This is a genomic window from Streptomyces sp. NPDC058796 (assembly GCF_042745235.1).
Lineage (GTDB): Bacteria > Actinomycetota > Actinomycetes > Streptomycetales > Streptomycetaceae > Streptomyces.
On sequence record NZ_JBHYOP010000002.1, the window covers coordinates 54796 to 110602 of the forward strand.

Annotated in this window: 55 protein-coding genes and 1 pseudogene (1 of these 56 cut by a window edge); 37 read left to right on the forward strand and 19 right to left on the reverse strand. The window is 70.6% G+C overall.

The genetic code is table 11. The annotated features are described in order from the left end of the window. Both ctaD and ACFW47_RS05425 read left to right on the forward strand, forming a co-directional pair. Nucleotides 1-465, forward strand: partial view of a cytochrome c oxidase subunit I gene (ctaD, locus tag ACFW47_RS05420; RefSeq protein ID WP_386282006.1) — the 3' end only. Its footprint begins 1248 nt before the window's first position; the window shows 465 of its 1713 coding nt (coding positions 1249-1713); its start codon lies off the left edge, out of view; its stop codon occupies nucleotides 463-465. After that, entirely contained in the window at nucleotides 462-836 is a 375-nt protein-coding gene (locus ACFW47_RS05425; protein WP_386282004.1) for a hypothetical protein, read from the forward strand. Before ctaD ends, ACFW47_RS05425 begins: the two co-directional genes overlap by 4 nt. A 217-nt stretch (nucleotides 837-1053) precedes the next feature. On the opposite strand, the gene ACFW47_RS05430 is transcribed toward ACFW47_RS05425, so the two are convergent. The 5 genes from ACFW47_RS05430 to ACFW47_RS05450 form a co-directional block, all read right to left on the reverse strand. Continuing rightward, a complete protein-coding gene (locus ACFW47_RS05430) occupies nucleotides 1054-1596 on the reverse strand; it encodes a DUF1360 domain-containing protein (protein ID WP_386282002.1) in 543 nt (180 codons plus the stop codon). Beyond that, nucleotides 1580-2551, reverse strand: coding sequence for a Rieske 2Fe-2S domain-containing protein (locus ACFW47_RS05435; RefSeq protein ID WP_386281999.1), 972 nt, complete (start codon nucleotides 2549-2551; stop codon nucleotides 1580-1582). Before ACFW47_RS05435 ends, ACFW47_RS05430 begins: the two co-directional genes overlap by 17 nt. 110 nt (nucleotides 2552-2661) lie before the next feature. Continuing rightward, nucleotides 2662-3252: a hemerythrin domain-containing protein gene (locus ACFW47_RS05440; RefSeq protein WP_386281996.1), complete on the reverse strand. Its 591-nt coding sequence runs from the start codon at nucleotides 3250-3252 to the stop codon at nucleotides 2662-2664. A 10-nt stretch (nucleotides 3253-3262) separates the two neighbouring features. After that, on the reverse strand, nucleotides 3263-4462 hold the full coding sequence (locus tag ACFW47_RS05445) for a hypothetical protein (RefSeq protein ID WP_386281993.1): 1200 nt from the start codon (nucleotides 4460-4462) through the stop codon (nucleotides 3263-3265). A gap of 368 nt (nucleotides 4463-4830) precedes the next feature. Further along, nucleotides 4831-5457 (reverse strand): hypothetical protein, encoded by a 627-nt coding sequence (locus ACFW47_RS05450; protein ID WP_386281938.1) that lies wholly within the window; start codon nucleotides 5455-5457, stop codon nucleotides 4831-4833. Between the two features lie 363 nt (nucleotides 5458-5820). On the opposite strand from ACFW47_RS05450, the gene hemL reads away from it, so the two are divergent. The 8 genes from hemL (at nucleotide 5821) to ACFW47_RS05490 (ending at nucleotide 13968) form a co-directional block, all read left to right on the forward strand. Further along, entirely contained in the window at nucleotides 5821-7137 is a 1317-nt protein-coding gene (gene hemL, locus ACFW47_RS05455) for a glutamate-1-semialdehyde 2,1-aminomutase (RefSeq protein WP_386281936.1), read from the forward strand. 38 nt (nucleotides 7138-7175) lie between these two features. Beyond that, nucleotides 7176-7826 carry a histidine phosphatase family protein gene (locus ACFW47_RS05460; RefSeq protein ID WP_386282153.1) on the forward strand — a complete coding sequence of 217 codons (651 nt, stop codon included), beginning with the start codon at nucleotides 7176-7178 and terminating at the stop codon, nucleotides 7824-7826. Nucleotides 7827-7981: 155 nt separating this feature from the next. After that, a complete protein-coding gene (locus ACFW47_RS05465) occupies nucleotides 7982-9283 on the forward strand; it encodes a hypothetical protein (RefSeq protein WP_386281933.1) in 1302 nt (433 codons plus the stop codon). 66 nt (nucleotides 9284-9349) lie between these two features. Then, on the forward strand, nucleotides 9350-10009 hold the full coding sequence (locus ACFW47_RS05470) for a TlpA family protein disulfide reductase (RefSeq protein WP_386281931.1): 660 nt from the start codon (nucleotides 9350-9352) through the stop codon (nucleotides 10007-10009). A gap of 1 nt (nucleotide 10010) precedes the next feature. After that, on the forward strand, nucleotides 10011-10781 hold the full coding sequence (locus ACFW47_RS05475) for a cytochrome c biogenesis CcdA family protein (protein ID WP_386304887.1): 771 nt from the start codon (nucleotides 10011-10013) through the stop codon (nucleotides 10779-10781). 4 nt (nucleotides 10782-10785) lie between these two features. Continuing rightward, complete coding sequence (locus tag ACFW47_RS05480; protein WP_386281927.1) at nucleotides 10786-12501, forward strand: cytochrome c biogenesis protein ResB; 1716 nt, start codon at nucleotides 10786-10788, stop codon at nucleotides 12499-12501. Then, a complete protein-coding gene (gene ccsB, locus ACFW47_RS05485) occupies nucleotides 12498-13625 on the forward strand; it encodes a c-type cytochrome biogenesis protein CcsB (RefSeq protein WP_386304889.1) in 1128 nt (375 codons plus the stop codon). The genes ACFW47_RS05480 and ccsB overlap by 4 nt, the downstream gene beginning before the upstream one ends. A 151-nt stretch (nucleotides 13626-13776) precedes the next feature. After that, a complete protein-coding gene (locus ACFW47_RS05490; RefSeq protein WP_386281923.1) occupies nucleotides 13777-13968 on the forward strand; it encodes a hypothetical protein in 192 nt (63 codons plus the stop codon). On the opposite strand, the gene ACFW47_RS05495 is transcribed toward ACFW47_RS05490, so the two are convergent. The 5 genes from ACFW47_RS05495 to ACFW47_RS05515 form a co-directional block, all read right to left on the reverse strand. Continuing rightward, entirely contained in the window at nucleotides 13955-15376 is a 1422-nt protein-coding gene (locus ACFW47_RS05495) for a condensation domain-containing protein (RefSeq protein ID WP_386281920.1), read from the reverse strand. The two genes, ACFW47_RS05490 and ACFW47_RS05495, sit on opposite strands and share 14 nt — an antisense overlap. A 130-nt stretch (nucleotides 15377-15506) precedes the next feature. Next, nucleotides 15507-15860 carry a hypothetical protein gene (locus ACFW47_RS05500; protein ID WP_386281918.1) on the reverse strand — a complete coding sequence of 118 codons (354 nt, stop codon included), beginning with the start codon at nucleotides 15858-15860 and terminating at the stop codon, nucleotides 15507-15509. Next, a complete protein-coding gene (locus tag ACFW47_RS05505) occupies nucleotides 15857-16519 on the reverse strand; it encodes a DUF6232 family protein (RefSeq protein WP_386281916.1) in 663 nt (220 codons plus the stop codon). Before ACFW47_RS05505 ends, ACFW47_RS05500 begins: the two co-directional genes overlap by 4 nt. Nucleotides 16520-16567: 48 nt before the next feature. Continuing rightward, on the reverse strand, nucleotides 16568-17302 hold the full coding sequence (locus ACFW47_RS05510; protein WP_386281914.1) for a MerR family transcriptional regulator: 735 nt from the start codon (nucleotides 17300-17302) through the stop codon (nucleotides 16568-16570). 165 nt (nucleotides 17303-17467) lie between these two features. Beyond that, nucleotides 17468-18331 carry a LysR family transcriptional regulator gene (locus ACFW47_RS05515; protein ID WP_386304891.1) on the reverse strand — a complete coding sequence of 288 codons (864 nt, stop codon included), beginning with the start codon at nucleotides 18329-18331 and terminating at the stop codon, nucleotides 17468-17470. Nucleotides 18332-18411: 80 nt separating this feature from the next. Here ACFW47_RS05515 and ACFW47_RS05520 point away from each other — a divergent pair, with 80 nt between their 5' ends. The 5 genes and pseudogenes from ACFW47_RS05520 to ACFW47_RS05540 all read left to right on the forward strand — a co-directional run bounded on the left by ACFW47_RS05520 (nucleotide 18412) and on the right by ACFW47_RS05540 (nucleotide 20518). Continuing rightward, complete coding sequence (locus ACFW47_RS05520) at nucleotides 18412-18936, forward strand: cupin domain-containing protein (protein ID WP_386281910.1); 525 nt, start codon at nucleotides 18412-18414, stop codon at nucleotides 18934-18936. Beyond that, nucleotides 18933-19295 carry a DoxX family protein gene (locus tag ACFW47_RS05525; RefSeq protein WP_386281908.1) on the forward strand — a complete coding sequence of 121 codons (363 nt, stop codon included), beginning with the start codon at nucleotides 18933-18935 and terminating at the stop codon, nucleotides 19293-19295. Before ACFW47_RS05520 ends, ACFW47_RS05525 begins: the two co-directional genes overlap by 4 nt. A gap of 93 nt (nucleotides 19296-19388) precedes the next feature. Continuing rightward, a pseudogene (locus ACFW47_RS05530) lies at nucleotides 19389-19580 on the forward strand (VOC family protein); the annotation flags it as partial. A 123-nt stretch (nucleotides 19581-19703) separates the two neighbouring features. Further along, nucleotides 19704-20195, forward strand: coding sequence for a DUF6232 family protein (locus ACFW47_RS05535; protein ID WP_386281906.1), 492 nt, complete (start codon nucleotides 19704-19706; stop codon nucleotides 20193-20195). Further along, nucleotides 20192-20518, forward strand: a complete 327-nt coding sequence (locus ACFW47_RS05540) for a hypothetical protein (protein ID WP_386281904.1) — start codon at nucleotides 20192-20194, stop codon at nucleotides 20516-20518. The genes ACFW47_RS05535 and ACFW47_RS05540 overlap by 4 nt, the downstream gene beginning before the upstream one ends. 23 nt (nucleotides 20519-20541) lie before the next feature. Here the strand turns inward: ACFW47_RS05540 and ACFW47_RS05545 are convergent, their stop codons facing one another. After that, on the reverse strand, nucleotides 20542-20889 hold the full coding sequence (locus tag ACFW47_RS05545) for a PLD nuclease N-terminal domain-containing protein (RefSeq protein ID WP_386281902.1): 348 nt from the start codon (nucleotides 20887-20889) through the stop codon (nucleotides 20542-20544). Between the two features lie 76 nt (nucleotides 20890-20965). On the opposite strand from ACFW47_RS05545, the gene ACFW47_RS05550 reads away from it, so the two are divergent. The 10 genes from ACFW47_RS05550 to ACFW47_RS05595 all read left to right on the forward strand — a co-directional run bounded on the left by ACFW47_RS05550 (nucleotide 20966) and on the right by ACFW47_RS05595 (nucleotide 29118). Continuing rightward, on the forward strand, nucleotides 20966-22423 hold the full coding sequence (locus ACFW47_RS05550; protein ID WP_386281900.1) for a menaquinone biosynthesis decarboxylase: 1458 nt from the start codon (nucleotides 20966-20968) through the stop codon (nucleotides 22421-22423). Beyond that, a complete protein-coding gene (mqnP, locus tag ACFW47_RS05555) occupies nucleotides 22420-23325 on the forward strand; it encodes a menaquinone biosynthesis prenyltransferase MqnP (RefSeq protein ID WP_386281898.1) in 906 nt (301 codons plus the stop codon). Before ACFW47_RS05550 ends, mqnP begins: the two co-directional genes overlap by 4 nt. A 31-nt stretch (nucleotides 23326-23356) precedes the next feature. Next, the gene (locus ACFW47_RS05560; protein WP_386281896.1) at nucleotides 23357-24037 is read left to right on the forward strand and encodes a UbiX family flavin prenyltransferase; all 681 of its coding nucleotides are present in this window, start codon (nucleotides 23357-23359) and stop codon (nucleotides 24035-24037) included. A gap of 67 nt (nucleotides 24038-24104) precedes the next feature. Further along, nucleotides 24105-24563, forward strand: coding sequence for an Lrp/AsnC family transcriptional regulator (locus ACFW47_RS05565; RefSeq protein ID WP_121748517.1), 459 nt, complete (start codon nucleotides 24105-24107; stop codon nucleotides 24561-24563). Between the two features lie 44 nt (nucleotides 24564-24607). Further along, a complete protein-coding gene (gene mqnE, locus ACFW47_RS05570) occupies nucleotides 24608-25771 on the forward strand; it encodes an aminofutalosine synthase MqnE (RefSeq protein ID WP_386281893.1) in 1164 nt (387 codons plus the stop codon). A 111-nt stretch (nucleotides 25772-25882) separates the two neighbouring features. After that, nucleotides 25883-26524, forward strand: coding sequence for a UdgX family uracil-DNA binding protein (locus ACFW47_RS05575; protein WP_386281890.1), 642 nt, complete (start codon nucleotides 25883-25885; stop codon nucleotides 26522-26524). A gap of 16 nt (nucleotides 26525-26540) precedes the next feature. After that, nucleotides 26541-27065, forward strand: a complete 525-nt coding sequence (locus ACFW47_RS05580; RefSeq protein WP_386304894.1) for a GNAT family N-acetyltransferase — start codon at nucleotides 26541-26543, stop codon at nucleotides 27063-27065. A gap of 84 nt (nucleotides 27066-27149) precedes the next feature. After that, nucleotides 27150-27449, forward strand: coding sequence for a DUF4229 domain-containing protein (locus tag ACFW47_RS05585; protein ID WP_386281885.1), 300 nt, complete (start codon nucleotides 27150-27152; stop codon nucleotides 27447-27449). Between the two features lie 141 nt (nucleotides 27450-27590). Then, nucleotides 27591-27692 (forward strand): putative leader peptide, encoded by a 102-nt coding sequence (locus ACFW47_RS05590; RefSeq protein WP_328287003.1) that lies wholly within the window; start codon nucleotides 27591-27593, stop codon nucleotides 27690-27692. A gap of 79 nt (nucleotides 27693-27771) precedes the next feature. Continuing rightward, nucleotides 27772-29118, forward strand: a complete 1347-nt coding sequence (locus ACFW47_RS05595; protein WP_386281882.1) for a dicarboxylate/amino acid:cation symporter — start codon at nucleotides 27772-27774, stop codon at nucleotides 29116-29118. Between the two features lie 118 nt (nucleotides 29119-29236). Here ACFW47_RS05595 and ACFW47_RS05600 read toward each other — a convergent pair whose 3' ends face one another. Beyond that, on the reverse strand, nucleotides 29237-30130 hold the full coding sequence (locus ACFW47_RS05600) for an NADP-dependent oxidoreductase (RefSeq protein ID WP_386304896.1): 894 nt from the start codon (nucleotides 30128-30130) through the stop codon (nucleotides 29237-29239). 70 nt (nucleotides 30131-30200) lie between these two features. Here ACFW47_RS05600 and ACFW47_RS05605 point away from each other — a divergent pair, with 70 nt between their 5' ends. After that, nucleotides 30201-30785 carry a TetR/AcrR family transcriptional regulator gene (locus tag ACFW47_RS05605; protein ID WP_386281878.1) on the forward strand — a complete coding sequence of 195 codons (585 nt, stop codon included), beginning with the start codon at nucleotides 30201-30203 and terminating at the stop codon, nucleotides 30783-30785. 31 nt (nucleotides 30786-30816) lie between these two features. Continuing rightward, nucleotides 30817-31530 (forward strand): TetR/AcrR family transcriptional regulator, encoded by a 714-nt coding sequence (locus ACFW47_RS05610; RefSeq protein WP_386281876.1) that lies wholly within the window; start codon nucleotides 30817-30819, stop codon nucleotides 31528-31530. Here the strand turns inward: ACFW47_RS05610 and ACFW47_RS05615 are convergent. Beyond that, nucleotides 31518-32429 (reverse strand): MaoC family dehydratase, encoded by a 912-nt coding sequence (locus ACFW47_RS05615; RefSeq protein ID WP_386282151.1) that lies wholly within the window; start codon nucleotides 32427-32429, stop codon nucleotides 31518-31520. The genes ACFW47_RS05610 and ACFW47_RS05615 overlap by 13 nt on opposite strands. Next, nucleotides 32429-33727, reverse strand: a complete 1299-nt coding sequence (locus ACFW47_RS05620) for a 3-oxoacyl-ACP reductase (protein WP_386281874.1) — start codon at nucleotides 33725-33727, stop codon at nucleotides 32429-32431. Before ACFW47_RS05620 ends, ACFW47_RS05615 begins: the two co-directional genes overlap by 1 nt. A 97-nt stretch (nucleotides 33728-33824) precedes the next feature. On the opposite strand from ACFW47_RS05620, the gene ACFW47_RS05625 reads away from it, so the two are divergent. Further along, complete coding sequence (locus tag ACFW47_RS05625) at nucleotides 33825-35117, forward strand: acetyl-CoA C-acetyltransferase (protein ID WP_386281872.1); 1293 nt, start codon at nucleotides 33825-33827, stop codon at nucleotides 35115-35117. A gap of 256 nt (nucleotides 35118-35373) precedes the next feature. Beyond that, nucleotides 35374-37302, forward strand: a complete 1929-nt coding sequence (locus ACFW47_RS05630; protein ID WP_386304898.1) for an AMP-dependent synthetase/ligase — start codon at nucleotides 35374-35376, stop codon at nucleotides 37300-37302. A gap of 34 nt (nucleotides 37303-37336) precedes the next feature. Here ACFW47_RS05630 and ACFW47_RS05635 read toward each other — a convergent pair whose 3' ends face one another. Further along, on the reverse strand, nucleotides 37337-37981 hold the full coding sequence (locus tag ACFW47_RS05635) for a class I SAM-dependent methyltransferase (protein WP_386304900.1): 645 nt from the start codon (nucleotides 37979-37981) through the stop codon (nucleotides 37337-37339). A 130-nt stretch (nucleotides 37982-38111) separates the two neighbouring features. Beyond that, nucleotides 38112-38315: a cold-shock protein gene (locus tag ACFW47_RS05640; protein WP_004984723.1), complete on the reverse strand. Its 204-nt coding sequence runs from the start codon at nucleotides 38313-38315 to the stop codon at nucleotides 38112-38114. A gap of 292 nt (nucleotides 38316-38607) precedes the next feature. On the opposite strand from ACFW47_RS05640, the gene ACFW47_RS05645 reads away from it, so the two are divergent. The 3 genes from ACFW47_RS05645 to ACFW47_RS05655 all read left to right on the forward strand — a co-directional run bounded on the left by ACFW47_RS05645 (nucleotide 38608) and on the right by ACFW47_RS05655 (nucleotide 43701). Then, entirely contained in the window at nucleotides 38608-39456 is an 849-nt protein-coding gene (locus ACFW47_RS05645; RefSeq protein ID WP_386281867.1) for a menaquinone biosynthetic enzyme MqnA/MqnD family protein, read from the forward strand. A 91-nt stretch (nucleotides 39457-39547) separates the two neighbouring features. After that, on the forward strand, nucleotides 39548-41251 hold the full coding sequence (locus ACFW47_RS05650) for a protein kinase (RefSeq protein WP_386304902.1): 1704 nt from the start codon (nucleotides 39548-39550) through the stop codon (nucleotides 41249-41251). A 149-nt stretch (nucleotides 41252-41400) separates the two neighbouring features. After that, a complete protein-coding gene (locus ACFW47_RS05655; RefSeq protein WP_386304904.1) occupies nucleotides 41401-43701 on the forward strand; it encodes a PQQ-binding-like beta-propeller repeat protein in 2301 nt (766 codons plus the stop codon). 68 nt (nucleotides 43702-43769) lie between these two features. Here the strand turns inward: ACFW47_RS05655 and ACFW47_RS05660 are convergent, their stop codons facing one another. Beyond that, entirely contained in the window at nucleotides 43770-48428 is a 4659-nt protein-coding gene (locus ACFW47_RS05660; RefSeq protein ID WP_386304906.1) for an FtsK/SpoIIIE domain-containing protein, read from the reverse strand. Nucleotides 48429-48720: 292 nt separating this feature from the next. Between ACFW47_RS05660 and ACFW47_RS05665 the strand changes: the two genes are divergently transcribed. The 5 genes from ACFW47_RS05665 (at nucleotide 48721) to ACFW47_RS05685 (ending at nucleotide 52136) form a co-directional block, all read left to right on the forward strand. Then, nucleotides 48721-49020, forward strand: coding sequence for a WXG100 family type VII secretion target (locus ACFW47_RS05665; protein ID WP_073725395.1), 300 nt, complete (start codon nucleotides 48721-48723; stop codon nucleotides 49018-49020). 109 nt (nucleotides 49021-49129) lie between these two features. Continuing rightward, nucleotides 49130-49444: a hypothetical protein gene (locus ACFW47_RS05670; RefSeq protein ID WP_386304909.1), complete on the forward strand. Its 315-nt coding sequence runs from the start codon at nucleotides 49130-49132 to the stop codon at nucleotides 49442-49444. Between the two features lie 72 nt (nucleotides 49445-49516). Beyond that, complete coding sequence (locus tag ACFW47_RS05675) at nucleotides 49517-50839, forward strand: hypothetical protein (RefSeq protein WP_386304911.1); 1323 nt, start codon at nucleotides 49517-49519, stop codon at nucleotides 50837-50839. 32 nt (nucleotides 50840-50871) lie between these two features. Beyond that, nucleotides 50872-51534, forward strand: a complete 663-nt coding sequence (locus tag ACFW47_RS05680; protein ID WP_386304913.1) for a hypothetical protein — start codon at nucleotides 50872-50874, stop codon at nucleotides 51532-51534. Continuing rightward, nucleotides 51531-52136, forward strand: a complete 606-nt coding sequence (locus ACFW47_RS05685; protein ID WP_386304915.1) for a hypothetical protein — start codon at nucleotides 51531-51533, stop codon at nucleotides 52134-52136. Before ACFW47_RS05680 ends, ACFW47_RS05685 begins: the two co-directional genes overlap by 4 nt. 1100 nt (nucleotides 52137-53236) lie before the next feature. On the opposite strand, the gene ACFW47_RS05690 is transcribed toward ACFW47_RS05685, so the two are convergent. Continuing rightward, nucleotides 53237-54277: a hypothetical protein gene (locus tag ACFW47_RS05690; protein ID WP_386304917.1), complete on the reverse strand. Its 1041-nt coding sequence runs from the start codon at nucleotides 54275-54277 to the stop codon at nucleotides 53237-53239. After that, nucleotides 54277-54933: a hypothetical protein gene (locus tag ACFW47_RS05695; RefSeq protein ID WP_386304919.1), complete on the reverse strand. Its 657-nt coding sequence runs from the start codon at nucleotides 54931-54933 to the stop codon at nucleotides 54277-54279. Before ACFW47_RS05695 ends, ACFW47_RS05690 begins: the two co-directional genes overlap by 1 nt. Nucleotides 54934-55807 lie beyond the last annotated feature (874 nt).

Consider the following 55807-nt stretch of genomic DNA (forward strand, 5'->3'; position numbering starts at 1 on the left):
ACGGGCACCATGCTCGACACGCGGCTGGAGAAGGTGCACTTCTGGACGCTGTTCGTCGGCTTCCACACCACGTTCCTGGTCCAGCACTGGCTCGGCGCCGAGGGCATGCCCCGCCGCTACGCCGACTACCTGGCCGCCGACGGCTTCACCGCCCTCAACACCATCTCCTCCATCGGAGCCTTCCTCCTGGGCCTGTCCACGCTGCCCTTCCTCTACAACGTCTGGAAGACCGCCCAGCACGGCAAGCGGATCGAGGTCGACGACCCCTGGGGCTACGGACGCTCGCTGGAATGGGCGACCTCCTGCCCCCCGCCCCGCCACAACTTCGTCACCCTGCCCCGCGTCCGCTCCGAGTCCCCTGCCTTCGACCTGCACCACCCCGCGCTCGCCGGCCTCGACCAGGCGGAGAACACCGGGCAACGCGACGTGTTCGACACGAGCGGCCACAAGGGCGACCGGAGATGACGGACCGGCACCTCCACGGTCCGGCCCCCGGTGTCGCCTCGGGCATCGCGGCGGAGGCGGAAGGCTTCCTCCTGGCCCGGGAACACCGGCAAGACGCACACCGGGAGGCGCAGGCGCTCTGCGGCGCCCTCCCCTGGCTGACCACCGCGCAGGCGGAGGAGCTCACCCGGCACTACGTCGCCCACCGTCTCCGCCTTTCCCGCGAGATGTTCGAGACGACCCTGCGCCGTGCCGACGAGCTGGGCCGGGAGTACGAGGCCCGGTACCTGCGGCTGCGACGCGACCTGCTCAGACGCCACGGTGTCTGGGCGTCGTGCCTGCTGGTCTGCGCGGCCGCCGTCAGCGGTGCGCTGTGCACGGTGGCCCGCTGAGCGGACCGGGACGGCCCACCTCCATCTGAGGCCGGGAAGCGGCTGACCGGCACCAGATCCTGGAGAACGCCACCGGCGTCGGCGCCCCGCCCCAGACCTGGGCCCCGCCGCGAACTCGCCGTCGAACCTGCTGCACAAGACGGTGTACGCCTTCGTCACCGTCACCGTCACCGGCAGCGGCACGCCGCGACGCGCTCCGGCCGCCGGTCCGACGTGGTCACTCGCCGGTCGTCTTGGCCACCAGCGCGCTGTACGTCAGTTGCAGGGCGTCCGCGCCGGCCAGCGCGGTGAGCGTGCCCATGGCGGTGCGGGTGGCGCGCGGCCAGAGCAACTGTCCGGCGGTGAGGGTCGAGGCCACCCAGACGCTCATGCAGAACGGGCACGTCAGTAGCTCACCGACCGTGTCCTTGGCGCCCTCGGGCCGCGCCTCCTCATGCAGCTCGGCCGGACCCTGCGGCCCCTGGAACGTGGTGAAGGGAGCCCTCAGTGGACTGGTCACCGACGCCTTGCTCAGCAGCCGGCTCAGCCGGAACGTCGCCACCGCCGTCAAAGTCACATCCCAGGGCTCGGGCCGGTCCGGCAGCGGACGACCGCGCATCCTGACCACCGCCGCCCACCCCGCCGTGTAGACGCCGAAAGCCGTCATGGCCGCCGCGTAGCCGCGCAGCGGGCGGTCCTCTCCCGCCGAGTAGGTGCGTTCGGTGCGGCGCAGTCGTCGCCTCAGCCGCTTCACGACACCGCCATCAGTTGGCGTGCTCATGACCTTTGTCCTCCCCCGTCCGCTCCGGTGCCCCGGCCGCTCGGTCCTCGCCCGCGCTCTCCGTGCCGTCCTCACGGCGCAGCCTGATCTCCACGTGTCCGCCGACGACGCGGGTGTCGAAGGCGGGCTGGGGCGCGGTGGCGGGGCCGCGGACGTTCCAGCCGTCCGAGAGCCGGAAGACACTGCCGTGCCAGGGACATTCGACACACCCGTCGGCGACCGTGCCCTCGGACAGCGGGCCCGCCAGATGACTGCACCGCTCGGCCAGTGCGTGGAAAGTGCCGCCGGTCTCACGCACCACCAGGACCGGCACGTCGTCCACGGCGCGCCGCACGGGCCGGCCGGCGGGGAACTCGTCCACCGTGCCGATCCGGTGCCAGCCTTCGGTGACGACGTGCGGTACTTCCTCGGCGTGGTTGGCGCCGGAAGCCTGCCGGTAGGCGAGGTGACCGCCGAGCATGCCTCCCAGGCCGACCGCCGTCAGCCCGAGGAAGCCGTACGCGCGGCCCGCTCCGGCCCTTCCGGTGAGGCGGCACAGGAGTGAGGCGCCGTACAGTCCCACGGCCGCCGTGTTGGCCACGGCGTGCACCAGCCCCACCCGTGTCTGCTGCCGGTGCAGCTCGGCCCAGTCGACCGCGCCCGCCAACGCGGCCGGACCGGCCGTCGCCAGCCCGACGCCCACGAGGAGGCCGGCCTCCCTGTTACGGCCGGGCAGCAGGTCGAGGACGGCGGCGGACATCCAGCTGCCGATCGGCACCTGGACCATCAAGGGGTGCACAGGATGACCGAGCCACCTGCCGTGCAACGCGTCTCGAGCCCGGCCCAGCGGGAGCGCTCGCACACTCCCGGTGAGCTTGTCGATCGCCGCGTCAGCCCTGGGATCACGCTCCAGGGCGTCGAGCAGCCACAGCATCCGATTCTGACCCGTACGGCGACGACCTGGCTTTTTGCTCATGGGCGGAGGGTCCCCCTGAGGGCAGGGGACAAACGGCGGCCGGGCCAGGACGTCGGCTCCGCCTCCTGGCCGCCCGGGTGGGTGTCCCGGCCGGCCAGGAGGACGCGGAGTCAGCCCTTGCCCATGGCCTGGCGCACGGCGTCCTTGGTGCGGTCCATCAGAGCGGCGACCGGCCCGAGGGCCATGTTCTTCGCCCCCGACTCGACGCCCGGGTGGGGCCGGGTCGGTGCCATGGCCTCGGCGGCCTTGATCGCCTTGGCCATCGCGGCCAGGTTGGTGACGTCGGTGCTGCGGCGGATGTGGGTGAACTCGTAGCGTTCCTCGGCCCGCGCGTGCGCCTGGACGTCCTTGCGCAGCTTGAGCAGCTGGGGCATGAACTTCGGGTCGTCGGTGTCCAGCTCGTCGAGCGCGGACAAGGTCTCCTTGGCCGCCTTTTCCTCGGCGAGACGGTCCTTCACCACCTGCTCGCCGCCGGGGAAGCCCTTGCGCGCGAAGGGGTGGACGACCTCTTCCTCGGCGGTCTCGTGCACGGCCAGCAGGCGCACCAGGCGGCGGAAGGCGTCCCGGCGTTCCTCGCCCGTGGCGGCTTCGACCTCGTCGAAGAGGTTGCGGATGTCGCCGTGCTGGCGCATCAGCAGGGAGACGACGTCGTCGTCCTTGGCCATGTCGTCGCCGGCGTGCGGGGTCTTCAGCTCGGACATCCCGGCCTCCCTACTTCTCGCGCTGCGTGGGGTCGGGGTGCTCGCCCTCGGTCTGGACGCGGTACTCGCGGCCGAACATGTCCTGGTGCTCGTGGATCACCCGGTCGCTGGGCGGTGCCTCGCCGCCGTGGATCTGCTCCTGCATCTGCTCGAACCGCTCGTGCGCCTCACGCACGTAGCCCGCACCCAGCGTGGTCAGGTCCATCTGGGTGTCGAGCAGTTCGCGCAGGTAGCCCTTGTTCGGCTCGAAGGTGAGCACGTTGGGCAGCTCGGGCGCGAGTACGGAGGCGGGGTCGCGGCCGTCGTGGCGGCGCATCAGGTCGCAGGCGGCGTGCAGGTGCTCCAGCTCCATGTTCAGGTGCAGCTCCCAGATCGCCTTCACCTTGGGGTCGCTCTCCTGCTCCATGAAGGAGTGGTAGAGGTAGCACTCGTTGTACTCGTGGTTGACCAGCTGCTCCCACCAGGTCTCACCCGGGTCCACCAGGGACTCGTAGTGGGTGACGTGCTCCTCCTCGATCAGCCCGATCTCCTGGTAGAGCTGACGGGCGATCGGCTCCATGTAGGTGGGGCCGGTGTTCATGTAGAAGTTCATGGTCTGCTGCTCCGCCGACATGATCGTCAGCGCGTGCAGCTTCGACAGCGGGTCGGTCTGGTCCTTGGCGTACGGGTCGCGGACGTTGTCGACCGGATCGCGGTGGTGGAACCGGGTGGGCCGGCCGGGCATGACCTCGGTCAGGTTGTCGACGATCGACTCCGCCTTGCGGTGCTCGATCATCTCGTACAGGTTCGCGTACCGGTACAGGTGGTCGAAGTCCTCCAGCACGCCGAACTGGTACGCCTGCTTCAGGTACGGGTCCGGCTCCATGCGGGCCACCCACGCCGTCAGGTCCACCGCGACCTGCTCGTACGCGATCGTCGTCTCCAGCACCGAGGAGACACCCGGGAGCAGCCAGTTCACCACCTTCTGCTGCTGCGCCTCGATGTAGCGCACCCGTGCCAGCTGCCGCTTGATCTCCGGGTCCACCGTGTGGCGGGCGAGCTGGTGGCTGAACAGGATCGCCTCCACCTCGATCCCGTTCATCGTGATGATCCGGCAGCGGGTGTACGGGTCGCAGTGGTCCGGATCGATCGGGTCCACGTTCAGCTCACGCCAGCTGCGCAGCTGGCGGTCCAGCGGGATACCCCGCTGCTCCAACGGATTGAACGTCATGGGCCGTGCCTCCTGATGACGAGGGGGATCCGCGCGCCGCCGGAGTACCCCGTTTCAGGCGACGAGCACAGACGTGGTCCTCAGTCTGTTCACGACGGGCGACTTCCAGCCACCGCACACACCCGCAGGGCCACGTGGTCCCCCTGGTGGGCCAACCGAGCGGGCGGATGCCGTGCTCATCGGCGAGCATGTCCTCGCCTCGCCGGACCGCACGGCGGCCGGCGACAGGCGACGGCGCCCCCCGCCACCCGGGGCACATCACCGCCGCCCCCGGCAGAACCAATGTGCCCTGGCCGCCTGACTTCCCCTCCCCGGCACGCAAAAGGGCGAGGCCCGAAGACCCCGCCCGACTCCTACGAAACCCCAGCTCAGGGCCACACCAAGCAGTACGGCTGATGCCCCGCCTCATGCAGCCGGTGGCTGAAGTCCTGCCACTCGTGCAGCAACTGGTACACGTTGAACGCGTCCCGAGGCCCGCCCCGGTCCGGGACCGTCGACCAGATGAAGGCCGCCGCGCCGACCGCCTCCTCGCCGATGCCGCGCAGGGGGTCGACGACGGTCATCGGGAGTTTCACGACGGCGTAGTCGGGGTGCAGGACGACCAGTTCCAGCGGGGGCACTCTGTGCAAGGGCACGCCCTCGATGCCGGTGAGGACCATGGCGGCCATGGTCTCCGGCTTGATCTTGGTGAACATGCCGTTCATCCCGAGCTCGTCGCCGCCGAGTTCCTCGGGGCGCATCGAGATCGGGACGCGGGCCGCGGTCGCGCCGTCGGGCGCGCCGAAGTACTTGTAGGTCACCCCCACCCGACCACCATTCCTGCTCCCCGCCCCAAGCCGGTCGGCCTGCCCGTCGAGCCGGTCCGGCTCGCCCGGGGTGCCGTGCGCCTGACGTGCTTCGGTCGATTCCGCCGCCTCGCGTCGGTGCCTTCCCCGCCGGGCACGTCGAGGACCCAGGTCGTCGGTCCCCTCGCCCAGTCCGCCACCGCGATGCATATCTCCACCCGACTGCTTTTCTAGGACGCGTGGCCCCAGCCGCGCAACCCGATCATCGTGTCAGTGACCTCCCCCACGGCCGCTCGCCGAAACGTGCGGTCGGACATATGCCCGTCGTATGTCCGTCGCACATCCCTCACACGTCCGCGGGACGAACGGCGGCCTCACTCCGCGCCGCCCGTATGAGCTGCGTGGACGGTCTCCAGTCTGGCAGACGGCACGGCGGTCGGGCGGGTTGTCTACCCTGAACGAGGTCACCCTGGGCAACCGGAGGCCGCACGGGAGCCGAGCAAGGTCCGAGCAGGGTCCGGGCAGGGTCCGAGAAGTCGGAGAAGGTCGAGAAGGTCGGAGAAGTCGCAGGTCATGAGCGAACTGGCATACCCATACGAAGCACCGGCCTCGCAGGCTCTGTTCGACCGCGCGGCGGCCGTCACGCCCGGCGGCGTGAACTCCCCGGTGCGGGCCTTCGGCGCCGTCGGCGGCACGCCCCGGTTCATGGTGTCCGGTAACGGCCCGTATCTGACGGACGCCGACGGGCGTGAGTACGTCGACCTCGTCTGCTCCTGGGGACCGATGATCCTCGGGCACGCCCACCCCGAGGTGGTGGCCGCCGTGCAGGAGGCGGTCACGCGCGGTACGTCCTTCGGCACGCCCGCAGAGGGGGAGGTCGCCCTCGCCGAGGCGATGGTGGAGCGGGTCGCGCCGCTGGAGGAGGTCCGGCTCGTGTCGAGCGGGACCGAGGCCACCATGTCGGCCATCCGGCTCGCCCGCGGCTTCACGCGGCGCACCAAGGTGATCAAGTTCGCCGGGTGTTACCACGGCCACGTCGACTCGCTGCTCGCCGCCGCCGGCTCCGGCGTCGCCACCTTCGCGCTGCCCGACACCCCGGGCGTCACGGGCGCCCAGGCGAGCGACACGATCGTGCTGCCGTACAACGACCTCGACGCCGTGCACGCCGCCTTCGCCGCCCACCCCGGCGAGATCGCCTGCGTGATCACCGAGGCCTCGCCCGGCAACATGGGCGTCGTACCGCCGCTGCCGGGGTTCAACCAGGGGCTCAAGGACGCGTGCGCCGCCAACGGCGCGCTGTTCGTCTCCGACGAGGTCATGACCGGGTTCCGGACCAGCCGTGCCGGGTGGTACGGGGTGGAGGGCGTCGTTCCCGACCTCATGACCTTCGGGAAGGTCATGGGGGGCGGGTTCCCCGCCGCCGCGTTCGGCGGGCGCGCGGACGTCATGGCGCACCTCGCCCCGGCCGGGCCCGTCTACCAGGCCGGCACCCTCTCCGGGAACCCCGTCGCCACCGCCGCCGGTCTCGCCCAGCTGCGGCTCCTCGACGAGGCGGCGTACGACAGGATCAACGCCACCTCCCTCCGGATCCAGGCCCTCGTCACCGAGGCGCTCGGCAAGGAGGGTGTCGCGCACACCCTCCAGAGGGCCTCCAACATGTTCTCCGTGTTCTTCACCGACGGTCCGGTGCGGAACTACGAGGACGCCAAGGCGCAGGAGTCCTTCCGCTTCACCGCCTTCTTCCACTCGCTCCTCTCCGACGGCGTCTACCTGCCGCCGTCGTCCTTCGAGTCCTGGTTCGTGTCCACCGCCCACGACGAGCGGGCCGTCCAGCGCATCGCCGACGCCCTCCCGGCGGCGGCCCGCGCGGCTGCGGAGGCGACGGCGTGAGCCACGACACCGACCAGGAGCTGACCGTCGTCCACGTCATGCGGCACGGCGAGGTGGAGAACCCCACCGGCGTCCTCTACGGCCGCCTGCCCGGCTACCACCTCTCCGACCTGGGCCGGCGCATGGCCGACCGGGTCGCCGAGCACCTCGCCCCCCGCGACGTGACCTACGTCGTGGCCTCCCCGCTGGAGCGGGCGCAGGAGACGGCGACGCCGATCGCCAAGGCGCACGGGCTCGACCTCGCCACCGACGCGCGGCTCATCGAGGCCGACAACGTCTTCCAGGGCAAGACCTTCGGCATCGGTGACGGCGCCCTGCGCCGCCCCGGCAACTGGCGGCACGTGGTCAACCCGTTCAAGCCGTCCTGGGGCGAGCCGTACGTCGACCAGGTGGTGCGGATGATGGGCGCGCTGGACGCGGCCAAGGAGCGGGCGCGCGGGCACGAGGCAGTGGTCGTCAGCCACCAGCTGCCGATCTGGATCCTGCGCTCGTACGTCGAGCGGCGGCGGCTGTGGCACGACCCGCGCAAGCGGCAGTGCACGCTGGCGTCCCTGACGACGTTCACGTACCGGGGCGACCGCATCGTCTCCGTCGGCTACACCGAGCCCGCCCGCGACCTCGTCCCCGCCCACCTCCTCGCCGGCGCCAAGCCGGTCAAGGGGCAGCAGGGCAAGGCGTACGGGGCCTGACCCCCCGGGGAGCCCGAGGGGCCCCTGCGGCCGATACGGCCGGCCCCGCGGTACGGGACACCCCGTCACGCAATCCGCACAAATTTCCGGAACCCGCACGTTCGTCACGTCCTCTCACCCAGTGACCACCAGAGGACGTGACGAACGAGGTTGCGATGCGCACTTCCACCCGCACTCTCACCCGCAGGGGGATGCTCGGACTCAGCGCGGGCGCCGCGGCGGCCGTCGGGCTCGCGGGCTGCGGTACCGGCTCCCACCCGTCGGCGGACGGCTCGCACCGGGCCGGCGGTTCCGGGAAACCCTCGCCTTCCGGCAGCGAGAAGGCCCCCGCCAAGACCATCGGGGACGGCTCGACGTCGTACACCGGCAAGCAGCCCCACCAGCCGGACGCGCCCGTGCCGCTGGAGCCGGGGCAGACGCCGCCGCAGTTCGTCGTCTTCTCCTGGGACGGGGCGGGGGAGGTCGGCAACGGGCTCTTCCCGCGCTTCCTCGACCTCGCCCGGGAGCACGGCGCGCACATGACCTTCTTCCTCTCCGGGCTGTACCTGCTGCCCGAGTCGAAGAAGCGCCTCTACGACCCGCCGAACAACCCGCGCGGCGCCTCGGACATCGGTTACCTCACCGACGCCCACATCAAGGACACCCTCGCCAGCGTGCGCCGGGCCTGGCTGGACGGCCACGAGATCGGCACCCACTTCAACGGGCACTTCTGCGCCGGCGGCGGCAGCGTCGGCAACTGGACGCCGGCGCAGTGGCGCAGCGAGATCGACCAGGCGAAGTCCTTCGTGAAGGAGTGGAAGACCAACAGCGGCTGGACCGACCTCCCGGCCCTGCCCTTCGACTACGACAAGGAACTGGTCGGCGGCCGCACGCCCTGCCTCCTCGGCCAGGACAACCTGCTGCCCACCGCCCGCGAGCTGGGCTGGCGCTACGACGCCTCCTCGCCCGGCGGCCGTCAGGTGTGGCCGGCGAAGAAGGACGGGATCTGGGACCTGCCGCTGCAGCAGATACCTTTCCCCGGGCACTCCTTCGAGGTGCTCTCGATGGACTACAACATCCTCGCCAACCAGTCCGTCAACTCCACCAAGGCGCCCGCCCACAACTACCCCGGCTGGCGCGAACAGGCCACCAACGCCTACATATCTGGCTTCAAGCGGGCATACGAGACGAATCGGGCGCCGTTCTTCATCGGCAACCACTTCGAGGAGTGGAACGGCGGCATCTACATGGACGCCGTCGAGAACGTCCTCAAGCACATCGCCCGGGAGAAGGAGAAGGGCGAGGACATACGGCTGGTCTCCTTCCGCCAGTTCACCGACTGGCTGGACGTGCAGAAGCCCGAGGTGCTCGCGGGGCTCCGTACCGTCGAGGTGGGGCAGCGTCCGGCCGGCGGCTGGAACGCCTTGTTCAAGGAGGCCGGAACAGGTACCTCGACACCCTCGGGAAACACCGCCTGAAATGCGGGTTTCCGCCCGTGAGGGGGGTGCGCAAGATCCCCGGAACGGACATGCGAAACTTTTCACATGAGTGCCGCCAGCCGCGCCCCCCTGCGCTCGAACCGCTCGAACCGCACCACCGTCCGCGTCCGCCGTCGCGCCGCCCTCGCCGCCACGGCGGCGGTCTCGGCGCTGCTGGTGACCGCGTGCGGCTCCGGCGGCACCTCGGGCGGCGGCGGCCAGACCGGCTTCGTCACCGGCTCCGACGGCATCTCCACCGTCAAGAAGGGCGAGCGGGCCGACGCCCCCGACCTGTCCGGTGAGACGGTCGACGGCGGGCAGGCCGACATCGACGACTACAAGGGCAAGGTCGTCGTCCTCAACGTCTGGGGCTCCTGGTGCCCGCCCTGCCGGGCCGAGGCCAAGAACTTCGAGACGGTCTACCAGGACGTCAAGGACCAGGGCGTCCAGTTCCTCGGCATCAACACCCGCGACACCTCCGTCGGCCCGGCGCGGGCCTTCGAGGAGGAGTTCGGGGTCAGCTACCCGAGCCTGTACGACCCGGCCGGCAAGCTCCTGCTCCGCTTCGAGAAGGGCACCCTCAACCCGCAGGCCATCCCCTCGACGCTGATCGTCGACCGGGAGGGCAAGGTCGCCGCGCGCACCCTCCAGGCGCTCAGCGAGGAGAAGCTCCGCAAGATGCTGGAGCCGTACCTGAAGGACACCTCCGGCGGGTCGGGGAAGTGACGTGAGCGCTCTGTCCACGCTCGCCGTGGCGGGCAGCAACGGCACGGTGCTCAACGGCGCCCTGCTGGTGGCCCTGCCCATCGCGCTGCTCGGCGGCCTCGTCTCCTTCTTCTCGCCCTGCGTCCTGCCGCTCGTCCCCGGCTACCTCTCCTACGTGACCGGCGTCACCGGCACCGACCTCCAAGAGGCCCGGCGCGGGCGGATGGTCGCCGGCGCCTCACTCTTCGTCCTCGGTTTCACCGCCGTCTTCGTCTCCAGCGGCGCGCTGTTCGGCTACTTCGGTGAGACGCTCCAGGACAACCGGAGCATCCTGAACAAGGTGCTCGGCGTCTTCATGATCCTCATGGGCGTCTTCTTCATGGGCCTGATGCCCTGGCTCACCCAGCGCGAGTTCCGCTTCCACCGCAAGCCCGTCAGCGGCCTGATCGGTGCCCCCGTCCTCGGCGCCCTGTTCGGCATCGGCTGGACGCCCTGCATCGGCCCGACCCTCTCCTCGGTGCTGATCCTCTCCTCCCAGCAGGGCACGGCGGGCCGCGGCGCGATACTGACCGTCGCCTACTGCCTGGGCCTCGGCCTGCCCTTCGTGCTCGCCGCGATCGCCTTCCGCAAGGCGCTCGGCGCCTTCGGCTGGATCAAGCGCCACTATGTGTGGGTGCTGCGGATCGGCGGCGGCATGATGATCGCGACCGGCCTGCTGCTGCTGACCGGCGCCTGGGACAGCATCGTGCAGGACATGCAGACCTGGTCCAACGGCTTCACTGTAGGGATCTGAACCGATGAGCGGCACTTCGAAAACGGCGACCGGCAAGACCCCGGCAGCCGCCGAGGACCAGGACCTCGGCGCCGCCGGCTCCCAGCTGACCACCGCCCCGAAGGAAGAGGCCCCGAACCTCCCCTCCCTCGGCGTCATCGGCTGGTTCCGCTGGTTCTGGCGGCAGCTCACCTCGATGCGGGTGGCCCTGCTGCTGCTCCTGCTGCTGTCGCTGGGCGCCATCCCGGGGTCGCTGATCCCGCAGGAGGGCGTCGACGCCATGAAGGTCGAGGAGTTCCGCGAGAACCACGACGTCCTCGGACCCCTCTACGACAAGCTCGGCCTCTTCCACGTCTACAGCTCGGTGTGGTTCTCCGCGATCTACATCCTGCTGTTCGTCTCCCTCATCGGCTGTATCGTCCCGCGCACCTGGCAGTTCGTGGGCCAGCTGCGCGGCCGTCCGCCGGGCGCCCCCCGGCGCCTGACCCGGCTGCCCGCGTACACCACCTGGCGAACCGGGGCCGAGCCCGAGGAGGTCCGCGAGGCCGCGCTGAAGCTGCTGAAGAAGCGCCGCTTCCGCGCCCACGCCGTCGGTGACGCCGTCGCCGCCGAGAAGGGCTACCTGCGCGAGGCCGGGAACCTCGTCTTCCACGTCGCGCTGATCGTGATGCTGATCGCCTTCGCCTGGGGCCAGCTCTTCAAGTACGAGGGCAACAAGCTGATCCTGGAGGGCGACGGCTTCTCCAACACGCTCACCCAGTACGACGACTTCAAGTCCGGCAACCTCTTCGACCCGGACCACGACCTGGTCCCCTTCAGCTTCAGCCTGAAGAACTTCCACGGCACCTACGAGGCCACCGGCCCCAACCGCGGCACCCCCCGCGTCTACGAGGCCGAGGTCACCTACAGCGAGGGCGCCTACGGCAAGGAGAAGTCGAAGGTCATCGAGGTCAACGAGCCGCTGGAGATCGACGGCTCGAAGGTCTACCTCACCGCCCACGGCTACGCGCCGATCCTCACCGTCCGGGACGCCACGGGCAAGGTCGTCATGGACAAGGAGGCGACCGCCCTGCTGCCGCTGGACTCCAACGTCACCTCCTCCGGCGCCGTCATGGTCCGCGACGGCTACCGCAACGCCGAGGGCGAGCGGGAGCAGCTCGGCTTCAACGCCTTCTTCCTGCCGACCTACGGCGGCGAGGGCAGCACGATGCTCTCGACCTTCCCCGCGCTGCTCAACCCGATGCTGGCGCTCTCCGCCTACCACGGCGACCTCGGCGTGGACGCGGGCTTCCCCAAGAGCATCTACCAGCTCGACAAGGAGAACCTCGAGGAGTTCAAGGACACCGACGGCGAGCTGTTCAAGAAGCAGCTCAAGATCGGCGACACCATGACGCTCCCGAACGGCGCCGGCACGGTCACCTTCGACGGTGTCCAGGAATGGGCCAACTTCCAGGTCACCCGGCAGCCCGCCAGCGGCTGGGCGCTCGCCGGCTCCGTCGCCGCCATCCTCGGCCTCGCCGGCTCCCTGTTCATCCAGCGCCGCCGCGTCTGGGTGCGGGCCGTCAAGGGCGACGACGGCGTCACGGTGGTCGAGATGGCCGGCCTCGGACGCAGCGAGTCCGCGAAGGTCCCCGAGGAACTCGGCGACCTCGCCGCGGTCCTGTACGAGCCGAAGAACGACGACGACACCCCCGATTCTCCCGACACCCACGTCGTACCTGCCGAAGGGCCTGAGAAGTGACTCTCGCCGCCGCAACCAACGAGAACTTCGCGAACATCAGCAACACGCTGATCTACTCCGCGATGGCCGTCTACACGCTGGCGTTCTTCGCCTACATCGCCGAGTGGCTCTTCGGCAGCCGCAGCAAGGTCGGCCGCACCGCCGCCGCGCTCACCGCGGACAGCGAGGCGACGGCGAAGACCAAGGCGAAGACCGCCCCGGCCGTCACGGTCAAGAAGCCCGGCGGCACCGCCGTGATGGACCGGCCGGAGGTCGTCGTGCGCGCCGCCACCGGCTCCCGCGACGTGCCCGACGGCCCCGGTGCCCACGGTGGCACCGAGAAGGGCGACCTCTACGGCCGGATCGCCATCTCCCTCACCGTGCTGGCCTTCGCCATCGAGGCAGGCGGAGTGATCGCCCGCGCGCTGTCCGTGAAGCGGGCGCCGTGGGGCAACATGTACGAGTTCAACATCACGTTCACGACGACCGCCGTCGGCGTGTACCTCGTACTGCTCGCCCTGAAGAAGAACGTCCGCTGGCTCGGCCTCCCGCTGATCACCACGGTCCTGCTCGACCTCGGTCTCGCCGTCACGGTCCTCTACACCGCCAGCGACCAGCTCGTCCCCGCGCTGCACTCGTACTGGCTGTACATCCACGTCTCCACGGCGATCTTCTGCGGCGCGGTCTTCTACGTCGGCGCGGTCTCCACGATCCTGTACCTGTTCAAGGACGGCTACGAGAACAAGCTGGCCTCCGGCGGCACCCCCGGCCGTTTCGCCGACTCCGTCCTGGACCGCCTGCCCTCGGCCGCGTCCCTCGACAAGTTCGCCTACCGCGTCAACGCCGCCGTCTTCCCGCTGTGGACGTTCACGATCATCGCGGGCGCGATCTGGGCGGGCGACGCCTGGGGCCGCTACTGGGGCTGGGACCCCAAGGAGACCTGGTCCTTCATCACCTGGGTGGCCTACGCCGGCTACCTGCACGCCCGCGCCACCGCCGGCTGGAAGGGCCGCAAGGCCGCCTACCTGGCGCTGGCCGCCTTCGGCTGCTGGCTGTTCAACTACTACGGCGTGAACATCTTCGTCTCCGGCAAGCACTCCTACGCGGACGTGGGCCTGGGCGCCCTCCAGTCCGTGGGCTTCTGAACAAGGCGCGCCGTGAAGGGCCGATTCCCGTGACGCAGGTCATGGGGACCGGCCCTTCGTGCGCTGTCGGGGAGACGTGAGGTTTCCGGGGAGAGGCCGCCGTACGGGGGGCCGGTGTGGCGAGTGGGAACCGTGCGGGTGTTGACTCGGGGTGTCGGACGGCACGGTCTACTTCGGTGACGACCGCGGTGTCCTGCACGCCGCCGGCCCCCGAACCGGAGCGACGGCGCGGACCCGCCTGTCGTCCGGCGACCCCGACGTGGCCCTCGACGGGGACCGGGTCTGCTTCGACGGCGGCGACGGGCGCCTGCACGCGGGAATCGTCTCCCTCACCGAGCGCTGAGCGACGGCCGGACGTCCCCGCGGGCGACGCTCGCGACGATGTCCCGCAGCCGCTCCACGTACAGGCTCAGGTTCTTGTGCGCGACGTCGGTGTCCGGGTAGCGGGCGGCGAACCACAGGCCCTCCGGCAGCCGGGTGACCCAGGCGCACACCTGGTCGCCGTACGAGACCCGGAGCAGCGCGTACGCCGTGCGGTCCGGCCACCTGCCGGAGCCGGGGACGCCGCGGGCGTCGACGTACGACACGATCGAGTACAGGTCGGGCGAGGTCGGCCGGAAGTCCGTGCCGAGCAGGCGCAGCACCCGGTCGATCGGCATGCGGGACATCCGCCGATTGGCCTGGAGCTCGGCGCGTACGGTGCGCAGGGCGCCCGTGAAGTCGCCGGCCCCCGCCACCGGGACCTCGATCGGCGCGCCGCCCACGTACCAGCCCACCGACTCCGACCACTGGGACCGGGACCTGGTGTGGAACGGCACGACGGTGCGGTAGACGGGCTCCCCGCCGATCTCGTGGACGGCCAGGGCGGTGGCGGCCAGGACACCGACCAGGCTGCCGCCGTAGGGACGGCAGTACGCCTCGAAGGCGGCGGCGTCGGCCGCGCCCACCAGCGGCTCGCGCAGCAGCTTCTGCTCGGGCAGCGGTCCGCCCGGTTCCAGGCCGAGGTCGACGGGGAAGGACGGCAGCCGCCCGTCGCAGCGCCGGATGAACTCCCGCCAGCGGGCGACGATGTCGTGGTCGCCGTCGATCCGGTCGGCGTCCGCCCGCTCGGCCTCGCAGAAGTCGACGTAACTGCCCACCCGGGGACGCGGCACCGTCCGGCCCGCGACACCGGCCGCGTACAGTTCCTCGACCTCGGCGGGGATGCGGTAGATGGAGTACGCGTCGACGTTGCTGTGGTCGAAGGCCATGTAGACGCTGACGCCGTCGTCGCGGACGACCGCCGTGTAGATGAGGTTGGGCCAGCGCAGCGCGTCCGCGACCCGGTCGAAGCGGTCCTGGAGGTGGCGGGACAGTTCGGTCGCGTCCGGGAAGTCGCCGACGTCCTCGCGGTGCAGGGACACGGCGTCCGCGTCGAGGGTGAACCGCCGCACGTGGTCGTCGGGGGCACCGTCCCACCGGAAGCCGCTGCGCAGCGTCTCGTGCCGCAGGGTCCAGGAGCGCAGCGCCTCCTGGAGGACGTCGAGGTCGACCGGTCCGGGGATGTCGAAGGCCGCGCCCAGCCAGGTCGGCACGAACAGACCGTCGTCGCGCACCGATCGGGCCGTCCGGATGTGCGACTCCTGGATGTACGCCGGTGGCCGCGCGTCCTCGGGCAGCGCCGCCGCGACCTCGACGGTCGCCGGACTGAGCGTCCACTCGACGAGGCGCCCGGGCCGGATCTCGCAGCGGTGGATGTCGGTCAGTCGCACGAGGGGTCTCCGTTCGCAGATGTAACAGACCCGACCAAGGGAATGCCGTGCCCGCGACCGCGCACATGGTGTGTCGGCAGGGTTCAACGAAACGGATGGCCCCTCGAACGGCGGTACGGGGGCCGCGCGGTCAGCCGCCGAGCAGCGCGAGGACGCTGTTCACGGCCTCGACGACGGGCTGGCCGACCGCTCCCACCGTGGCGGCGATGCCGGCGACCGCCATCAGAGCGCGGTGCCGCTGCTGCGGTTGGATGCCGGGCGCCGTGGTGATGTCCGGCAGGCAGTCGTCGATGGACTGCGCGCTGGCCGGCGGCACCTGGGCGCGCAGCTCCTGCACCAGCTCGACGAGTTGCCGGATCGCCGCCTCCAGAGCGGGCGACGCCTCGGTTCCGGCGGGAGCCGCGTGGTTCTTGACGATGCCCGTGTTGCCGAAACCGCCGTGCATCGAGACGCTGTCGCCGAAGTAGTAGTTGCCGCCGCTCATGAGTTCCCCACTCCTACGTTGCCCGATCCGCCGTACATGTTGACGTTGTCGCCGAAGTAGTAGTTCCTGGGATTGACCAGGAGCTGCTCCACCTTGACGTGGAACTCCGCCTCGGGGTTCTCGATGGCCTGCACGATGGGCGCGACGAGCCGGTCGAGCTGGTGCGGGTCGGCGCTGGTCACCATCGCGATGGACGGCCCGGACGTCTCCATCGCCAGGACGTACTGGGCCGGCGCCGTCAGTACGGAGAACAGCTCCACGATGCTGAACACCAGTGCCGCGATGGCCCCCAGCCAGACGAAGGTCAGGATGCCGCCCGCCGTCGAGCTGTCCGCGAGAGCCGTCAGCCCGGCGACGATCGTCAGCCCGAAGGCAACCGACAGGATCAGCGCCGTGCGCTTCAGGAACAGCAGCGTGGCTTCCTTGCGGCGGGGCGTCATGGTGAAGGTGTAGACCCGGGTGATGTTCTGCAGGGGGTACGCCGCCGCCCCGACCCACAGCAGCCGCTTGCCGACCCGCAGGTCGACGGCGCGCACGGACCGCGGTGGCACGGCGGGCGGCGGGGGGATGTCGTACTGGCCCGGGGGCTGGGATCTCTGGCCGGGTGGCTGGAATCCTTGGCTCTGCTGCTGGAATCCCTGATTCGGGGCGCTTTCCATGATTTCCCTGACCCTCCGTCGGCTGATGGGCCGTCAGTGAGTGATCCATTAACCACGCAGAGTGTCCTCGGTGCAAGTCAGATACGTGTGCAGTCGGCCCGCGCCCCCCAGGCTGGCCCGCGTACGGGCCGTGAGCGCTTGCTCCCGTGCGGCGATGGCCGTCCGCAGCGCCTCGCCGCCGCCCTCCCGGCGCAGGCCGTCCAGGACGGGCCGGATCTGGTCGAACAGGTAGTGGCTGCGGCGCAGCGTGCGCACCACCCGGGCGTCGCGCACGTCGGCGGGCCCGTACACGCGGTACTTGGTGCCCCGCTCCCGTCCGGGCGCGAGCAGCCCCGCCGCCTCCCACACCCGCAGCGCGGACGTCCGTACGCCGACCAGCGCGGCCACCTCGCCGATGCGCAGACCGCCGGTGCCCGTCACCGGTTCGGTCTCCCGACCGGCCAGCGCCTCCAGCGCCTCGCGTGCGGCTCGCAGCGCGACCCGCTCCTCGTGCAGGGCCGCGTGCGCGGCGTCCACGAGGGCGAGCGCGCCGGGAACGTCCCCCTCGTGCACGGTCCGCATGACCCGCGTCGCCGTCACCGGCCCGTACCCCTCCCGCAGCCCCCGGTACGTCAGCAGCGCCTGCCGGTGCCGCTCGCCGAAGACGCGGTACCCCGACTCGGTCCGTCCGGCAGGCGGCAGGACGCCGGCGTCCTCGTAGTTGCGGATCTGCTGCGTCGACAGCCCCGCCAGCCGGGCCAGGTCGACGGTTCGCAGACGTTGACGGCGGTCGTCGGTGTTCATCGGCCCGCAGCCTATGCGCGGCCCGCCCTCGGAGCCGGCGCTCGAGCACCGCGCAATCGGAGACGCGGCGCCGGTAGCGGGTGTGCCGGGTCCGGCGTGTGCCTGCGCCGGATCAAGAGCACCTACAGCGGCAGGCCCCGGGGGCGGACAGGCCCACGGGCGGCCCTAGGGCCCGTCGGTCCCCCGGAACGCGGCGACGGCGCTCCGGACGAAGGCGCGGACCAGCGGGTTGGGGTCGCCCCCGGGCCAGGCCACCACCGCACGGCTCGCCGGCATGCCGGTCAGCGGGACCACGGTCAGCCCCTCCGTGGGCTCGTGACCGACGAGGGTCATGCCGACCGTGCCGTTCCAGAGCACGGCCTGCCGGCATTCCTGCACGGTGCGGACCACCGGGCCCTCGCGGAGCCGCCCGCCGCTCCAGTAGGCGCTCCAGAGCGGGTCGGTGCCCGCCGGGAACCGGAACCAGCGGCGGTCGGCCAGGTCGGCCGGCGTCAGGCCGTGGCGGCGGGCCAGCGGATCGTCCGCGCGCAGCAGTGCGCCCACCGGATCGGCGCGCAGCTCGCGCACGGTCAGGCCGGTGGTGACGAACGGCGCGCGGGTCAGGGCCACGTCCACCAGCCCGGCGTGCAGTCCGCAGGTGGGGTCGGTCAGGTCGGTCTCGCGCACGGTGACCTCGACCTGCGGGTGGCGCCGGCGGTAGGCGCCGGCCAGCCGGAGGACGTCCGGGTCGGTGCTGTCGCCGAGGATGCCGACGGTGAGGGTCGCGGTGCCGGCGGCGGCGGCCACCCGTACCCGCATCCGGTCGGTCCGGTCGAGCAGGTCGCGCGCCTCGTCGAGGAAGACCGTGCCGACCCCGGTGAGGGTGACACCGGCCGGGTTCCGGTCGAACAGCGGAGCGCCGACCTCAGTCTCCAGCCCCTTGATCGCCCGGCTCAGCGGCGGCTGGCTCATGTGCAGCCGGGCGGCCGCCCGGCCGAAGTGGAGTTCCTCGGCGACCGCCACGAAGTAGCGCAGCGTACGTAGCTCCATGCAGCGACGATACCCGTACGGTATCGACTTCGCGGAAGAGGTCTTGGACGGCTGTGCCGTCTCGGCGGTGCAATCGGAGCATGACCGACGACGCAGCACGAACCAGTGAGACGGCCACGACCACGACCGGAGATCCCGCCGTGTCGGTGGTCGGGCCGGAGGACGGGGAGGTGATCCTCCTGGGCAGCACGCGGATGCGCGTCCTGGAGGACGGCCGCAACACCGGGCACCGCCTCGGGGTGGCCGAGTCCGTCCTCGCCCCGCACACCCCGGGACCGCCGCAGCACCGCCACGCCGAGCACGACGAGGGCTTCTACGTCGTCTCCGGTACGGTCCGGTTCACCGTCGGGGACACGGACCACGACGCGACGGCGGGCACGTTCGTGCTCGTCCCGCCCGGCGCCCCGCACACCTTCGCCAATGCGACCGGCGAACCGGCCGTCCTGCTCAGCACCTTCACCCCGGACCTGTACGTGCGGTACTTCCGCGACCTGCGGGACCAGTTCGCCGGCGGCCGGGCTCCGACCCCGCAGGACAGCATCCGCACCATGCGCCGTTACGCGACCGAGCCCGCCACCGACTTCGCGGGGAGCGCGCGGTCGTGACCGTCGCCTACTGGATCGCCGCCGCTCTCCTCGCCGCCTTCTACCTCTACGGCGGCGGACTGAAGGCGGTCCGCAGCCGTGCGCGGCTACGGCCGATGATGGCCTGGGTGGACAGTGTGCCGATGCCGGCCGTCCGGGCCGTCGGGGTGGTCGAGGTGCTGGGCGCCGCCGGGCTGGTCCTCCCGCCGCTGACCGGTGTCGCACCCGGGCTGGCACTGGCCGCGGCCGTCGGGTTCGTGGTCCTGCAGATCGGCGCGACCGGCGTGCACCTGCGCCTGGGGGACCGGCGGGTCGCCCTCAACCTCACCCTCCTCGCCGCCGCCGCGGCGACCGTGCCGCTCGCCACGACCTGGCTGTGAGCCGCCGCCACCGTGCCGGGAAGGCGGTCGGTCGGTGACCTACATCGCTCCTAGCGTGCGGTCACGGAAGACCCGGCCGAACAGGAGCCCGCCATGAACCTCGTCTCGATCCGCATCATCACGGACGACGTAGCCCGCCTCGTCGACTTCTACGAACGCGCCACCTCGGTCCGCGCGAACTGGGCCACCGAGGACTTCGCCGAAATCCGCACCGGCTCCGGCACCCTCGCGATCGGCAGCACCCGGACGGTACCGCTCTTCGCCCCCGGCTCCGCCCGCCCGGCTCCGGCACTTTCCAGCCGTGGATGGCCGGATCGCCTCGTTGCTGCGGGGAGTTGGTCACCCTAGTGTGTCAAGGAGTGGTAAACGGGGGCTGGGGGCTTGGTGCCGGGAAGAGAAACCGTCGACGTGCGTGTCAGCCGTCGCGTGCTGTGGCTGCGCGACGACGCCTACCCGCTGCAGAACATCGCTCGGGCGAAGACCGTCGAGATACCGACCCGCCGTACCGGCGAAACGCTGAAGTTCCTCGCCGGTGGCGTGGGGATGACCCTGTTCGGCATCATCCTCATCGCGATCCTCGACGCACTGCCCTCCTGGGGTCTCGTCACCTTCCTCGGCTACGCGGTACGCGTCTGCGGAATCATCTTCTATCTGCTCCTGGCCTTCGCCCTGTACGAGATCCTGACCCGCAAGCTGCTGTACGCGTTGGTGATCGAGACGTCCGGAAACCCCGCCACCCTGGTGGCGAGCGAGGACCGCTCGGTCGTCGACAACCTCGTCGTCAAGATCATGGACGCGATCGACGACCCCGGCGCGGAGTTCCAGGTCTCGGTGGAGAACTTCCACGTCGGCGACAGGATCCAGCAGATCGGCAACGGCAACACAGGGGTGAGGCGATGAGCGGGGACATGCACTTCGGCGACCGGGTCAGCCAGTACGGCAACAACAACACGGGCATCGTCCACAACTACGGACCCGCGGATCCGGCAGTCGCCCGCGCCCGGATGGTCGAGGCCGTCCAGAACCTGCGCACGCACCTCTCGGACACCGACCGGCAGGTGATCGACCAGTGCCTGCCGGAACTGGAGGCGGCCGACGGGAGCGACCCCACGCGTCTGCGGAACGTGCTCGCGGCCGTGACGGGCATCGCGGTGCTGGTGGGGGACGTGGGGGCGCCCGTCGTCGAGGCCGTCCAGAACTTCCTGAACGCCCTCGGCGCGTAGCGCGCCGTCCGCCCGGACGGCGTTCAGTCGGCCCGGGGGTCCTCGTCCTTCCGACGGTCCTCGCGCCCGTCCGCGTCCCCGCCCCCGTCCTTCTCGTCGTCCTTGCCCAGGGACTTCAGGAAGTCGGGGTTGTCGTCCGGCGCCACCCACTGGCGGCGTCCGCCGCCGCCCCACGGTGACGAGCCGGCCGGCTGCCGCTTCTTGCCGGCGAGGATCCAGGAGATCGACCCGACCAGCGGGAAGAGCAGCACGAGGACCGCCCACAGTGGCTTCGGCATGTGCCGGATGTCGCTGTCCTTCGTGCTGATGCAGTCGATGAACGCGTAGACGCTCAATGCCAGTGGGATCAGGAACATCAGCACCCGAAGCATGGAGCCTCTCCAGCGAAAGCGGTGGGGTACAGGGTCGGTACAGGCCCAGGGTAGCCGCTCGGGGATACTGGACCGCATGGCTTACGACGATCTTCGCTCCCTGCTCAGGGCTCTGGAGCGCGAGGGCGACCTCAAGCGCATCAAGGCCGAGGTGGACCCGTACCTGGAGATCGGGGAGATCGTCGACCGGGTGAACAAGGCCGGCGGCCCCGCCCTGCTCTTCGAGAACGTGAAGGGCTCCGACATGCCCCTCGCGATGAACGTCTTCGGCACCGACCGGCGCCTGCTCAAGGCCCTCGGTCTGAAGTCGTACTCCGACATCTCGGACAAGATCGGCGGGCTGCTGAAGCCCGAGCTGCCGCAGGGCTTCGTCGGCGTGCGCGAGGCCTTCGGGAAGCTCGGCGCGATGACGCACGTACCGCCGAAGAAGGTCAAGGGCGACCACGCGCCGGTCCAGGAAGTCGTCCTGCGCGGCGAGGACGTGGACCTCGACCGCCTCCCCGCCCTCTTCACCTGGCCCGACGACGGCGGCTCCTTCTTCAACCTCGGGCTCACCCACACCAAGGACCCGGAGACGGGCATCCGCAACCTCGGGCTGTACCGGCTCCAGCGCCACGACAAGCGCACCATCGGCATGCACTGGCAGATCCACAAGGACAGCCGGAACCACTACCAGGTGGCGGCCAGGAGGGGCGAGCGGCTGCCCGTCGCCATCGCCTTCGGCTGCCCGCCCGCCGTCACCTACGCCTCCACCGCCCCGCTCCCCGGCGACATCGACGAGTACCTGTTCGCCGGGTTCCTCCAGGGCAAGCGGATCGAGATGGTCGACTGCAAGACCGTCCCCCTCCAGGTCCCCGCGCAGGCGGAGGTCGTCGTCGAGGGCTGGCTGGAGCCCGGCGAGATGCTGCCCGAGGGCCCCTTCGGGGACCACACCGGCTTCTACACCCCGCAGGAGCCGTTCCCCGCCCTCAAGATCGACTGCGTCACGATGCGGAAGCGTCCGCTGCTCCAGTCGATCGTGGTCGGGCGGCCCCCGACGGAGGACGGCCCGCTGGGCCGGGCCACGGAGCGGTTCTTCCTGCCCCTGCTGAAGATCATCGTGCCGGACATCGTGGACTACCACCTCCCCGAGGCCGGCGGCTTCCACAACTGCGCGATCGTCTCGATCGACAAGAAGTACCCCAAGCACGCCCAGAAGGTCATGCACGCCATCTGGGGCGCCCACATGATGTCCCTGACCAAGCTGATCGTGGTCGTCGACTCCGACTGCGACGTCCACGACCTGCACGAGGTCGCCTGGCGGGCCCTCGGCAACACCGACTACGCCCGTGACCTCACCGTCGTCGAAGGCCCGGTCGACCACCTCGACCACGCCTCCTACCAGCAGTTCTGGGGCGGCAAGGCCGGTATCGACGCCACGAAGAAGCTGCCCGAGGAGGGGTACACACGGGACGGGGGCTGGCCGGACATGGTGCTGTCCGACCCGGAGACGGCGGCGAAGGTCGACCGCCGCTGGAAGGAGTACGGACTGTGACGTCGGCTTCCGCCGCGCTGCCGCAGCAGCCGGGGCGCACCAAGGCGTTCCTGCGCCTGGTGATGATCGAGCACTCGGTCTTCGCCCTGCCCTTCGCCTACATCGCCGCGCTGACCGCGATGTACGAGTGGGACGAGAACATCCACTGGGGCCGGCTGCTCCTGGTCACCGTCGCCATGGTGGGCCTGCGCACCTTCGCGATGGCGGTCAACCGGATCATCGACCGCGAGATCGACGCCCGCAACCCGCGCACCGCCCACCGTGAACTGGTCACCGGCGCCATGTCGGTCAAGCACGCCTGGACCGGCGCGCTGATCGCCCTGGTCGTCTTCCTGGGCGCGGCGGCCCTGCTCAACCCGCTCTGCCTCGCCCTCGCCCCCATCGCCGTCGTCCCCATGGTGGTCTACCCGTACGGCAAGCGGTTCACGAACTTCCCGCAGGCCATCCTCGGTCTCGCGCAGGCGATGGGCCCGATCGGCGGCTGGCTGGCGATCACCGGCAGCTGGTCCTGGGACGCCGTGATCCTCGGCCTCGCGGTCGGCATCTGGATCGGCGGCTTCGACCTGATCTACGCCTGCCAGGACGTCGAGACCGACCGGCAGGTCGGCGTGAAGTCGGTCCCGGCCCGCTTCGGCGTCCCGGCCGCGATCTGGGGCGCCCGCGCCTGCCACACCGTCACCACGGCCCTGTTCGTCTGGTACGCCGTCGCCACCGGCGCCGGTGTCTTCTTCTGGCTCGGCCTGCTGATCGTCGCCGGTGCCTTCGTCTACGAGCACACCATCGTGCGACCGACCGACCTGTCCCGGCTGAACAGGGCGTTCTTCTCGGTCAACGGCTTCATCGGCATCGCCCTGTTCGTGTGCGCGCTGCTCGACCTGCTGGTGCGGGGGCTCACGGTCTGAAAACCCTGAGCCTGCGACTAGGCTCGGCATCATGAAGCCAGGACAGACGCAGCGCACGCCTTGGATCGTGGGGGTGTCGGGGGCGTCCGGTACGCCCTACGCGGCAGCGGTGCTGCGTGCGCTGCTCGCCGCCGGTGAGAGCGTCGACCTGGTGGTCAGCCGGGCCTCGCGGCTCACCCTGCTCGACGAGACCGGCATCTCCTTCCGCGACGCCCACTGGCGGGACGACCTGCGCGCCTGGCTCGCACGCGGGGCCGACGGCAAGCCGGACACGTTCGACGTGGACGTCACCGGCGACCGGGTACGGCACTGGAGCGCGGGTGACCTCGCGGCCGGGCCGTCCTCCGGGTCGTACCCCGTCAGGGGCATGCTGATCGTGCCCGCGTCGACGGCCTGCGTGGCGGGTGTCGCCCTCGGGCTGTCGAAGGACCTGCTGCAGCGGTCGGCGAGCGTGACCCTGAAGGAGCGCCGCAAGCTGGTCGTGGCCGTACGGGAGACCCCGCTGGACGGCCGGACCCTCAGGCACCTGGTGACACTGGACGACGCGGGCGCGACCGTGGTGCCCGCCTCGCCGGCCTTCTACGCGGGGGCGACGCACATCCAGGACCTGGTCGACTTCGTCGCCGGACGCGTCCTCGACGCGGCAGGCGTCGGACACGGCCTCTACCGCCGCTGGAGCGGCGACCTCGGCGGGGCCCGCCCCACCACCTGAGCACCACCTCCCCCCACACGTTGGTTACCCACATCTTCAGAACTCTTCAGTGGAAGGCTTCGATCGCATGGACGCGGTGGACAGGCAGCTCATCCAGGCCCTGAGGGAGAACGGCCGGGCCTCGTACGCGGAGCTGGGGCGCCTCGTCGGGCTGTCGGGACCCAGCGTCACCGACCGCATCAACCGGCTGGAGGCGGCCGGTGTCATCACCGGCTACCGGGCCACCGTGGACGCCGCCTCGCTCGGCCTCGGCGTCACCGCCCTCATCGGCGTCTCGCTCTCCGACGCGGCCGACCACGAGGACGTGGCGCAGCGGCTGCGGGACCTGCGGGAGATCGAGGACTGCTGGTTCATCGCCGGCGACGACTCCTACATGCTCAAGGTGCGCGCGGCCGACGTGGACGGCCTGGAGAGCATCATCCGGCGCCTGTCGGGGACCAAGGGCGTCTCCCGGACCCGCACCACCATCGTGCTCTCCACCAAGTGGGAGAACCGGGTGGGCGAGCTGCCGGAAGAGGTCCAGTAGCCGGGGCGTACGGTTGACGAGTCAGTCTCAGAAAGAGGTATCGCATGGACGCCGGGCTCAAGCGGGAGCTGGAACAGAAGGTCCGCTCCGGGGAGCGGCTGACCCGCGAGGACGGCATCGCGCTGTACGAGTCGGACGACCTGGCCTGGCTCGGCGGCCTCGCGCACGAGGTGCGGACGCGCAAGAACGGCGACGTCGTCCACTTCAACGTCAACCGCCACCTCAACATGACCAACGTGTGCACCGCGTCCTGCGCGTACTGCTCCTTCCAGCGCAAGCCGGGGGAGAAGGACGCGTACACGATGCGCATCGAGGAGGCGGTGAAGCTCGCCAAGGAGATGGAGGGCGAGAACCTCACCGAGCTGCACATCGTCAACGGCCTGCACCCGAACCTGCCGTGGCGCTACTACCCGCGCTCGCTGCGGGAGCTGAAGGCCGCGCTGCCGGACGTGTCGCTCAAGGCCTTCACGGCCACCGAGATCCACCACTTCGAGACCATCTCCGGGATGTCCGCCTCCGACATCCTCGACGAGCTGATCGACGCCGGTCTGGAGTCCCTGACCGGCGGCGGCGCCGAGATCTTCGACTGGGAGGTGCGGCAGCACATCGTCGACCACCGCACCCACTGGGAGGACTGGTCGCGCATCCACCGCCTGGCGCACGAGAAGGGGCTGAAGACCCCGTGCACCATGCTCTACGGTCACATCGAGGAGCCGCGCCACCGCGTGGACCACGTGCTGCGCCTGCGCGAGCTCCAGGACGAGACGGGCGGCTTCCAGGTCTTCATCCCGCTGCGCTACCAGCACGACTTCGTGGACCTGAAGGACGGCAAGGTCAGGAATCGCCTCCAGGCCCGCACGCAGATGGCGACCGGCGCGGAGGCGCTGAAGACCTTCGCGGTCTCCCGGCTGCTGTTCGACAACGTCCCGCACGTCAAGGTCTTCTGGGTCATGCACGGCGTCCAGACCGCGCAGCTGGCCCTGCAGCACGGCGCCGACGACATGGACGGCTCGGTCGTCGAGTACAAGATCACGCACGACGCGGACGACTTCGGCACGCCGAACAAGCTGACACGCCAGGACCTGCTCGACCTGATCCGCGACGCCGGGTTCCGGCCGGTGGAGCGGAACACGCGGTACGAGGTCCTCCGGGAGTACGACGGTCCCGACGCGGGGCGCCGGGAGTCTCCGCAGCCGATGCGGGTGTGAGTTCCCGGTTGTCCGCCGGGTGCGGGCGGGTGAGTGGGGCCGCGCGAGCAACCACTCACCCGCCCGCACCCGGTACGGGTCCGCAGGGCAATGGCGGGTACCCGCCGGCACATGGCCGGTACCGAGGACGCTTACACTGCCGAACCCTTCGTTCCGAAGCGCGGCGGCCTCCCCGCCCTGCGCCGGGCGGCCGCCGACTGCAAGGGCTGCCCCCTGCACCGCGACGCGACCCAGACGGTCTTCGGCGCCGGCAAGGCGACCGCCCGCCTCATGCTCGTCGGTGAGCAGCCCGGTGACCAGGAGGACCGGCGCGGCGAGCCCTTCGTCGGCCCCGCCGGCAGGCTCCTGGACCGGGCGCTGGCGGACGCCGGCCTCGATCCGGCGGACGCCTACGTCACGAACGCCGTCAAGCACTTCAAGTTCACGCGGGCCGAACCGCGCAAGCGCCGCATCCACAAGGCGCCCACCCTGCGCGAGATGACCGCCTGCGGGCCCTGGCTGGCCGCCGAGCTGGCCCAGGTGGAGCCCGAACTGATCGTGGTGCTCGGCGCGACGGCGGGCAAGGCGCTGCTCGGCTCCTCGTTCCGGGTCACGCGGGTGCGCGGCACGGTGCTGGAGGAGGAGATCCACGGTCGTCCGGAACGGCTGGTGCCGACCGTGCACCCGTCGGCGGTGCTGCGGGCCGAGGACCGGGACGGGGCCTACCGGGGCCTGGTCTCCGATCTGAAAGTGGTGGCCCGAGCACTCGTGTAATGGTTACGATGCATATGTGTCCCTTACTTTCACCCTCGATCCCGCCCTCACCCCGGACCTGCGCGACGGCGTGCTCGACCTGTGGACCGACGTCACCAACGCGGGCGGCTCCGTGGGCTTCGTCCCGCCGGCGAGCCGGGAGGACATCCGCCCCGAGCTGGTCAAACACATGGTCGCCATGGCCGAGGGCCGTACCCGCCTCCTCGTCGGACACGACGGGACCGGCCGGGTGGCCGCCACCGCGTTCCTCACCCTGAACACCCACCGGCTGATGACCCACTGGCTGTGGCTCTACACGGTGATGGTCCACCCGCGCCACCAGGGCCGGGGCTACGGCCGGGACCTGATGGCCGCCGCCGCGGACGCGGCCCGCACCCTCGACGGCGTCGAGGCGATCCGGCTCACCTGCCGGGGCGGCCTCGGCCTGGAGCGGTTCTACGAGTCCTGCGGCTACAAGGAGGTCGGCCGGGTTCCCGGCGCGATCCGGGTGGCTCCCGGCGACGACCGGGACGACGTCTTCATGCTGCTGCCGCTGGCCTGAGCCCGACCCCCGTGCGGGACCGGCGGCCCGGCATGCTTCACTGGACAGTGCCTCTTTGTGCCAGAAACGGAAGAGTGGATTGAGATGCTCCGCTACACGCTGATGCGCCTCGGGATCTTCGTCGGCTGCCTCGTGGCCGTCTGGGGACTCGTCTACGTCGGCGTGTTCCCGCGCGGGCTCGGCGACTCCAACGGCATGTGGATCATCCTGCTCGCCCTGCTGGTCTCCGCCCCCATCAGCTACGTCGCGCTGCGCAAGGAGCGGGACCGGGCCTCGGTGCAGGTCGTGAACCGAGTGGACCGCCTCAAGGCCAACCTGGACGCCAACCGCGGCCAGGAGGACGTCGCCGACGACTCCGCACGGGCGCAGGGCCAGACCTCGTAACGTCCGTCACACCCACGTACGCCCCGGTTCCCGCATTCCGCGGAAAACCGGGGCGATCTGCGTTTTACGGGCAGGAGTCGCCTCCAGCCTCTCAAAGTTAGGCTTTGAGGGTCCCAAAGCACTGGTGTTAAAGTCGTGTGCATGAAGCACGCAGCCGCGCCCCACACACCCCCGAGCCTCGCGCTCGTGGCGCGCCTGCACGTGGACCTCTGTCGGTGCGCGTCCGCGAACTGTCGCCCCTGACGTTCCCCCTCATCCCGTCGTTCTCCACGTCAGCCCTGCGCGTCCGTCCCCCGCGTCCCGTCCCCTACGGAGTCTGTCCGTGTCCTCTTCATCGCCCGCGAAGCCTTCCGCCGGGTCCCCGGCCAAGAAGTCCTTCAAGGTGCCCTTCTGGGCCCAGATACTCGCCGGCCTCGTCCTCGGTGTCCTGCTGGGCTGGCTGGCCCGCAGCCAGGACATATCGTGGCTGGTCACCACCCTGGAGAAGGTCGGTGACACCTTCATCGGCCTGCTGAAGCTGGCCGTCGCACCGCTCGTCTTCTTCGCGATCCTGGTCTCGATCACCAACCTGCGGAAGGTCAACAACGCGGCCCGCCTGGCGTCCCGCACCCTCCTCTGGTTCATGATCACGTCGCTGATCGCGGTGGCCATCGGCCTCGTCATCGGCCTGGTCACCAACCCCGGCGCCGGCACCGGCCTCACCCCGGCCGACGGCGCCAAGCCCGAGAACACCGGCTCCTGGATCGACTTCCTGACCGGCATCGTGCCGACCGACGTCATCACGCCGTTCACCGAGCTGAACGTCCTGCAGATCGTCTTCATGGCCGCCGTCGCCGGCATCGCCGCCCTCCAGCTCGGCGAGAAGGCCCAGCCGATCCTCAACCTGAGCGAGTCGGTCCTCACCCTCCTCCAGAAGGCCCTGTGGTGGGTCATCCGCCTCGCCCCGATCGGCACCATCGGCCTCATCGGCAAGGCCATCGCCACCTACGGCTGGGACCTCATCGGCAAGTACGCCACCTTCACCGCCGACATCTACGTCGGCTGCGCGATCGTGATGTTCGTGGTCTACCCGGTGCTGCTCGCCACCGTCGCCAAGCTCAACCCGCTGCAGTTCTTCAAGGGCGCCTGGCCCGCGATCCAGCTGGCCTTCGTCTCCCGCTCGTCCGTCGGCACCATGCCGCTGACCCAGAAGGTCACCGAGCGCCTCGGCGTCCCGAAGGAGTACGCGTCCTTCGCCGTGCCGTTCGGCGCGACGACCAAGATGGACGGCTGCGCCGCGATCTACCCGGCGATCGCCGCGATCTTCGTCGCGCAGATCTTCGGCATCGACCTCGGCGTCGGCGACTACCTCCTGATCGCCTTCGTCTCCGTGGTCGGCTCCGCCGCCACGGCCGGCCTCACCGGCGCCACGGTGATGCTGACCCTCACCCTGTCCACGCTGGGCCTGCCCATGGAGGGCGTCGGCCTGCTCCTCGCGATCGACCCGATCCTGGACATGATGCGCACGGCGACGAACGTCGCGGGCCAGGCTCTCGTCCCGGTCATCGTCTCCGCCCGCGAGGGACTGCTCGACCGCAAGGCCTACGACGAGGCGCACAGCTCGCCCGTCGACGAGCCGGAGCGGGAGCAGGAGAAGCAGGTGTCGGAGCCGGTGCCGGCCGTCGCCTGACCTCGACCCGGCTGCCCACGGGCCGGCCCCCTCCCGGTGCGACGCGCACTTGGAGGGGGCCGGCCCGTTCTCGCTTCCACGCCCACCGCGGCGACCTGACGCCGCCTCGAGGCCGCCGTCAGACGACCAGGACCCGGCGCCCGCGCGTGTGCCCCGCCCGGCTGTCGATGTGCGCCGCCGCCGCGTCGGTGAGCGGGTACGACCGCTCGACCGGGATGCGGAGCCGGCCCCGCGCGATCAGGTCGACCACCTCGGCGAGCGCGTCCGGCATGCTCCCGGCCGTACCGGAGAACCGGACGCCGGACTGCGGCGCGCCGAGGTCGGCGATGGAGACCACCCGCCGCGGGTCCCCGGTCAGCTCGACGAGCTCACGGATCACCCCGGAGCCGGCCAGGTCGAGTGCCGCGTCGATGTGGCCGAGCCCGCGCACCCGCTCGACCCAACCCTCGCCGTACGTCGTGGGGACGGCGCCCAGCTCCCGCAGGTAGTCCTGATTGGCGGCACCGGCCGTGCCGATCACCGCGATGCCGCGGTCGCGGGCGATCTGCAGCACCGCCGATCCGACTCCGCCGGACGCGCCGCTGACCAGCAGCGTCTGTCCGGGCCGCACCCCCACTTCGCGGATGACGCGCAGCGCGGTCTCCACGACGGACGGATACCCGGCCGCCTCCTCGAACGTCAGGCCCTCGGGCATCCGGGCCCAGGCCGACAGCACGGCGAAGTCGGCGTAGGTGTCGGTGCCCTCGCCGAACACCGGATCACCGGCCTCGACACCGTCGACGCCCTCGCCGACCTCGTCCACCACCCCTGCGGCGTCCAGCCCGACGCCCGCGGGCAGCTCGATCGGATGGGCCCCCAGGACCTGGCCCTCGCGGAGCCTCCAGTCGACGGCGTTCACGCCCGCCGCCCGCACGGCGACGCGTATCTGACCGGGGCCCGCGTGGGGCTCCTCGGCGTCCAGGAGCTGGAGGACTTCCGGACCGCCGAACTCGGCGAAGCTCACTTTCCTCATGCGGCCGACCGTAACACTAACCGTTAGGGTTTTGGAACTGTTGCGGTTTCGTACCTGGTAGTTTTGGCGCATGACCGTGCCGACCGGACGCCGTGAGCGCAAGAAGGCCGCGACCCGGCAGAAGATCGCCGACACCGCCCTGCGGCTCTTCCTGGAGCGCGGGTACGACGCGGTGGGCATCCGCGACGTGGCCGCCGAGGCCGACGTGGCCGTCACCACGCTCTTCTCCCACTTCGCCGCCAAAGAGTCCCTCGTGTTCGAGCGGGACACGGACTTCGAGCGGCGCCTCACCGAGGCCGTCACCGGCCGGGCACCGGGCGAGCCGCTCATGCCCGCGCTGCGCCGCGAGGTGCACGCTCTGGTGGCCCACTGCGCGGCGCCCGAAGCCGCCCCGGTCTGGCGCATGATCGACGCGTCACCCGCGCTGCGGCAGTACGAGGAGTCGATGAGGCTGCGCCACGCGGAGTCGCTGGCGGCGGCCGTCGCCGCCGATCTCGGTCTGCCCCGGGCCACGACGGCCTGCCGGGCGATCGCGAGGTTCGTGGTCGACGCCCACGCGCTGGCCCGTCAGGCGGACGATCCCCGGGCGGCGGTGGACGAGATCTTCCGGATGATCGAGGCGGCCTGGGAGGCCGCCGGAGCGCGGACGGCCTGATCACGGCCGCGCGGACCGTACGCTGATGCGTATGGGTGCAGGGAAGACCAAGCGGATGCCGCGGGCGGTCCGTGAGCAGCAGATGCTGGACGCCGCAGTGCGGATCTTCGGACGACGCGGGTACATGGCGGCGTCGATGGACGAGATCGCCGAACTGGCGGGTGTCTCCAAGCCGCTGGTGTACCTGTACCTGAACTCGAAGGACGACCTTTTCAGCGCCTGCGTCCGCCGCGAGGCCCGGGCCCTCACCGAGGCCGTGCGCGCCGGTGTACGGCCGGGACTGCCCGCGGACGGACAACTCTGGTCCGGACTGCGGGCGTTCTTCACCCACACCGCGCGCAACCCGGACGCCTGGCGGGTGCTGCACCTCCACGCCCGCACCCACGGCGAGCGGTTCGCCGCCGAGGTCGCGGCGATGCGCGAGGACATCGTCGCCTTCGTGACCCAGCTGATCGCGGCCGCGGCACGGGAGGCGCACGGCCGCCCGCACCTGCCGGAGGGGGAGGTCGCGGGGCTGGCCGAGGCGCTGGTCGGCGCGGCCGAGTCGCTCGCCGACTGGGCCGGTGCCACCGAGGGCGTCACCGCCAAGCAGGCGGCGGCGACCCTGATGAACTTCGCCTGGGCGGGGCTGGGCGACCTGATGGCGGGCCGGCCCTGGGCACCGCCGGAGGAGACCGGGACGGAGGCCGACGCCGGGACCGGTCCCGAGCCGGGCGCTCCGGCGGTCCCGGTTCAGGCCGGGTAGGGCCCGGCCTCCCCGGAAAGGTGCAGTCGCCGCCCGTCCCCGCCCCGCAGCTCGAACCGCCCGCCCCCGGCCCCGTACGCCACCGTCCCCGGCAGCGGCACCGGCGCCCGGAACCGAGCCCGTACCACGGCCGCGTCCGGTGTGCCGTGCTCGGCGAGGCAGCGGGCCACGGTCCACATGCCGTGCGCGATGGCCCGCGGAAAGCCGAACAGGCGGGCGGTGAGCGGGTGCAGGTGGATCGGGTTGCGGTCGCCGGAGGCGGCACCGTAACGCCGCCCGATGTCACCGGCGAGGCGCCACTCGGCCCGGGCGGGCAGCGGCTCGGTGTCCGGGGCGGCCGGGCCGTGGTCCCGCGGGTCCGTGGCCGCCGGTCCTGGACCTCGCGGCGCCGCGCTCCCGTCCACCCGGTGCCGCGCCAGATACGTACTGCGCGACTCCCACACCGGCTCGGTCCCGCCGCCGGTCCGCAGCTCCGTCACCACCGTGGCCTCGGTGCCGCGCCGGTGCGGGGCCAGGCCCTCGATCCAGGTGGTGAGTTCGTACTCGCCGGTCGCGGGCATGGCGGCCCGCCGGATGATGGCGATCGACGTGTGGACGAGCCCGGGCAGCGGCAGCGGGAAGTCCCGCCCGCTCATCAGGCGCATGGCCACGGGGAAGCCCAGGACGTGCGGATAGGTCGGCGGCAGCGCGTCCGCGCCGGTCGGGAAGCCGCACACCCTCTCGTACGCCGCCAGCCGCGCGAGGTCCACGCGCAGGCCGGGCAGCACCAGCCGGGTGCGGGGGAAGTCCGCGTCCGGGCGGGGGCGTTTGAGGGGCGACAGCAGGGTGCCGCGCGCGAGGAGCGGCGGAAGGGCGGGCAGGCGGGTGAGCGTGCCGGTCGTGGCGGCCGTCGGAGTCATCACGCCCCCAGCAGGCTCTGGCCGCAGACGCGTACGACCTGGCCGTTGACCGCGCCCGAGGCCGGGTGCGCGAGCCAGGCGGTGGTCTCGGCGACGTCCACCGGCAGGCCGCCCTGGCCCAGGGAGTTCATGCGGCGGCCGGCCTCGCGGATGAACAGCGGGACCGCCGCCGTCATCCTCGTCTCGATGAAGCCCGGGGCCACCGCGTTCACCGTCACGCCGTGCTCGGCGAGCGCGCGCGGCGCGAGGGAGCGGACCAGGCCGGCGATGCCCGCCTTGCTGGCGCCGTAGTTGGTCTGCCCCGCGTTGCCCGCGAGTCCCGCGATCGAGGCCGTCGCCACGATCCGGCCGCCCCGGTTGACCGCCCCCGCCGCGAGCAGGGCGTCGGTGGTGCGCAGGACGCTCGCGAGGTTGACGTCGAGGACGGAACTCCAGCGTTCGGCGGGCATGTTGGCCAGGCGCCGGTCGCGGGTGATGCCCGCGTTGTGGATCAGGAGGTCCAGCCCGCCGGGCACGGCGGCGGCGATGCGCTCGCCCGCGTCGGCGGCCGTGATGTCGAGGGCGAGGGCCGTGCCGCCGAGGCGTTCGGCGAGCCGGCGCGCCTCCTGCCCGGCCTGCGGCACGTCGAGGACGACGACCCGGGCGCCTTGTCCGGCCAGGGTCCCGGCGACGGCCGCGCCGATGCCGCGGGCGGCGCCGGTGACCAGCGCGGTGCGCCCGGCTAGGGGCAGTTCGGCGTCGTCGGGTACGGCGGTGGGGGAGCCTGCCGTGGGGCCGACCTCGATCACCTGGCCGCTGACGTAGGCGGAGGCGGGGGAGAGGAGGAAGCGCAGGGTGGACTCGGCGGCGGGCGCGTCGGTGAGGCGGACGAGGTTGACCGTCCTGCCGCGTCCGATCTCCTTGCCGAGCGAGCGGGTGAAGCCCTCCAATGCCTGCTGCACGGCGGCCTGGTGATGGTCGGCGGGGTCGAGCGGGGCGCCGAGCACCACGACCCGGCCGCTGGTGGCGACGGACCGTACGACGGGGTGCAGGGCGGCGTGCACCTCGGCGAGCGCGTCGACGTCGCGGACGCCGGTGGCGTCGAGGACGACGGCGGCCGGGTGCCCGTCCGTGTCCGGGGCGGGGCCGGTGCGGTCCAGTACGGACGCGAGGTCGAGGTCCGTCTCGCCGGCCGTGAGGTGCAGCAGGCCGCCGGTGAGCGCGTCGCGCCGCAGCTGCGCGGGCTGCGGCAGGCCGAGGCGGCGGGTGAGGAAACGGCCGGGTGCGGTGCCGGTGAAGCTGAGATAGCGGTCGGCCATGTCCTGTCTCCCCAACGGCTGCGTAGGTGGCGCTGTGCTTACCCTGGAGTAAGGTTACCGGAGGTAAGCCTATGTCACGGGTGAGGAGCAGGTCGAGATGAGCCCCCTGAAGCCGCAGCCGCCACAGGCGCGCCGCGTCGCGGTCGTCGGCGGCGCACGCGTCCCCTTCGCCCGCTCCGACGGGCCGTACGCCACCGCCTCCAACCAGGAGATGCTCACCGCGGCCCTCGACGGCCTCGCCGAGCGCCACGGCCTGACGGGGCCCGGCGCGGTCGGCGAGTTCGTGGCCGGCGCGGTCCTCAAGCACAGCCGTGACTACAACCTCGCCCGCGAGACGGTCCTCGGCTCGGCCCTCGACCCGCGCACCCCCGCCTACGACGTCCAGCAGGCCTGCGGCACCGGCCTGCAGGCCGTGATCGCCGCCGCCAACAAGATCGCCCTCGGCCAGACCGAGTCGGCGGTCGCGGGCGGCGCCGACACCGCCAGCGACGCGCCGCTCGGCGTCAACGACCGCCTGCGCCGCATCCTCCTGGAGGTCCGCCGGGCGAAGTCCCCCGGCGGGCGGGCCAGGGCGCTGGCGAGGATCCGGCCGGCCCACCTGGTCCCCGACATCCCGCGCAACGCCGAGCCGCGCACCGGCCTGTCGATGGGCGAGCACGCGGCCGTGACCGCCCGCGCCTGGGGCATCACCCGCGAGGCCCAGGACGAGCTGGCCGCCACCAGTCACCAGCGGCTGGCGGCGGCGTACGAACGGGGCTTCTTCCAGGACCTGGTGGTTCCCTTCCGGGGACTGGTCCGCGACCAGAACCTGCGCCCCGGCTCCACGGCCGGGAAACTGGCCGCCCTGAAGCCGGTGTTCGGCCTGGACGCCCCCGGCCCCACCATGACGGCGGGCAACTCGACGCCCCTGACGGACGGCGCGGCGACGGTGCTGCTGGCGAGCGAGGAGTGGGCCGAGGCGCGAGGGCTGGAGCCGCTGGCATACCTCACGGCGTACGAGACGGCGGCCGTGGACTTCGTGGGCGGCGATGTCGCGGGCGGCGAGGACGGGCTGCTGATGGCCCCGGCGTACGCGGTCCCGCGCATGCTGGAGCGGGCCGGTCTGGGGATCGAGGACTTCGACCTCGTCGAGATCCACGAGGCCTTCGCCTCCCAGGTGCTGGCCACGCTCGCCGCCTGGGAGAAGCGGGGCCTGGCCCCGGTGGACCGCGCCCGCCTCAACACCGCCGGGTCCTCCCTGGCCACCGGTCACCCCTTCGCCGCGACCGGCGCCCGCATCGTGGCGACGGTGGCCGCGCTGCTCGCCGAACGCGGCGGCCCGGGGCGCGGACTGATCTCGGTCTGCGCGGCCGGCGGCCAGGGCGTCACGGCCATACTGGAACGGGCCTGACACGCCATGACACACCATGACCTACTGGCAGGTAACCCCCAAGACTGCACACCGCCGGCGCGGGACCGTCCCGGAACCCGCACCAACTCCCCACGAGGGAACCGTACGATCCCCACCTGACCGCCGGTAACCCACGTCCGCGGACCCGGTGATGAACGCCTCGGCGCGCGAGGCACGTACGTCATGCAGCAGAGCACCGCCGACCGCGCGGTCGCCAGCAAAGCAGTGTCGCCGCTGCACGTTCCAGGAGCCGCCCGTGTCCACCCCGCTCCCCTCCTTCGCCGCGTCCGCCGCCTACGCCGACTCGCCCGGCCCCACCCTGGTGGCGCCCGAGACGCGGCGGCTGGACGGGGCCGTGCGGGAGGCGTACGTACCCCCCTTCGCCCCGCCGGTGCGGCGCGGCTCCCTCGCCGACCTGCCCTTCGACAACGCGGCGGCCGTCCCGGACCAGGCGGTCCTCAGCCGCAGGTCGCCGGACGGGGACTGGTCGGAGGTGACGGCCGCGGAGTTCGCCGCGCAGGTGCTGGCGGTGGCCAAGGGCATGATCGCCGAGGGCCTGACGCCGGGCGACCGCATCGCGATCATGGCCCGGACGACGTACGAGTGGACGCTGCTGGACTTCGCCGCCTGGGCGGCCGGTCTGGTCACCGTCCCCGTCTACCCGACCTCCTCCCTCTTCCAGACCCGCTGGATCCTCCAGGACTCCGGCGCGGTCACCCTGGTCACCGAGACCACCGCGCAGGCCGCGGCCCTCGGCCCCGAGCTGGACCGCATCCCCGACCTGAAACACCTGTGGGTCATGGACAAGGGGCACGTGGAGCGGCTGGCGGAGCTGGGCGAGCGGGTGCCGGACGCGGAGGTCGACGTACGCCGCGGCATGCTCGGACCGTCCACCCTCGCCACCCTGATCTACACCTCGGGCACCACCGGCCGCCCCAAGGGCTGCGCGCTCACCCACGGCAACTTCTTCGCCGAGGTCGACAACGCCATCGAACTGCTCTACCCCGTCTTCAAGGCGAAGACGGGCGAGGAGCCCTCGATCCTGCTCTTCCTGCCGATGTCCCACGTCTTCGGCCGCATGGTCGCCGTGGCCTGCGTCCGCGCCCGGGTCCGCCTCGGCCACGCCCCGAGCCTGAAGCCCGAGGACCTGCTCCCGGACCTGGCCGCCTTCCGCCCGACCTGCCTGCTGACCATCCCGTACATGCTGGAGAAGGTCTTCAACAGCGCCCGCGCCAAGGCCGAGTCCGGCGGCCGCGCCTCCGCCTTCGACCGCGCCGTCTCGGTGGCCGTGCGCTACGGCGAGGCCATGGAGGCCCGCCAGACGGGCGAGGGCGGCGGCCCCGGCCGAGGCCTGAAGACCGCCCGCTCCTTCTACGACCCGCTCGTCTACCGCAAGATCCGGGGCGCCATGGGCGGCCGGGTCCGCTACGCCATCTGCGGCGGCTCGCCCCTCGGCCGCCGCCTGGCCGCCTTCTACGCCGGGGCCGGCATCGAGATCTTCGAGGGCTATGGCCTCACCGAGACCACGGCCGCGGCGACGGTGACCCCGCCGCTCAAGCCGCGTCTCGGCACGGTCGGCTGGCCGCTGCCCGGCACCCGCGTCCGGATAGCCGCCGACGGCGAGATCCTCGTCGCCGGCGAGCAGGTCCTGCACGGCTACTGGGACCCGCAGGCGGGCGGCGTCGTCCCGGCCGCCCCCGACGGCTGGTTCGCCACCGGCGACATCGGCAGCCTGGACGACGAGGGCTACCTGACGATCACCGGCCGCAAGAAGGAGCTCCTGATCACCGCGGGCGGCAAGAGCGTGGCCCCGGCCCCGCTGGAGAACTGGCTGCGCTCCCACCCCCTGATCTCCCAGTGCATCGTGCTGGGCGACCGCCGCCCCTACGTCTGCGCCCTCTTCACCCTCGACCCCCAGGGCCTCGACCACTGGCGCCGCATGAACGGCAAGCACCCGGTGCCGCCGGAGCTGCTCGTCGACGACGAGGAGGTGCACGCGGTCCTCCAGCGCGCCGTCGACGAGGCCAACAAACTCGTCTCCCGCCCGGAGTCCATCCGCCGCTTCGCCGTGCTGCCGAGGGACTTCACCGAGTGGGAGGGCCACCTGACCCCCTCGATGAAGCTGCGCCGCGACGTGATCATGCGGGACTTCGCTCAGGCGGTGGAGGGCCTCTACGAGAAGTGAGGGGCTGTGCGTACGAGGAACAGGCGGCCGGTCCTCAGCGGCGGGCGATCAGACAGGCCTGCGGGACCTTCGCGGAGGTGTCCTCCTCCTGCACGCGCACCGTCCGCGACAGCACGGTGAACCCGGCCTCCTCCAGCAGCTCCGCCATCGCCTCGGGCCGCCGCCGTTCGAAGTGCAGGGCGACCGGGCGGCCGAAGGGACGGTCGAGGTGCAGCGGCTCGTCTCCGACCTGGAAGGCGAGGAGGAAGTGCCCGCCCGGCGCCAGCACGCGCCGCACCTCCCCGAAGAGGTCCGGCAGCCGCTCCCATGGCGTGTGGATCGACGAGTACCAGGAGACGGCCCCCGCGAGGGCCCCGTCGGCCAGGTCCAGCTCCAGCATGGAGCCCTGCTCGAACCGCAGCCCCGGATGCTCGCGGCGCGCGATCTCCAGCATCGCGGCGGACAGGTCCAGGCCGAAGACGCGCAGGCCGAGCGAGGCGAGGTGCGCGGTGACCCGGCCGGGCCCGCAGCCCAGGTCGGCCACCTCCCCCTCCGGTCCCACCAGCTCGGCGAAGGCGCCCATCAGCGCCCGGTCCAGCGGAGTGCCGGCGCCCGTGGAACGGTGCAGGTCGGCGTAGTCCTCGGCGATGGTGTCGTAGAAGGTGCGGGTGGTGTCCAGGAAGCCGGTGTCGTGGGTCATGGCGGGACCCTAGTGCCTGCCACCGACAGCACCGGGATTCACCGGGAATTCATGAGGGCGCCGGCCCCGCCGAAAGGGCAGGAGCCCCGTCGCCGAAACCGGCGCGGGGCTCCTTGGGTACTGCTGTCGATCAGACAGGAGTGACATTCTCCGCCTGCGGGCCCTTCGGACCCTGCGTGACGTCGAAGGACACCTGCTGGTTCTCCTCGAGGGACCGGAATCCGGTCGCGTTGATCGCGGAGTAGTGGACGAAGACGTCGGGGCCGCCGCCTTCCTGGGCGATGAAACCAAAGCCCTTTTCGGCGTTGAACCACTTCACGGTTCCGGTAGCCATAAGCCCTCCTTGGGCCCAAAGGGTTGCCCTGCTCCAGAACCAGCAAGTGTGAAGACTGTGAATGCCGCACAACTGCATACGTCTGAGAACGACGAGAGCCCGCGGTCACATGCTCCGCAGGCTCTGTACTGCAAGGGAAACCAAACTGCAACTTGCTGTGAGCCTAGCACGCAGGCCCCCCGGCGCAACAGAGGCCAAGATCACTTCACCCGAATGTTTGAACCATCCGGCCGTTCGGCTGACGCCGGGGGCCGACGACCGGCGGAAACGGGGGGAGGGCTAGCCTCGCGATGTGGACAATTCTCGCACCCGGCCGCGCGTCGGCCACATCCAGTTCCTGAACTGCCTGCCCCTGTACTGGGGGCTCGCGAGAACGGGAACGCTCCTCGACTTCGAGCTCACGAAGGACACCCCGGAGAAGCTCAGCGAGCAGATCGTCCAGGGCGATCTCGACATCGGTCCCGTCACCCTGGTCGAATTCCTCAAGAACGCAGACGACCTGGTCGCCTTCCCCGACATCGCCGTCGGCTGCGACGGCCCGGTGATGTCCTGCGTGATCGTCTCGCAGGTGCCGCTGGAGAAGCTGGACGGCGCCCGCGTCGCCCTCGGCTCCACCTCGCGCACCTCCGTCCGCCTCGCCCAGCTCCTGCTCGCCGAGCGTTTCGGGGTCACGCCCGACTACTACACCTGCCCGCCCGACCTGAGCCTGATGATGCAGGAGGCCGACGCGGCCGTCCTCATCGGCGACGCGGCGCTGCGCGCGAACATGATCGACGGCCCGCGCTACGGCCTCGCCGTGCACGACCTGGGCGCGCTGTGGAAGGAGTGGACGGGCCTGCCGTTCGTCTTCGCGGTCTGGGCGGCCCGCAAGGACTACGCGGAACGCGAGCCGGTGATCACCCGCAAGGTGCACGAGGCCTTCCTCGCCTCCCGCAACCTCTCCCTGGAAGAGGTCGACAAGGTCGCCGAGCAGGCGGCCCGCTGGGAGGCCTTCGACGAGAAGACCCTCGCGAAGTACTTCACCACCCTCGACTTCCGCTTCGGCGGCCCGCAGCTCGAGGCGGTCACCGAGTTCGCCCGCCGGGTGGGCCCGACGACCGGCTTCCCGGCGGACGTGAAGGTGGAGCTGCTCCAGCCCTGACAGGCGCGGGGGCCTTCCCGGGGCGGCGCACTACCCTGCTGGCAGGTACTGGCGTACTTGTGTACTGGCGTACGGGGGAGGGGTGGACGCCATGCGGCCGCTCGACGTCGACGAGCCCACGGTCGTGGGCCCCTACCGGCTGCTCGGCCGGCTGGGCTCCGGCGGCATGGGCCGGGTCTACCTGGGCCGCAGCGCCGGCGGCCGCACGGTCGCCGTGAAGATCGTGCACCCCCACTTCGCGCTCGACGAGGAGTTCCGCGCCCGCTTCCGGCGCGAGGTGGATGCCGCACGCCGCGTCGGTGGCGCCTGGACCGCCCCCGTACTGGACGCCGACCCCGAGGCGCGCGTCCCGTGGGTCGCCACGGCGTACGCGGCCGGCCCGTCCCTGACGGCGGCGGTCGCGGACGGGTGCCCGCTGCCGGACCACTCGGTACGGGCGCTCGGCGCGGGGCTGGGCGAGGCGCTGGCGGCCGTGCACGACCTCGGGCTCGTCCACCGCGACGTGAAGCCGTCCAACGTCCTGCTCACCCTCGACGGACCCCTCCTGATCGACTTCGGCATCGCCCGCGCCACGGACGGAACGGCCTCCCTGACCTCGACCGGCGTGTCGATCGGCTCCCCCGGCTACATGTCCCCCGAGCAGATCCTCGGCAAAGGGGTCACGGGCGCGGCGGACGTTTTCTCCCTGGGCGCGGTACTGGCGTACGCGGCGACGGGCGAGCCGCCCTTCCCCGGGGACTCCTCGGCCGCGCTCCTCTACAAGGTCGTCCACGAGGAGCCGCGGCTCGGCACCCTGGACGGGGAGGTGCGGGACGTGGCGGCCGCGTGCCTGGCCAAGGACCCGGCCGCCCGCCCCGCCCCCGGCGAGGTGGCCCGGCGCCTCGCTCCCGAGGGCGCGGCCCGCCTGGTGTCCGGCGGCTGGCTGCCGGGACCGCTGGTGGAGCGGGTCAGCCGGAGCGCCGTACAGCTGCTGAACCTGGAGACGGAGGACCCGTCGGGGGCGGTGTCGGGGCCGGTGGGCTTCAGCAGGCCGTCGGTGAGGGCGCCGGAGCCGGAGCCGGAAGCGCGGCCCGCGAGCGGTGGTGTGGCGCCGGGGGTGAGCGGCGGTGCGGCGCCCGGCGTCTTCGGGCCCCCGCCGGTGATGCCCGCCCCGACGGCGCCCGGCACCGGCGTCCCGGCCCCGCGCGAGGGCGACCGCCCGCCCGGCAGGCTCTCCGTCTCCGTCGCGGCCACCTCCACGCGGGCCGGCGAGGGCGGCCGTGGCCGCCGGCTCAGCTGCACGGTGGCGCTCGCGGTGGCCGGAGCGCTGGCGGCGGTGACGGTCGGGTCGGTGTTCGTCCTCGACCTGCTGCCGGGCGGCGGGAGCAACGACACCGCGGACGGCGGCTCCTCCACCCCGTCGGCGACCGCACCGTCCGACCCCGGAGCGGGCGGCGGCGCGGCATCCGTCCCAGACCGCTACGTCGGCACCTGGGAGGGCCAGGCCGTCGCCGTCGAGGGCAACCTGCCGCTCGGCACCTTCCGCCTGACCGTCCGCGAGGCCGCGGTCGGCGAGGAACTGGGCACCCTGCGCCACACCGACCTCTTCGGCGGCACCTGCGACGACGTACTGACCCTGAAGAAGGTCACCGACAAGCAGATCGTCGCCGGCGCCGTGGGAGCCGAGGGCAACCGGAACGTCTGCAACCAGGCCCTCCACACCGTCCGCCTCACCCCGGTCGGCGACGACCTCCAGTACACCTCCGACAGCGAGGACTCGGGGCGGCCCAGGGCGCGGTTGTCGAGGGTCGAGTAGCCGGCCGCGTCCGGCGCGCGGGAGGGCCGTCGGGCCGGCGTCCCCCCGCGCCAGCCGCAGCCGCCCCTGTCACTACTGTGTCTGCGACAGCGAACGTCCCTGTGCGAGGCGCGGCGTTCGCCAACGCTTGACGAGGGGGAAGGCCGGCCATGGACGCACTGCAAGCGGACGATCCGACGGAGTTGGGTGCCTACCGCCTCCTGCGCAGACTGGGCGCCGGTGGCATGGGACGCGTCTACCTCGCCCGGTCGCCGGGCGGCCGTACGGTCGCCGTGAAGGTGGTCCGCCCCGACCTCGCGGCGGACGGCGACTTCCGGGCCCGCTTCCGGCACGAGGTCGAGATCGCGAGGGCGGTCTCCGGCCGGTTCACCGCGCCCGTCGTGGACGCCGACCCGGACGCGCCCCTGCCGTGGCTGGCGACGTCGTACGTCCTCGGTCCCGACCTGACGGACGTGGTCGCGGCCCACGGAGCGCTGCCGGAGCGCACGGTCCGCGCGCTGGCCGCCGGACTCGCCGCCGCCCTCCAGGACATCCACGCGGCGGGCCTGGTCCACCGCGACCTCAAGCCGTCCAACGTCCTGCTGGCGGCCGACGGACCGCGCCTCATCGACTTCGGTATCGCGAGGGCAGTGGACGGCAGCCGGATGACCCAGACCGGCGTGGTGGTCGGCTCTCCCGGTTACATGTCGCCGGAGCAGGCGACGGGCAAGGACGTCGGCACGGCGGGTGACGTGTTCTCGCTGGGTTCCGTGCTCGCCTTCGCGGCGACCGGGCGCGGCGCCTTCGGTGACGGCGCGGCCTCGCACGCCTCGCTGCTCTACCAGGTCGTGCACGGCGAGGCCGACCTGACGGGCGTACCCCCGTCCCTGCTGGGGCTGATCCGGGCCTGCCTCATGAAGGACCCGGCGCAGCGTCCGGCGCCCACGGAGATCGTGACCGCGCTGGCCGGGCAGGGCGTCGACGCCGCCCTGCACGACTGGCTGCCTTCGGCGGTGGCCTCGACGATCGCGACCCACGCCGCGGGGATCCTGGACCTGGAGGCACCCGACGCACCCGCGAACGTCCCGCCGGCGCAGGCGGCGTCCGCGTTCGGTCCGGCACCGACGATGCCGGCCGGGACACCGCCTGCCGGATACGGCACGCCGCCCGGTGGTACGCCGGCACCGTCACCCGGCCACGGCGCCCCCCTCCCCGGCACGGTGCGGGTCGGCGCGGGCGGGGCGCCGGCGCCGGACCGCTCCCGGCGGCGGGCGCTCGGCCTGGCGTTCGGCGCCGCGGCCGCCGTCGCGGTGGCCGGAGCCGGCGGCGGGTGGCTGTTCGCCTCCGGGGACGGCGCCTCCGACGAGGCGGCGGACGCTCCCGGCAAGGGCGGCGCTGCCCGGCCCGCGGGCGAGGACTTCACGACCCCGCCCGCCGGGGTGGCCCCGCAGCCGCTGTGGCACGAGTCGGCGAAGGAGGACAGCACCAGCACGCGCGTACCCCTTCTCACCCACGAGGGACTGCTCCTGGTCAGCGGCGACCCGCTCGTGGCCTACGACGTCCGGACCGGCAAGGCCCGCTGGACCAGGGCGGGCATCTGCCGGCCCGGAGCCCGGCTCCTCTTCCACGGCGGCAAGGTGTTCCTCGCCGACGGCGACTACGAGGGCGCCCTGGTCGCCTACGACGTCAAGACCGGTGAGGAGGCCTGGCGCAGCCGCCTCGGCAAGCGGCTGTCCGTCGAGGACACGATCGCCGTCGACGGCAAGAACGTCTACGTCACGGCGACCGACCACGGCCAGTCGAAGAGCGCCACCGAGTACCGCACGGCCGTCGCGGCCGTCAGCCACACCACGGGCAATGCGGCGTGGGTCCAGCACCGGGACTGGGGCACGAAGGACTACGACGTCCAGGGCACCGCCTCGGGCAAGTACCTGGTCTACGCCGACTCGAACCTCAACCTCACCGTCCGGGACACCGCCACCGGCGGCCAGGTGTGGACCCGCAAGATCGGTGACGAGTGGTCCTGGCAGCCCACGGTGGCGAACGGCCTCGTCTTCCTCCCGGGCGACGAACTCAAGGCCGTCGACGTGGAGAAGGGCCGCACCGTCTGGACGCTCACCCCGGCCGGCCGCCGCGGCTTCGACAACCCGACGGTCTTCGACGGCGTGCTCTACGTCAGCGACCACGACGACGGCGTGTGGGCCGTCGACGTCAAGACCGGCAAGCGGACCTGGCTCTGCGACGAACTGGACGTCGAGGGCCCGGAGTCGTTCCTCCGCGTGGGCTCGACCCTGTACGGCGCCACCGGCTCCGTCGACGGCGGCATCGTCGCCCTGGAGACCAGGACGGGCAAGCTCCGCTGGACGTACACCGACAGCAAGGCCGTCGGTGAGCCGTGGCAGATCGCCGTCGCGGGCAACCGGCTGCTGGCGACGCACGGCCACGAGGTCTACGCGCTGCCGGCGGTGTAGCGAGGACGACGGGCCGCGGGAACCCTCGTTCCCGCGGCCCGTCGTTGTTTCCGGACGGCCGGTACCCGTCACATCGGCGTCGTGACCGTCGTGTGCTCCCCACTGCCCAGGTGCAGCATGCCCTTGCCCGGAGTGATCTGGCCGCCGACCATGCTCCGGTTGGTACGGATGCCGATCAGCTCGCCCGCGGAGCTGTCCTGCGGAGACAGCAGGATGCCTCGGCGCGCCTTCTTCATGTCGACCTGCCAACCGGAGAAGCCGTCGCAGATCTCCTCCTCGTCACCGGCGATGACGACGGCCAGGCCCTCCTCCACACCGCGTTCGACGATGCGCTTGAAGATGTCCTCGGCGTCGCAGTCGTCGTGCACCTCCGCGTCGTCGACCAGGACGACGATCGGCTGCTCGGGACTGGCCGACTCGATGAGCTCCTCCATCTCGTCCTCGTCGATGTCCCGGCCGGTGAAGACCTTCAGGACACCTTCCGTCCCCTCCAGTTCCCGCAGGGGGGACGGGCGGGGTGCCGCCAGGATCAGCCGTACGCCCTGGGCGAGGTAGGAGCGCGCGACGTTCAGCAGCACCGTGCTGCGTCCGGACTTCGCGGGCCCGCCGATCACGAACGCCGGGACACCCTGGGCGAGGTCGGGGCCGAAGGCGGTGAGCTCGTCGCCGCCGACACCCACCAGCGACCACAGCGGGGAGGCGCTCGCCACCGGGTCGCGCATGGCCCAGGCGTCGGCGAAGGAGATCCGGCTGGGCAGGACGTCGACGCGGAACGGGCGGCGGGAACGCGGCAGACCGGCGTCGCGGGCGGTCGCCGCCTCGCCGATCGCGACGAGCGCGGCGGCCTGCCCCTGGCCGGTGGTGTCCTCGGCGAGCAGGGCGAACTGGGTCTCGATCGCCGTCCCGCTCGCGAAGCCGCGGCCGGGCGGGATCTCCTCGGGGATCTTGCGCGCGTTGATGTCCAGCAGCGAGAAGTCGCCGCGGTCGGCGAGGCGCAGACCGTACTTGTCCTCGGTGAGGGAGGAGATCCGCCCCGTCAGCAGTTGGCGGTCACCGGCGATCACCAGGTGCAGTCCGACGCTCGCGCCCTCGCGCATCATCGCCATCACCTGGTCGGTGAGGTCGCCGTGGTTGTACTCGCCGAGCGTGGGCAGCCAGCCCTCCCAGCGGTCGAGGAAGACCACGAGGTGGGGCAGCCGCTCGTCCTCGGCCGCGGCGGCTCGCTGCTCCCCGATGTCGGCATAGCCCTTCTCCGCCAGCAGGTCCTGCCGCCGGGTGAGTTCACCGGTGAGCCGGTTGAAGAGCCGGATGACCCGCTCCTGCTGATTGCGGCTGACGACCGCGCCGCAGTGCGGCAGCCGGGTCAGTGCGTTCAGGGCGCCGTTGCCGCAGTCGATGCCGTACAGATGGACGTCGGCGCTCGACAGGGTGCGGGCCAGGGAGCCCGCGACGGTACGCAGCACCTGCGAGCGACCGCTGCGCGGGCCACCGGCGATGAGCAGGTGCCCGAACGTGGCGAAGTCCACGGCCACCGGGCGGCGGGCCTGTTCGGCCGGCAGGTCCGCGACGCCGTACGGAGCCGCGGGCAGCGCCCCTTGGCCGCGCACCTCCGGAATGTCGTCCAACAGCAGAGACTCGTCCAGGGCGGGCAGCCACGGAGAGTGCTGGGCCGGAATGCCGAGGGCCGCGTTGGCCTCCCGGATGGCGTCCACCAGGACCTTGAGGTCGGTGATCTCGTCGTCCTCCCGCGCCTCCGACTTGGGCTTGGCGAGCCCCGCCCGCCCCAGTTCCTCCCAGGAGAGCTCCCCTGCCCACGGGGCGAGCGCGGCCGGGTCGGCGGCACCCGGGCGGCGGCCACCGACCCGGCCGGACTGGAAGGGAATGAGGGAGGCGTGGCCGAGGCGGACGTACGCGCGGCCCGGAGTGCTCTTGGCGATGTGACCGGCGTCGGGAGCGTCGATGACATCGGTGGACTCACCGGCGTCGGTCACGCGCAGGGCGATCCGGAGGTTGGTGTTGGCGCGGATCTCGGGCGACACGACACCACTGGGCCGCTGGGTGGCCAGCAGGAGGTGAATACCGAGCGAGCGGCCTCGCTGGGCGATGTTGACGAGACCCGTCACGAAGTCGGGCAGGTCGCGCACCATGGACGCGAACTCGTCGATCACGATGAGCAGTCGGGGGACGGGCGCGTGGGACGGGTCGCGGCGTGACAGGTCCTGGTAGTCCTCGATGTCCTTGGCATCGGCGGCGGCGAGGATGTGCTCGCGCCGCTTCAGCTCCGCGCCGAGCGATTCCAGAGCGCGTTCGACGAGGTGTGCGTCGAGGTCGGTGACCATGCCGACGGTGTGCGGGAGCTTGACGCAGTCCTTGAAGGCGGACCCGCCCTTGTAGTCGACGAGGACGAACGTCATGTTCTCGGGCGTGTTGGCGACGGCGAGCGCGGCCACGATGGTCTGGAGCAGCTCCGACTTGCCCGAACCGGTCGTACCGGCGATGAGTCCGTGCGGGCCGTCGCGCCGGATGTCGATGCCGAAGGGACCGTCGTACGACTCGCCGATGACCGCCATGGTGGACTGGCCGCCCATGCGCCAGCGCGCGGCGACGCCCTCCTGCGTCGGGGGCTCCAGCTGGAGCACGTCGAGGAGCCGGCTCGAGGACGGGAGCGCGGAGTCCTCGGTCTCGCCGCTGATGTCGCGCAGGGGCGACAGCGCCCGGGACAGCCGGGCGCACCAGGCGGGGGAGACGAAATCGGGGCGCACCCCGGACCTGCGCCGGGCGCCGGTCTGCTCGACGCGCAGTCGCAGTTCGGGAGCCCGCTCGGCGGCTTGCTGGGCCTGTTGGGCGCCGTGGTGCCAGGCCTGGAAGGAGGGAAAGCCACCGGCAGCGGGCTGAGGCGAGGAGTTGCTGGGCTGAGCGGTGGCGGTGGCGGTGGCGGTGTCGCTGTGGCGCAGCGGCTCGGCGACGACGAAGGCCTGGCACTCGCCGGGCAGGAAGCGCTCCTCCTCGTCCAGGCAGATCGCGTACATGGCGACCGCCGGCCCCTCCCGCAGGAGGCGTACGACGCCCGGCAGCGACCTCAGCCGACGCGACCCGTCCCACACGACGACGATGTCCGGGTCGGAGAAGGCGGGACCGGCGCCACTGCGGTTGTTCTCCTTCAGGGCCTTCTGCCTGGCGTCGAGCAACTGCGTCAGCTCACCGACCCGGGCGCTCACGGTCTCGGAGTCCGTCCCCACCATCACGTTGACGTCCTGGCCGTTCACAGGGCGGGCGTGCGGCAGCCAGCGGACCCAGTCCCAGCGCGGCTGCGCGTGGTTCTCGGTGAGCACGTAGAACTGGACATCCATCGGGCTGTGCAGCACCGCGGTCTGCGCCACGGTCCATCTCGCGAGTGCCTGTGCCGAGTCGCCGGGCCCCGCGATGCCGATGACGCCCAGGTCCTGCAGCGGCAGCGCGACGGGCGAGTCCTCGATGTCCCAGGTGACCTGACGTTTGTGGTCGTCCTGCTCCGGATCGTCGAGCACGACCTCGGACGGCACGCGGCCGGTGCCGACCCGAAGAAGCAGATGGTCGGCGTCCGTGCGCCGCCTCTCCCACAACCGGGTACGGGGCCCGGTGCCGAAGGCGAGCACGGAGGCGGGATCGGGAATGGTGCTGCGCCGCTCGAGCCGCTCCAGCCGCAGCGCGTCCTGGGCGTCCTTCTCGATCCGCTCCTTGGTCTCCTTGTACTCCTTGACCTGCTGAGCATGGGACTTGCGCCCGTGCTTCTTGTCCATGAAGTAGTTGCCGAAGAGCATGACCGGGCTCAGCAGAGCCATGATCATGTAGTACCAGCGCCCGAAGATCATGACGGAAACGACCGCGCCCACCAGCGGGAACAGTGCCATCAGCCAGGGCAGCGGCCGGGCTTCGTAGTCCCTGGGCGGAGTAGGCAGCCGGAAGTGCGTCTCACGCTCCGCCGGGCGCAGTCGCGGAGGCCGGTTGTAGTCGAGCCCGGCTCCGTCTTCGGACCACTTCAGGGCGGCGTTGGGAGGGGAGTAGGCGTCGATCTCCAGAAGGGTGTTCCGGAGGGCGAGCTGGGAGCCGAGGGGCCAGGTACCGCCGTCGAAGTCGTCGCCGTCGAGCCGGGGGTGGTTGCTGTCGCGCTCCTTCTCCCCCGTACTCCGCTCCTCCTCCCCCTTCCGCTTCCTCTTCTTCCTCTTCCCATCCTCCCCGCCCCCGGTGTTCTGCTTCTCGATGCCGTGAAGGGTGACGTCGCAGGTGCCGTCCATCGCGATGGACAGAGTCGCGGCACGCGCGGCGAGTTCGGGGTCGTCGATGCGGATGTGCGCGGCAGGTCCGCTGCCGATGTCGTACCGGCCAACGCCTAGCCGGTGCACGACACCGGCGGCGGGGCCGCCGGCCACGCGGAACTCCACGACACCGGTCGGCTCACCGGCCACGCAGCCGGCCGGATCGTGCAGGCTGACGACTGCGCCCTCGCGCAGCGGTGAGCTGACGATGTTGGCTTCGGGATCGAGGGCGTAGCCGTCGACGAAGGCCTGCGGTGCGCCGCCGGGACCGGGACGCCCGCCGATGGGGATGATCTCCGCACCACCGGCAACACCGACATGGCGTGCCAGCTCCCGAGTTATGTCGCCGACAGACGACTCCGGATCGGCGTCGAGCACCACATCGGCACTGGCCCCGCCGATCGGGTCGACGACGGTCAGACTCAGGCGCACGTTCGTCCTCCTCGCTGGGCTGAGGCCGCCCCCGGAACGCTGAACACAGTGAAGCGACCTTAGCCGTCGCACCTTTCCCCTGTGCAACGGGATGCGCACCGCCACCGCCGGCACGGACCCGCCCGGGACGCGCACTGGTTCACGCTTCCCTCGCCAGGCATCCCTGTCATCCCAACAGCCCCACCCGTAAGATCTTTGCTCGTGCGGACCGCCGGCAGACGACCGGACGGACCGCGCCAGTCAAGCCACGGGGGAAGGCCCTGCGGCAACCGCAGAGGGAGGGAGAGCCGTCATGGCCAAGGACGCAGACCTTACATACGCCGAGATGGAGAAGAAGGCCAACGACCTCATCAAGGCGATGGGCGACATGGAAGACATGTTGAAGGCCATCGAGAAGGGCGTCGAGGAACTCGTCGCCAACGGCTTCACCACGCAGAAGGCCTCCGGCGCCTACGACGAGTCCATCAAGGACTTCACCAAGGGCGCGGCCAAGACCGTCAAGGGCCTGGAGGGCCTGTCCAAGTTCCTCACCAACGCGAAGAAGGCGTACGAGGACCTGGACGAGCAGCTGGCGAAGAGCGCCAAGGGCTGAGCCGGAGCACAGGCGGCGAGACCCGGTGTGACGGGGCATCACTAACCCGTCACACCAGGTCGCCTGCGGCTTGGTGTCGGCAGGCTGGTAGGTGGGCAAAGGGGGCGCCGTGGCCGGCGAGAGCGATCAGCGGCTCGATCTTGAAGTGATCAAGGGGATGGGTAAAGGGCTCGGCAATATTAAGAAGGCGTTCGACGGCCTTGAAGATCTGAGTGGCAAGTACGAGGACGACTTCGGGAACGGTGAACTGGCCGCTACATTCGAGGACTTCGCGGGCAACTGGGAGCTCAGCCGCAAGAGGTTGACCGAGGAGGTCGACGCGTTGGCGCAGATCGCCAAGGCTGCTGGTAAGGCCTATGAGGATATCGATCACCAACTGGCTCAGGCGCTACGTGATGCCCAGGACCCGGAGAAGGCGAGCTGACTGATGGCGGGAAGGCCACGCGACTGGCATCCGGTTGCGGACAGCGACCCTGTTCCTGGAGACGCGGACCGTATGGCGTCCCTGGGCAAGCAACTACGCAAGACAGCGGACGAGCTCGAACGGCAGGTCCGCAACCTGAAGGCCGTCGCGGAGGTAGACGCCTGGGACAGTAAGGCTGGCAAGGAATTCCGCGAGAAGGCCTCGGGTAACGTAAAGAAGCTTGAGGCGGCTTTCAAGAGATACGACACCGCTGCCACGGCGATCGGCACGCGGGTCGAGGAAGTGGGTGGCGGATACCAAGACAAGGTGACGGCCAGCCCGCGGAACTACGCCTCCGATCTAAACCGGGCTCAGGAAATCGCCGACGCCGCGCTCAAGGAAGCGAAGGACGCGGACGAGCGGAAGAGTGCGTCCCAGAAGAGCCTCGACAGTCTTTCGGGAAAGGACCGGAGTAAAGACGCCGTCGACAAGGATCGCAAGGAACTCGAGGAGAAGAGGAAGGCGGCCGGCGACGAGATCGACGCAGCGCGCGAGAAGATCAACGACGCAAAGCGGATCCGTGACGACGCCGCCAAGCGCGCTCGGGAGTCTATAGACGCGGTCATCAACCACGACTCTCTCAAGGACGGGTTCTGGGAGACCCTGGTTGACGACATCGCGACGATCACATCGTGGGTCGCCACAGTGTGCGGGATCTTGTCGTTGCTCGTTGGCTGGATCCCGGTGATTGGACAGGCTCTGGCCGGAGTGCTGGGCGCGATAGCCATGATCGCGACGCTCATCAATTTCGTCGCTACACTGGTTCAGGTTGCTCAGGGCAACGCTGACTGGATGGACGTTGGGATGGCGGCCCTCGGCTTCCTCATGATGGGCGTGGGCAAGGGTTTCTCTAAGATCGCAGGAAAGTTCGCGAAGGGGACACTGGGGCGGCTCGGCAAGGCCGGAGCGGCGCGGACTGCGCGTCAGGTGAGCCGGGCCAACAAGAATCTTCGCCGGGCGGCCTACAAGGACGTCAAGATCGGGAAGGGTGACGTCCTGAAGTCACTCAAGGAACCTTTCACGGAGCCCTTCTCCAAGGCGGCATGGGCGAAGAACCTGAAGACGTTGAAGCCGGGCAGCGGGAACTGGAGCGCTGCCAAGAACGAGTTGAGTCTGCGTGGTGACGGAAGTGCCCTCAAGGGACTGCCCAAATCGTTCTCTATGGCTGATCCCGGTGTCGCCTCCGATCTGAAATCGGTCAAGATGGGAACTGCGTCCTTGGGTAGCCAGTTCGATGCCAACGCCATCAATCAGATATCCAAGACGGCCAGTCGTCTGTCCGTCGTCGGGGCCGGTATTACGCTGGGCGGGCTGAGTCTGGATGGAAACCTCCAGAAGATGGTCGGAATCGGCTGAGCCCCGACCGTACCCGTACGAAAGGACCGAGCATGACCGCATCGGACGAGCCCGCTCCGCTAGATGAGACCTTCGAGTGCACCTTTGAGTTCCAACCCGGCTGGATCGATCTCACGCTGCGCGACGGGACCAAGGCCGAGGCCAAGGCGCTGGCCACGGAGGTCGTGAACCAGCTCAATCCGCTCGGCCTCGAGATCGAAAAGAGCGCGGTCTTCGACGACATGGTCGAGCGAGCCGTGGACCTCAACGACGACTTGCCTACACTCGCGGCGGTGTACTACTCCGAGGCGGGGGAAGCTCTGGCCAACCTCACGGTCGACTCGTACGGAGACGAGGGCGTACCCCGTCCAGACCCGGAAGAGGTTGTCCCGCTGCTTCTGCAGTGGGGAAACGCGGAGGTCACGGGCACGCCCCAGATCACTCACGTCGGGTTGGCCGCAGGACCCTGCGTGCGCATCCAGGCGATGCTCAAGGTCAAGCGGATGCTCGGCTTCGGCCGCAAGCTGACCGAGTTCATCAAGTACGCCATCTTCCCTGCCGACATGGAGAGCCTCGTGGTTGTCACGGTGACCTGGGAGAAGATCGCCCTCACAGAACAGATCGCCGAACTGGCCGATGAAGCGGTCCGGACCATGCGGATCACTCCGCTTTCGACTGGAGGCGCCTCGTCTTCCGCCGATGGAGGCACGGAATGAAGGCGGCCGACCAGTTCTCCTCACCGCCCACGGACTACAACGTTGTTGTCCCGGACGGCTGGTTCCAACTCGCACTCGATCCAGAGGAACGTGACCGCGGCATCGTGGCACTCGCCGAGCTGACGTTTCGCGGTCAGGACAACGCCCCGCACCTCAAGAAGCAGTTCATGCAGGACCTCCAGCGGAAGGCGAAGGACGCTTACCAGGTTGGGGGCACGGAGCTCTACCTCTCCACGATGGCCGTCGGCCCCGTACCGTTGGCGTCCTCACTCCTCATCAGTGTTCCCGGGCCCGGTGAGTGGCCCGAGACGTCGGATGCCGCAGCACTGGCTGAGCACTTGGCCGACCGCCGCCGCGACGAAGAGATTAGCGTGGCGGAATTGGCCGCTGCGGGCAGGGCCGTACGCCATCGTCGCCGCGAAGCACCCGACCCCGCACGGCAGTCGGGCAACACGCTGCCGACCACGACTCTGACCTACTACGTACCGATTCCCGCCACCACTCGCTGGCTGCTGCTGAACTTCTCGACGCCGGTCGATCAGCTTGCGGACCAGATGGTGGAGCTGTTCGACACCGTGGCGGGGACCCTGCACTGGGGATGATCTGCGCTGAGTGAGCCGGGTAGTGACCACCGGCTGGAGTGGTGGTCATGTCGGTAGTACGTGGACGAGTAATGAGTGCAACTGGGGCCTAGCGCGCCATTAGGGGGCATGCGTACGGTGGGAGGAGTGCCGGTGTCGGTTGGGAATAAGTCGCGCGAGGACGTTGCACTCCGAAAGTGGGACAAGGCCGGACTGCTTCTGTACTTGGTGATAGGCGGACCGGTGCTGTTTGTCGCCGTTGGGGGCACGCGGTGGTTCTCGCGTCACGTTGCGTCGGTTGTATATGACATGCCCGGCGGCTCCTGGGCGGTCGGAGCCGTGCTGGGACTGGTCAGTCTTGTCGGATGGGCCGGTGTTCTGTCGCGCTGGTTCGACCGCTTCGGCGCGATTGACACGAGTGGGCTGCGGCGAGCGTCGCGCGCCGTAATCCGAGTTGCCTGTGGCGTGGCTGTGTTGACACCGATCACCTTCCTGATCAGCGGCCTACCCGGGAGGAACTGCCGTTCGTACGAGCCGGGTTGTGAGTATGTTCCCGGTGCAGGTTCAGCGATGCTCGCTTATGTGGTCGTGGCGAGTGGAGCGGGTTGGCTCTACTATCGCTGGCGCCGCACCGCCATTGAAGAGCAGCGGGAGCGGGAGCGGGAGCGTCTGCGTAAGCTTCGTAAGAAGGGCAAAGGGAAGAGTCGTCGCGCTACTGCCGGGCGGTAGTCAACTTTGGCACTTCCCCCCAACCGGTACCCGAGTAGGTGACCAATTCGCATTCTGCCTGCTGTCCGGCAGAGGTCATCTCCCGCTTCTGTAGTGGAGAAACGCAGAGATCACGGTTAACCTCCGGATCACCAATCTAGAGTTGGTCGCAGGCCTCGCCGCACATATCCACACAATGGCCAGGATTAAGTGGATGCTCGACTTCGGCCGCAAGCTGACCGATTTCACCAAGTGCACTGTATTCCCGCCCCGATAGGAGCGGGTGGCACAGGTGTTTGTGGACTTTCGCCGCGTGCGTGTCAGTGCCGCAAGAGCTGCCGCGGCCGCAGCTTTCAGCCCTCGTCGAAGAGGTGACCCGTGGTATTTATTGTTCTCCTCGGTTCAGAATCTTATCAGCGATTGACCGCTTGGATTTCCTGAACCGTGATGGCCTGTGCGTTCCCGAAAGTGCCGTCCGGCAGGTCGCCGCCCGCGCCGCCGGTGCCGGTCCAGGCGATCTCCCAGGTGATGGAGGCCTGGAGGTCGAACGTGCCGTCGCCAGAGGAGCGGAGGTATGTGATGCCGCACGGCGGTGTCTCGTCCGCTTTGCCCTTCGCGTAGGGCTCACCGATCGATCCGGCATCGTCGATCGTGCATTCACCGGACGCGGGGTAAGTCTCGGCGTCGTCGGTGCCTGGTTTCAGCGTCAGCGACACGGGAGTCGCGGTAGTGGTGGCCTGGATGTTCACCGCGCCGGCGTTGAGTGACGCGGTGACCGACACCTCCTCGAACTTCGCCTTGTCCAGCCATGCCCAGGTCGGAAGATTGACCTTGGTGGTACCGGCGGGAGCCAGTGTCACCTCGGTGGTCGGCAGTTGTATGCGGTTGTAGGCGAGCTCGGCAAGCACCTCTGGCGTGACCGCGTTCTCAACCGGTGGAGCAGCCCCGTTCTCCACCCAGAAGGGCTCTTCGTCACAAACCTGGGCCTCTGGCTCCATCCAGCGGTCCTCGTCCCGGACAGCGACCCACCAGTTGCCCTCGTCCTTCTTATCGAGGTTGTAGTTTTCGTACTCTCCGTCCTTGTATTTGTCCCGAGTCTCGCCGGCGCTGGTCTTGGCGTAGCTGTGCTGGCCAGGAGTGTTGACAGTGGTTTCATACATGTTCTCTATGTATTTCGCGAACTCACCGGCCGATCTCGGCTCGTACCAACAGGCTGGCGGAGTCCAATCCCCGACGGGTGCGAGGCTCCCTGAGACGCCGCCGGTGCTGCCGTTGACAGACCCACTGAACGAGATCCGGGACTCGAGCGTCTTTCCACTGCTCGACCCTTCCTGCTCAACCTGCGCTCCTTCGTTTCCGTTGCCGAGATTCACGTCGGCGTACGCGGGCGAGGCGAGCAGGGTGAGACAGGCGAGAGCGCCGAAAGAAGCGGCAAGCCATCGGCGGGTGGGCATTACGGAGTGCACTGCTCGTTACCCCTCTCGGAGTTCAGCACGGCTGTTTGCCACACGCCCTTGTCGCTCTTCTCCAGGCGCGTGGAGTAGAGAAGGTACGAATCGTCGGTGACCGGGGTCTTCTCTGCCTTGCCGGTCTTACGGTCCTTGACGAACGCCTTGCCTTCAAAGGCGCAATAGGTCAGCGTTGCCTTTCCCTTGGCGTACACGTCGACGTTCGGCTGGAAGTAGCGAGTCTCGCCCGTCATCGACTTTTCTGCCTTCACGAACTCCTGGACCCAATCAGCGGCGCCCAGCAGCGCGTCCCCCTTGTAGTAGAAGCCCAGCGCCGACTCGTCCGGGTTTGCCTGCGTGATGGCGTAGGTCAACGCGTCGATGCGGCGTGAAGTGTCGGTGAGGATGGCGTCTTCGGTGGCGTCTCCGCTCTTGAAGTCCTCGAAGACGTTCGCGACGTCGTCCGGCAACGCAACCTTCGGGCGCTGTGAGGTATCGGTGGCTTGCGCGGTCGGCGAGGCCGACTGCTTGGTGTCACCGGTGTCGGCGCCGGCGATCTCCTCGTCGGACTTCGCGTTGCCGTCTGAACTGGCGCAGGCCGTCAGCAGCAGTGCCGCTGCCGCGGCCAGCGCGGAAGCAACGGGCAAAGAGCGGCGCTTCACAGTGGACTCCCCGTGAGACAGAGGTGCAGTCAATAACACTGACGGTATCGATGAGGTTGCTGGTGTCGCCAGAGCGAACTAGTCCCGGAAACCGGGCATTTCGGATCTCTGAGTCGATGTGGCGTGGCATTGTGTTCTGATCGTGCCCAGATGGGCACGGCTCCGGTTGCAGCAACGTGCTGCCACCGGAGCCGTGGCGGATCCTGTGAGTGCTCCACTTGCTACGCGGTCAGTCGGCACCTTGTGTACTCACAGGGCGGGTGCGCCCGTGCGCAGGGGGTTGGCCCGGTGGGGTCGCCGGTGTGGACTTCGGTCTTGGGAGTGGAGTCGGTCGAGGTCCCGTCCGTGCCGGCGTCGCAGACGCGGACTCGTCAGGTGGGAGCGGCGGCGGGTGGCGGCGTCGAGGACCTCGAGTGAGTCCGACATCGGCGGGTAGTGCGGGGCGCCCCCCCCGCGCATGCGTAGACGTTGAAGCCGGGACCTGTGGCGGCGTGGACCTCGTGGACCAGGACCGGGTCGTCCTTGGTGCCTTGGCAGCGGGCGCACATGCGCCGGGCGGGGCGGGTCATCGGGTGGCCGCCGGTACGTATGCGTTGTCGGGGTTGTGACCCACGGTGACGCCGACGCCGAAAGTGGCTGGGTGCCGTCGGTTGGGCGATGCCAGGACGTAGGGGCGTACGGGGCGGGAGACGTTGCCGTCGAGGGTTTCGGTGAAGTGGGGTGGCGGTGCGGGGGCGAATCGCAAGGGCGGCTCCTCGACCAGGCGGTGGCGGGTCTGAGGGCGGGCTATCGAGGTGCCGTACGGCGAGTCGGTCAGTTTTACGCCGGCCTCCGGTGAGCGGTGCGAGATCGATACGGGGACTTCCCCGACGCC

Excerpts from the sequence above, each read along its gene's own strand:
- ACFW47_RS05425 (WP_386282004.1), top strand. The coding sequence starts at position 462 with ATGACGGACCGGCACCTCCACGGTCCGGCCCCCGGTGTCGCCTCGGGC.
- ACFW47_RS05430 (WP_386282002.1), bottom strand. The coding sequence starts at position 1,596 with ATGAGCACGCCAACTGATGGCGGTGTCGTGAAGCGGCTGAGGCGACGA.
- ACFW47_RS05435 (WP_386281999.1), bottom strand. The coding sequence starts at position 2,551 with ATGAGCAAAAAGCCAGGTCGTCGCCGTACGGGTCAGAATCGGATGCTG.
- ACFW47_RS05440 (WP_386281996.1), bottom strand. The coding sequence starts at position 3,252 with ATGTCCGAGCTGAAGACCCCGCACGCCGGCGACGACATGGCCAAGGAC.
- ACFW47_RS05445 (WP_386281993.1), bottom strand. The coding sequence starts at position 4,462 with ATGACGTTCAATCCGTTGGAGCAGCGGGGTATCCCGCTGGACCGCCAG.
- ACFW47_RS05450 (WP_386281938.1), bottom strand. The coding sequence starts at position 5,457 with ATGCATCGCGGTGGCGGACTGGGCGAGGGGACCGACGACCTGGGTCCT.
- hemL (WP_386281936.1), top strand. The coding sequence starts at position 5,821 with ATGAGCGAACTGGCATACCCATACGAAGCACCGGCCTCGCAGGCTCTG.
- ACFW47_RS05460 (WP_386282153.1), top strand. The coding sequence starts at position 7,176 with ATGCGGCACGGCGAGGTGGAGAACCCCACCGGCGTCCTCTACGGCCGC.
- ACFW47_RS05465 (WP_386281933.1), top strand. The coding sequence starts at position 7,982 with ATGCGCACTTCCACCCGCACTCTCACCCGCAGGGGGATGCTCGGACTC.
- ACFW47_RS05470 (WP_386281931.1), top strand. The coding sequence starts at position 9,350 with ATGAGTGCCGCCAGCCGCGCCCCCCTGCGCTCGAACCGCTCGAACCGC.
- ACFW47_RS05480 (WP_386281927.1), top strand. The coding sequence starts at position 10,786 with ATGAGCGGCACTTCGAAAACGGCGACCGGCAAGACCCCGGCAGCCGCC.
- ACFW47_RS05500 (WP_386281918.1), bottom strand. The coding sequence starts at position 15,860 with ATGAGCGGCGGCAACTACTACTTCGGCGACAGCGTCTCGATGCACGGC.
- ACFW47_RS05505 (WP_386281916.1), bottom strand. The coding sequence starts at position 16,519 with ATGGAAAGCGCCCCGAATCAGGGATTCCAGCAGCAGAGCCAAGGATTC.
- ACFW47_RS05510 (WP_386281914.1), bottom strand. The coding sequence starts at position 17,302 with ATGAACACCGACGACCGCCGTCAACGTCTGCGAACCGTCGACCTGGCC.
- ACFW47_RS05515 (WP_386304891.1), bottom strand. The coding sequence starts at position 18,331 with ATGGAGCTACGTACGCTGCGCTACTTCGTGGCGGTCGCCGAGGAACTC.
- ACFW47_RS05520 (WP_386281910.1), top strand. The coding sequence starts at position 18,412 with ATGACCGACGACGCAGCACGAACCAGTGAGACGGCCACGACCACGACC.
- ACFW47_RS05540 (WP_386281904.1), top strand. The coding sequence starts at position 20,192 with ATGAGCGGGGACATGCACTTCGGCGACCGGGTCAGCCAGTACGGCAAC.
- ACFW47_RS05545 (WP_386281902.1), bottom strand. The coding sequence starts at position 20,889 with ATGCTTCGGGTGCTGATGTTCCTGATCCCACTGGCATTGAGCGTCTAC.
- ACFW47_RS05550 (WP_386281900.1), top strand. The coding sequence starts at position 20,966 with ATGGCTTACGACGATCTTCGCTCCCTGCTCAGGGCTCTGGAGCGCGAG.
- ACFW47_RS05560 (WP_386281896.1), top strand. The coding sequence starts at position 23,357 with ATGAAGCCAGGACAGACGCAGCGCACGCCTTGGATCGTGGGGGTGTCG.
- ACFW47_RS05565 (WP_121748517.1), top strand. The coding sequence starts at position 24,105 with ATGGACGCGGTGGACAGGCAGCTCATCCAGGCCCTGAGGGAGAACGGC.
- mqnE (WP_386281893.1), top strand. The coding sequence starts at position 24,608 with ATGGACGCCGGGCTCAAGCGGGAGCTGGAACAGAAGGTCCGCTCCGGG.
- ACFW47_RS05575 (WP_386281890.1), top strand. The coding sequence starts at position 25,883 with ATGGCCGGTACCGAGGACGCTTACACTGCCGAACCCTTCGTTCCGAAG.
- ACFW47_RS05585 (WP_386281885.1), top strand. The coding sequence starts at position 27,150 with ATGCTCCGCTACACGCTGATGCGCCTCGGGATCTTCGTCGGCTGCCTC.
- ACFW47_RS05590 (WP_328287003.1), top strand. The coding sequence starts at position 27,591 with ATGAAGCACGCAGCCGCGCCCCACACACCCCCGAGCCTCGCGCTCGTG.
- ACFW47_RS05600 (WP_386304896.1), bottom strand. The coding sequence starts at position 30,130 with ATGAGGAAAGTGAGCTTCGCCGAGTTCGGCGGTCCGGAAGTCCTCCAG.
- ACFW47_RS05605 (WP_386281878.1), top strand. The coding sequence starts at position 30,201 with ATGACCGTGCCGACCGGACGCCGTGAGCGCAAGAAGGCCGCGACCCGG.
- ACFW47_RS05610 (WP_386281876.1), top strand. The coding sequence starts at position 30,817 with ATGGGTGCAGGGAAGACCAAGCGGATGCCGCGGGCGGTCCGTGAGCAG.
- ACFW47_RS05615 (WP_386282151.1), bottom strand. The coding sequence starts at position 32,429 with ATGACTCCGACGGCCGCCACGACCGGCACGCTCACCCGCCTGCCCGCC.
- ACFW47_RS05620 (WP_386281874.1), bottom strand. The coding sequence starts at position 33,727 with ATGGCCGACCGCTATCTCAGCTTCACCGGCACCGCACCCGGCCGTTTC.
- ACFW47_RS05625 (WP_386281872.1), top strand. The coding sequence starts at position 33,825 with ATGAGCCCCCTGAAGCCGCAGCCGCCACAGGCGCGCCGCGTCGCGGTC.
- ACFW47_RS05635 (WP_386304900.1), bottom strand. The coding sequence starts at position 37,981 with ATGACCCACGACACCGGCTTCCTGGACACCACCCGCACCTTCTACGAC.
- ACFW47_RS05640 (WP_004984723.1), bottom strand. The coding sequence starts at position 38,315 with ATGGCTACCGGAACCGTGAAGTGGTTCAACGCCGAAAAGGGCTTTGGT.
- ACFW47_RS05650 (WP_386304902.1), top strand. The coding sequence starts at position 39,548 with ATGCGGCCGCTCGACGTCGACGAGCCCACGGTCGTGGGCCCCTACCGG.
- ACFW47_RS05655 (WP_386304904.1), top strand. The coding sequence starts at position 41,401 with ATGGACGCACTGCAAGCGGACGATCCGACGGAGTTGGGTGCCTACCGC.
- ACFW47_RS05665 (WP_073725395.1), top strand. The coding sequence starts at position 48,721 with ATGGCCAAGGACGCAGACCTTACATACGCCGAGATGGAGAAGAAGGCC.
- ACFW47_RS05675 (WP_386304911.1), top strand. The coding sequence starts at position 49,517 with ATGGCGTCCCTGGGCAAGCAACTACGCAAGACAGCGGACGAGCTCGAA.
- ACFW47_RS05680 (WP_386304913.1), top strand. The coding sequence starts at position 50,872 with ATGACCGCATCGGACGAGCCCGCTCCGCTAGATGAGACCTTCGAGTGC.
- ACFW47_RS05685 (WP_386304915.1), top strand. The coding sequence starts at position 51,531 with ATGAAGGCGGCCGACCAGTTCTCCTCACCGCCCACGGACTACAACGTT.
- ACFW47_RS05690 (WP_386304917.1), bottom strand. The coding sequence starts at position 54,277 with ATGCCCACCCGCCGATGGCTTGCCGCTTCTTTCGGCGCTCTCGCCTGT.